The 57671-nt window shown below is 65.5% G+C and carries 46 protein-coding genes and 3 pseudogenes (1 of these 49 running past the window's edge); 25 read left to right on the top strand and 24 right to left on the bottom strand.

Translation table 11 applies throughout. The annotated features are described in order from the left end of the window. The 6 genes from LR269_RS18525 to LR269_RS18500 all read right to left on the bottom strand — a co-directional run. A protein-coding gene (locus tag LR269_RS18525; protein WP_231432445.1) for a helix-turn-helix domain-containing protein crosses the window boundary here: on the bottom strand, window positions 1–1740 show its 5' portion. The gene continues 294 nt to the left of window position 1, outside the view; 1740 of the gene's 2034 nt are visible here — the first part of the coding sequence; it begins with the start codon at window positions 1738–1740; its stop codon lies beyond the left edge, outside the window. A gap of 499 nt (window positions 1741–2239) precedes the next feature. Next, window positions 2240–2677: a helix-turn-helix domain-containing protein gene (locus LR269_RS18520; RefSeq protein WP_231432444.1), complete on the bottom strand. Its 438-nt coding sequence runs from the start codon at window positions 2675–2677 to the stop codon at window positions 2240–2242. 115 nt (window positions 2678–2792) lie between these two features. Then, window positions 2793–3530 (bottom strand): FHA domain-containing protein, encoded by a 738-nt coding sequence (locus LR269_RS18515; protein ID WP_231432443.1) that lies wholly within the window; start codon window positions 3528–3530, stop codon window positions 2793–2795. Next, window positions 3530–4597: a peptidoglycan DD-metalloendopeptidase family protein gene (locus LR269_RS18510; RefSeq protein WP_231432442.1), complete on the bottom strand. Its 1068-nt coding sequence runs from the start codon at window positions 4595–4597 to the stop codon at window positions 3530–3532. The genes LR269_RS18515 and LR269_RS18510 overlap by 1 nt, the downstream gene beginning before the upstream one ends. 5 nt (window positions 4598–4602) lie before the next feature. Next, window positions 4603–5124 (bottom strand): hypothetical protein, encoded by a 522-nt coding sequence (locus LR269_RS18505; RefSeq protein WP_231432441.1) that lies wholly within the window; start codon window positions 5122–5124, stop codon window positions 4603–4605. Further along, the gene (locus LR269_RS18500; protein ID WP_231432440.1) at window positions 5121–5366 is read right to left on the bottom strand and encodes a helix-turn-helix domain-containing protein; all 246 of its coding nucleotides are present in this window, start codon (window positions 5364–5366) and stop codon (window positions 5121–5123) included. Before LR269_RS18500 ends, LR269_RS18505 begins: the two co-directional genes overlap by 4 nt. Before the next feature lie 187 nt (window positions 5367–5553). Here LR269_RS18500 and LR269_RS18495 point away from each other — a divergent pair, with 187 nt between their 5' ends. From LR269_RS18495 to LR269_RS18455, 9 genes are all read left to right on the top strand, one after another. Then, window positions 5554–6174 (top strand): DUF6668 family protein, encoded by a 621-nt coding sequence (locus LR269_RS18495; RefSeq protein WP_231432439.1) that lies wholly within the window; start codon window positions 5554–5556, stop codon window positions 6172–6174. A gap of 14 nt (window positions 6175–6188) precedes the next feature. Then, on the top strand, window positions 6189–6482 hold the full coding sequence (locus tag LR269_RS18490; protein ID WP_231432438.1) for a hypothetical protein: 294 nt from the start codon (window positions 6189–6191) through the stop codon (window positions 6480–6482). 20 nt (window positions 6483–6502) lie between these two features. Further along, window positions 6503–7231: a hypothetical protein gene (locus LR269_RS18485; RefSeq protein ID WP_231432437.1), complete on the top strand. Its 729-nt coding sequence runs from the start codon at window positions 6503–6505 to the stop codon at window positions 7229–7231. A 2-nt stretch (window positions 7232–7233) separates the two neighbouring features. Then, window positions 7234–8832: a hypothetical protein gene (locus LR269_RS18480; RefSeq protein ID WP_231432436.1), complete on the top strand. Its 1599-nt coding sequence runs from the start codon at window positions 7234–7236 to the stop codon at window positions 8830–8832. Between the two features lie 16 nt (window positions 8833–8848). Then, window positions 8849–10363, top strand: coding sequence for an SCO6880 family protein (locus LR269_RS18475; RefSeq protein ID WP_374201172.1), 1515 nt, complete (start codon window positions 8849–8851; stop codon window positions 10361–10363). Continuing rightward, window positions 10360–11970, top strand: a complete 1611-nt coding sequence (locus LR269_RS18470) for an ATP/GTP-binding protein (protein ID WP_374201171.1) — start codon at window positions 10360–10362, stop codon at window positions 11968–11970. Before LR269_RS18475 ends, LR269_RS18470 begins: the two co-directional genes overlap by 4 nt. Further along, entirely contained in the window at window positions 11970–13760 is a 1791-nt protein-coding gene (locus LR269_RS18465; RefSeq protein ID WP_231432435.1) for a type IV secretory system conjugative DNA transfer family protein, read from the top strand. Before LR269_RS18470 ends, LR269_RS18465 begins: the two co-directional genes overlap by 1 nt. Continuing rightward, entirely contained in the window at window positions 13757–14218 is a 462-nt protein-coding gene (locus LR269_RS18460) for a DUF4913 domain-containing protein (protein WP_231432434.1), read from the top strand. The genes LR269_RS18465 and LR269_RS18460 overlap by 4 nt, the downstream gene beginning before the upstream one ends. Before the next feature lie 96 nt (window positions 14219–14314). After that, window positions 14315–14863 (top strand): hypothetical protein, encoded by a 549-nt coding sequence (locus LR269_RS18455; protein ID WP_231432433.1) that lies wholly within the window; start codon window positions 14315–14317, stop codon window positions 14861–14863. Here the strand turns inward: LR269_RS18455 and LR269_RS18450 are convergent, their stop codons facing one another. Then, on the bottom strand, window positions 14864–15184 hold the full coding sequence (locus tag LR269_RS18450) for a hypothetical protein (RefSeq protein WP_231432432.1): 321 nt from the start codon (window positions 15182–15184) through the stop codon (window positions 14864–14866). A 206-nt stretch (window positions 15185–15390) separates the two neighbouring features. On the opposite strand from LR269_RS18450, the gene LR269_RS18445 reads away from it, so the two are divergent. From LR269_RS18445 to LR269_RS18435, 3 genes are all read left to right on the top strand, one after another. After that, entirely contained in the window at window positions 15391–15996 is a 606-nt protein-coding gene (locus LR269_RS18445) for a hypothetical protein (protein ID WP_231432431.1), read from the top strand. A 100-nt stretch (window positions 15997–16096) separates the two neighbouring features. Next, on the top strand, window positions 16097–17755 hold the full coding sequence (locus tag LR269_RS18440; RefSeq protein WP_231432430.1) for an N-6 DNA methylase: 1659 nt from the start codon (window positions 16097–16099) through the stop codon (window positions 17753–17755). After that, complete coding sequence (locus LR269_RS18435; RefSeq protein ID WP_231432429.1) at window positions 17742–18476, top strand: hypothetical protein; 735 nt, start codon at window positions 17742–17744, stop codon at window positions 18474–18476. Before LR269_RS18440 ends, LR269_RS18435 begins: the two co-directional genes overlap by 14 nt. Window positions 18477–18766: 290 nt before the next feature. Here LR269_RS18435 and LR269_RS18430 read toward each other — a convergent pair whose 3' ends face one another. Next, window positions 18767–19291 carry a hypothetical protein gene (locus tag LR269_RS18430; RefSeq protein WP_231432428.1) on the bottom strand — a complete coding sequence of 175 codons (525 nt, stop codon included), beginning with the start codon at window positions 19289–19291 and terminating at the stop codon, window positions 18767–18769. Window positions 19292–19888: 597 nt separating this feature from the next. Here LR269_RS18430 and LR269_RS18425 point away from each other — a divergent pair. Together LR269_RS18425 and LR269_RS18420 are read left to right on the top strand one after the other, a co-directional pair. Continuing rightward, complete coding sequence (locus LR269_RS18425) at window positions 19889–20320, top strand: DUF1761 domain-containing protein (protein WP_231432427.1); 432 nt, start codon at window positions 19889–19891, stop codon at window positions 20318–20320. Between the two features lie 96 nt (window positions 20321–20416). Further along, window positions 20417–21248 (top strand): annotated as a pseudogene (locus LR269_RS18420) (IS5 family transposase). Here LR269_RS18420 and LR269_RS18415 read toward each other — a convergent pair. The 4 genes and pseudogenes from LR269_RS18415 to LR269_RS18400 all read right to left on the bottom strand — a co-directional run. Further along, window positions 21246–21436 (bottom strand): annotated as a pseudogene (locus LR269_RS18415) (hypothetical protein); the annotation flags it as partial. The pseudogenes LR269_RS18420 and LR269_RS18415 sit on opposite strands and share 3 nt — an antisense overlap. A gap of 1239 nt (window positions 21437–22675) precedes the next feature. Beyond that, window positions 22676–24007, bottom strand: a complete 1332-nt coding sequence (locus LR269_RS18410; RefSeq protein ID WP_231432426.1) for a ParA family protein — start codon at window positions 24005–24007, stop codon at window positions 22676–22678. Between the two features lie 914 nt (window positions 24008–24921). Continuing rightward, window positions 24922–25461, bottom strand: a complete 540-nt coding sequence (locus LR269_RS18405; protein ID WP_231432425.1) for a hypothetical protein — start codon at window positions 25459–25461, stop codon at window positions 24922–24924. Between the two features lie 287 nt (window positions 25462–25748). Further along, window positions 25749–26072, bottom strand: coding sequence for a hypothetical protein (locus LR269_RS18400; protein WP_231432424.1), 324 nt, complete (start codon window positions 26070–26072; stop codon window positions 25749–25751). Window positions 26073–26698: 626 nt separating this feature from the next. Here LR269_RS18400 and LR269_RS18395 point away from each other — a divergent pair. The 6 genes and pseudogenes from LR269_RS18395 to istB all read left to right on the top strand — a co-directional run bounded on the left by LR269_RS18395 (window position 26699) and on the right by istB (window position 36745). Beyond that, a complete protein-coding gene (locus tag LR269_RS18395) occupies window positions 26699–29284 on the top strand; it encodes a LuxR family transcriptional regulator (protein ID WP_231432423.1) in 2586 nt (861 codons plus the stop codon). Window positions 29285–29743: 459 nt separating this feature from the next. Then, on the top strand, window positions 29744–31357 hold the full coding sequence (locus tag LR269_RS18390) for a DivIVA domain-containing protein (RefSeq protein WP_231432422.1): 1614 nt from the start codon (window positions 29744–29746) through the stop codon (window positions 31355–31357). Window positions 31358–31747: 390 nt separating this feature from the next. After that, on the top strand, window positions 31748–33640 hold the full coding sequence (locus LR269_RS18385; RefSeq protein ID WP_231432421.1) for a glycosyltransferase: 1893 nt from the start codon (window positions 31748–31750) through the stop codon (window positions 33638–33640). Window positions 33641–33724: 84 nt separating this feature from the next. Next, the gene (locus LR269_RS18380; RefSeq protein WP_374201174.1) at window positions 33725–34138 is read left to right on the top strand and encodes a transposase; all 414 of its coding nucleotides are present in this window, start codon (window positions 33725–33727) and stop codon (window positions 34136–34138) included. A 131-nt stretch (window positions 34139–34269) separates the two neighbouring features. Continuing rightward, window positions 34270–35936: pseudogene (gene istA / locus LR269_RS18375) on the top strand (IS21 family transposase). After that, window positions 35933–36745 carry an IS21-like element helper ATPase IstB gene (istB, locus tag LR269_RS18370; RefSeq protein ID WP_231432420.1) on the top strand — a complete coding sequence of 271 codons (813 nt, stop codon included), beginning with the start codon at window positions 35933–35935 and terminating at the stop codon, window positions 36743–36745. The pseudogene istA and the gene istB overlap by 4 nt, the downstream one beginning before the upstream one ends. 469 nt (window positions 36746–37214) lie before the next feature. Here the strand turns inward: istB and LR269_RS18365 are convergent, their stop codons facing one another. Together LR269_RS18365 and LR269_RS18360 are read right to left on the bottom strand one after the other, a co-directional pair. After that, window positions 37215–38231, bottom strand: a complete 1017-nt coding sequence (locus LR269_RS18365) for a hypothetical protein (protein WP_231432419.1) — start codon at window positions 38229–38231, stop codon at window positions 37215–37217. 223 nt (window positions 38232–38454) lie between these two features. Further along, the gene (locus tag LR269_RS18360; RefSeq protein WP_231432418.1) at window positions 38455–38679 is read right to left on the bottom strand and encodes a hypothetical protein; all 225 of its coding nucleotides are present in this window, start codon (window positions 38677–38679) and stop codon (window positions 38455–38457) included. Between the two features lie 339 nt (window positions 38680–39018). Between LR269_RS18360 and LR269_RS18355 the strand changes: the two genes are divergently transcribed. From LR269_RS18355 to LR269_RS18345, 3 genes are all read left to right on the top strand, one after another. Further along, complete coding sequence (locus tag LR269_RS18355) at window positions 39019–39180, top strand: hypothetical protein (protein ID WP_231432417.1); 162 nt, start codon at window positions 39019–39021, stop codon at window positions 39178–39180. 20 nt (window positions 39181–39200) lie between these two features. Next, window positions 39201–39818 (top strand): DUF6578 domain-containing protein, encoded by a 618-nt coding sequence (locus tag LR269_RS18350; RefSeq protein ID WP_231432416.1) that lies wholly within the window; start codon window positions 39201–39203, stop codon window positions 39816–39818. Between the two features lie 255 nt (window positions 39819–40073). Next, the gene (locus tag LR269_RS18345) at window positions 40074–40511 is read left to right on the top strand and encodes a hypothetical protein (RefSeq protein ID WP_231432415.1); all 438 of its coding nucleotides are present in this window, start codon (window positions 40074–40076) and stop codon (window positions 40509–40511) included. A gap of 43 nt (window positions 40512–40554) precedes the next feature. On the opposite strand, the gene LR269_RS18340 is transcribed toward LR269_RS18345, so the two are convergent. From LR269_RS18340 to LR269_RS18310, 7 genes are all read right to left on the bottom strand, one after another. Beyond that, the gene (locus LR269_RS18340) at window positions 40555–40890 is read right to left on the bottom strand and encodes a hypothetical protein (protein ID WP_231432414.1); all 336 of its coding nucleotides are present in this window, start codon (window positions 40888–40890) and stop codon (window positions 40555–40557) included. 85 nt (window positions 40891–40975) lie between these two features. Next, on the bottom strand, window positions 40976–41296 hold the full coding sequence (locus LR269_RS18335) for a hypothetical protein (RefSeq protein WP_231432413.1): 321 nt from the start codon (window positions 41294–41296) through the stop codon (window positions 40976–40978). A gap of 17 nt (window positions 41297–41313) precedes the next feature. Continuing rightward, window positions 41314–41784 carry a hypothetical protein gene (locus LR269_RS18330; protein WP_231432412.1) on the bottom strand — a complete coding sequence of 157 codons (471 nt, stop codon included), beginning with the start codon at window positions 41782–41784 and terminating at the stop codon, window positions 41314–41316. Window positions 41785–42220: 436 nt separating this feature from the next. After that, window positions 42221–43138, bottom strand: a complete 918-nt coding sequence (locus LR269_RS18325) for a hypothetical protein (protein ID WP_231432473.1) — start codon at window positions 43136–43138, stop codon at window positions 42221–42223. A 67-nt stretch (window positions 43139–43205) separates the two neighbouring features. Then, window positions 43206–43856 (bottom strand): SOS response-associated peptidase, encoded by a 651-nt coding sequence (locus LR269_RS18320; protein ID WP_231432411.1) that lies wholly within the window; start codon window positions 43854–43856, stop codon window positions 43206–43208. Window positions 43857–44465: 609 nt separating this feature from the next. Continuing rightward, window positions 44466–44957: a hypothetical protein gene (locus LR269_RS18315; protein WP_231432410.1), complete on the bottom strand. Its 492-nt coding sequence runs from the start codon at window positions 44955–44957 to the stop codon at window positions 44466–44468. 265 nt (window positions 44958–45222) lie between these two features. Then, window positions 45223–49494, bottom strand: coding sequence for an Ig-like domain-containing protein (locus tag LR269_RS18310; protein WP_231432409.1), 4272 nt, complete (start codon window positions 49492–49494; stop codon window positions 45223–45225). Window positions 49495–50589: 1095 nt separating this feature from the next. On the opposite strand from LR269_RS18310, the gene LR269_RS18305 reads away from it, so the two are divergent. Both LR269_RS18305 and LR269_RS18300 read left to right on the top strand, forming a co-directional pair. Continuing rightward, on the top strand, window positions 50590–52266 hold the full coding sequence (locus LR269_RS18305) for a putative Ig domain-containing protein (protein ID WP_231432408.1): 1677 nt from the start codon (window positions 50590–50592) through the stop codon (window positions 52264–52266). 90 nt (window positions 52267–52356) lie between these two features. After that, entirely contained in the window at window positions 52357–54852 is a 2496-nt protein-coding gene (locus LR269_RS18300; protein WP_231432407.1) for a LuxR C-terminal-related transcriptional regulator, read from the top strand. A gap of 597 nt (window positions 54853–55449) precedes the next feature. Here LR269_RS18300 and LR269_RS18295 read toward each other — a convergent pair. From LR269_RS18295 to LR269_RS18285, 3 genes are all read right to left on the bottom strand, one after another. Further along, window positions 55450–55944, bottom strand: a complete 495-nt coding sequence (locus LR269_RS18295) for a signal peptidase I (protein WP_231432406.1) — start codon at window positions 55942–55944, stop codon at window positions 55450–55452. Between the two features lie 83 nt (window positions 55945–56027). Continuing rightward, window positions 56028–57137, bottom strand: coding sequence for a hypothetical protein (locus LR269_RS18290; RefSeq protein WP_231432405.1), 1110 nt, complete (start codon window positions 57135–57137; stop codon window positions 56028–56030). A 49-nt stretch (window positions 57138–57186) separates the two neighbouring features. After that, window positions 57187–57671 (bottom strand): hypothetical protein (locus tag LR269_RS18285; RefSeq protein WP_231432404.1); only part of this gene is annotated, 485 nt, incomplete at its 5' end.

Below are 57671 nucleotides of genomic sequence, written 5' to 3'. Positions count from 1 at the left end.
CTCGTCGCACCATGCCGTCCAGCGGGCGCGCTCGAGGTCGTAGCGCCATGCACGCTCGAGCAGGAAGCCGTCGACGCCGAGCTCGACGGCGGCCGCGGTCCGGGCGTCCGGCTCCGGGCGGGCCCAACCGGCAGGGGTTCGGGTCGCGAGGCCGGCTCGGTGGAGTCGGCGGAGGGCGCGCTGCAGCTGGGGTCGGGTGAGGCCGGCCGTCTGCTGCACCTGCTCAGGCTCAGCTGTTCCTTCCTCGGGCAGGTGAGCGTAGGCGCGTCCTGCAGTTCGTCCCAAGCTTCCGGGTGCGGCGAACACGTCATGTGCGAGCGCCTGCAAGTGGGAGCTCAGAGTGTTAATCCACCAGGTACGCAGGGCGGCCGCCGGGGCCGCGGTGGGCGCGGGGCGCATGGCTGCTTGTGCCCACTCCGGTTCTCCTGCCTCTGTGGAGAACCGTTCGGAGAGTCGGAACCGTGCGCCGTGGATGCCGTGGGCGTCCTCAACGCGCACGAGCCACGCGCTCTCGGCATCGTCCTCAACGTCGGGGGCGGTGAGGGCTGCGAGGGCGAGGCGGCACGCCTCGCGGCCGTAGCCGGTGTCGGCCGACAGCCGGCGGGTGTCGACCTCGACGTCGGCGCGTGCCGCCTGCACGAGGTACAGGCACACCGCGTCGAGCACGGCGCGGTGGCTCGGCCGGCCCTGGGCGCCGCGCTGGGCGCGTGAGGCGCCGTCGAGGCCCCATCGGCCGGGGTTCGTGTCCGCGAGGCTCTGGCAGGCGCCCACGGCGCGGCTGACGGCGATCGCGCGGGCGACGAACTCGGGATCCTCGACGTCGAACTCGGGCGGGTTCTGCGCGGCGAAGAAGACCGCGCGCGACCACTCGGCCGCGAGGGTCTTCTCGGAGTCGTGAATCGTGCGCGGGTGGCGGGCGCCGGCCGCGCCCGGGCGGCTGCGTGCGTGCTCGAGAGCGGGAGAGTGCTCGGCGATCGCCTGCACGTCGGTGTAGCGCCAGCGGGCGCGGGCGCAGCCGACGAGCACCGCGGCGAGGGTGCGGCTGGTGTCGTCGTCCGGGGCCGCGTTGATCAGCTCACGGATCCGCGCCGACACGTCGCGCTTGGCGCCGACGAGGTGCGGGTGCCCGGCGCCGTCGTGGGCCATGCCCTTGACGAGGCTGACCGGGGCCGGGGCGATGCTCGCGCCGGCGTCGACGAGGAACGTCCGCAGCTCGAGCAGCTGGTCGACGTCGACCTGGTGCTCGAGCACGGCGACGTCGCCCTGCGGCTCGGAGCGGCCGCCGCGACGGTGCGGCGTGTACGGCGGGCGGACGCACCCGGTCGCGGGGTTCACGAGCGGGTTGACGTCGAGCGAGGGGAGCAGCTGCGCTGCGAGGTGAGCGATCGTGGCGACGAGCTCGGCGTCGGCGCCAGCGTCGTCGACGGCGATCCAGACGTGGCGGCCGCCGGTCGGGCCAGAGATGCAGACCAGGTGCGGCACGTTGAGCTCGTCGAGCCAGTAGGACAGTCGCGAGGCGTCGTAGGCGGCATTGCCGTTCTTCGCGTCGAGGTCGAAGCAGACGTAGCGGTATCGGCCGTCAGCGCCGGCGAGATTCATCGCCCACGGGGTCGTGGGGGCGTCCTCGTCGACGCAGTGCGTGAGCCAATAGTCGTTCGAGCCCTCAGCGTCGACGCGGACCGATCCGCGCGGGCTGAGGTGTCGGGTGAGCTCCCACGGGTCGTCGCTCGTCGACGACACGCCGTGGGTCAAATAGCGGTCAATCCCAGACCGCGCCCCGAACTGTGAAGGTACGATAGCTGCAACAACTCCTTAGTTGGGTATGGCGAAGCCTCCGGGCGGACCCGGCAACTCCTTAGGGGCAAATAGCTCGAACCTCGTGCTTGGCGGCTGAGAGGGTTTGAGCTCAAATCTTGGAGATGGCCCGTCGCTTATGCGGCGGGCCACTTCTGGTTAAGCGGCTGGGAGAGATAGCTCCAATCGCTGAGGCTTCGGCGGCGTGGGTGCGAATTCAGGCATACCGAGCTCCTTCGCGAGGATCGCGGCAATGTAGTCGCCATACGCCATCCCCGCTGCATCGGCCTGCTCACGGATGAGCTCGCCTAGGGGACGGGCAGGCTTGGTCAGAAATGCGTCGCGGTCGCCCTTCGAGGGCCGACCAATCCCGTTCCTTGCCATGCGCTCATTCAAGCGGCCGTTTTCGTTAACGAAACCCAATTGGCGCGGCGTGTCGAGGGGATTAATCCGAACTGGCCGCGGGTCGCTCTGCCCGTGGCTTGTTCCGCTTCGCGTCGAGCGCTGCGCGGAGCTCGTGGCGGTAGACGACCCAGAGTCCGTTGACCTGGTGGCCGGGGATCGTCGCGTCGTCGAGCCACGCGTAGATCGTCGGCTTCGACTTGCCGAGCAGCCGCATGAGCTCGCGGTAGCCGAGCTCGTCGGGGTAGTCGGCGAGTACATCGACGTCGACCGGCGTCCCATTGCCCCAGTTGCTGACGGCTTCGAGCATGCTGCGCAGCTCGTCGCGGAAGATGACCCATGAGCGGTCGCTGAGGCGGTAGCCGGGCACGGTGCCGTCGCTGAGGCGACGGAGTGCAGTCTTCTCACCGACTCTGAGGATGCGGGCGACGTCGGCCGTCGTGAGGGCTTCTGGGAATCGCGCCCAGTAGTCGTCGTCCATCAGTCGCCTTGGCTCTGGCGAGCCGGAAGCGCGCGCCCAGTTGAGGCGGCGAGTCGGGGGTGGCTCGCGGGGGTACTCCTCGCATTATCCCGTAGCTGCCGCGTGAAACCGGGTATCACGCGGCAACCGCCACGGTTCCCACGACCGTACTGCCGAACTCGATGCGGTCGCCGGGCGTGGCCCGGTGGGGGATCCCCGGCCGGAGCGGGAACGTGCGGCCGTCAGCGGTGACGACGCGCGTGCCGTTGGCGGACCCGAGGTCGGTGACGTTGACCCCGGCCGCGACGGGCTCGACGCGGGCGTGCCGCTTGGAGACGGTCATCGAGAGATCGCGCAGCTGCAGCGCGACGGCAACCTCGTGAGCCTGCGTCGTCGGCTTCCGGCCGACGATGTAGGGCTGGTCGACGACGACCTGCTCGCCGGTGCTGAACGAGACCGTGCAGCGCACGGGTGCCGGTGCGGCCGCCGGGGCTGGCGGGGTCGGCACGTCGGCCCGGGCGACTGGCGGGGGAGTGATGCGGGTCGGCTGCTCGAGCACGGGTGCCGGCGTCGACGCCTGCTTCGGGCGAAGGATCGGCTGTCGAACCGTGGCGGTCTGCGCCTCGAGGTCGATGACGTCGCCGTTCGAAGCAACGGCGTTCTGCCAGCTGCCGAGCGGGTCGGTCGCGTTCATACGAACGGGCCGGCCGAGCTGCGCGGCGACGGCGGTTGCGCGCTCGATGATCGCTCGCCTGGTGGCGGCGGGGTCGCCGGCCGGGAAGTCGACGTGGGAGCCGGCGACGTTCAGGTGCGCTGATCCGTCCTCGTTGAGGGTCACTTCGACGATGGGGTAGGTGGGGATGTTCTCAGTCATCAGTACCTCCGAGCGCAGCTGTCGGTCGGGCAGAGTTCAAGGCCGAAGAGCTTGTAGAACTCTTCGGGGTTCACGAAGTCGGGGCGGGGCGCGCCGAGCGCCTGGCTGAGCTTGAGCGAGGCGATCGCCGGGTTCGTGTTGCCCGCGACGTTGATACGAAGGTCGAGGTGGCAGCCGCTCGACTGGCCCTCGTTGCCAACGGCGCCGATCTGCTGGCCCGGCGTCACCTTGTCGCCGGGCTTCACGAGCGTGTCGGCGAGGCGCATGTGCAGGTAGGAGACGGTGTACCCGTCCGGGTGCTTGATCGACAGCTGCGAGTTCATCGCGAGGGTGACCGTGCCCGTCTGGATCGCGTAGACGGGATCCCCGCACGGGTTCGGGTAGTGCTGCAGATCGACGGCCGGGTGCCACGTGCTCGCTCCGACGCCGGTGTCGGCACGCGGGCCGTAGTCGTCGGTCATGTTGTAGCCGGGGGAGAGCGGGAATCGGAGGTCGCCGCCGGCGCACTGCCCGGTCGCGCCCGAGAGGGCGGAGACGACCTTCTCGGCAGCGTCCTGGTACGCCTCGTAGTGGAACGGGTCAGCGTTGCGCTGCACCTTGTGAATCGCAAGGGTCGGGGCGAGCTGCTGCCATCCCTCGACGCCCTTGAGCGCGTTGAAGAACAGCGTGGCCGACTTGGTGGGGTCCATCCGGTCGGCGAGCGAGCCCCACGAGTCGCGCTGCTGGAACAGGCCGCGCGAGTCAGGGCCGGCCTCGTCGCCGTGGTCGATGATGCGCAGGCTGGATTCGCCCATCGCGGTCATGACGCCGAGCACCTGGGCCTGGCGGTCGAGCCCGACGTCGAGCGCTGCGTTCATGATGAACGCGGCGTTCTTGAGCTGCTCCCCGCTGTAGCCGGCGACCGGCTCGGCGGGCACGGCGTTCGGGTTCGCTCGGCCGCCCTGGCCGGCGCCGCACGCGGCCGCGCCGGGCGCGACGACGAGCAGGATGATCATGAGCAGGCTCGCGACGACGGCGATCGGCAGGCCGATCGCGGCCGCGACTCCGAGCTTCGAGGTCGACGCCATTGCGGCTACCCCTGCTTGGGTCGGATGCGCTCAGCGAGCCAGGGCTGCGAGGCATCCGATCGGGTCAGGGTCACGATGTAGGGGCCGGCGTCGGTCGGCACTTCGACGAGCACGATGACGTCGGTCGCGCCCTCGAGCACGGTCGCGTCTCCGGTCACGGCTGTGACGGGGATGTTCGACGGCAGGGTGCCCTCGTAAGCGGTCGCGCCCTCCTGGCTGAGATGGGGAAGCAGGCCGTTCCACCACTCAGCCTCGGGAAGGTCGGGGCGCGCGAACGCGGTCACGACCGCGGCCGCTGCAGCGGCGGCGTCGGTCTTGCTCTGCTCGGCCGCGGCGGGCTCGTCGACGAGCTCCTGGTCGTCGCTCACGTCCGGCTGATCGGGGGCGAACGTCTTCGTCGGCCCGGGCGTTGCCGTAATGCTCGGCTGCGCTGCTTCGTCTCCTTGGGTAGGAGTGCAGCCGACGAGCAGGAGAGCCCCGCTCGCGAGGGCGGCAGCTGCGGTGATGGTGAGCGTGCGCGTGGTCATCTGTTCCCCCCGATGTTCCGGTGGCGGATCAGATACTCCCGAAGGTCGACCTTGCCGACGATCCAACCGCGCCCGATCTTAGATGCGGGGAGGCGCTGTGCCTCATTCGGGTGGCTTATCAGGTCACGGATCACGCGCGGCGTCTGCCGGGTCGCCAGGGCGACCTCGCGCACCGACATCGTTTCGCCGTATGGGGCGAGCGCGCTGTCCGGCCAGCTCAGCCCTGAATCGTTCGTGGTCACGAAGTCGATTCTACCCAATTTTCGGTTAAATACGTGCATATCGGTATAGATAGCGTGCTTTGGGGTAAGATAAGAGACACGACCCCCGGTTGGGTTACTCACACCAGAGTGGAGCGATTCTCCGTTCTGGGGGAGTGCCCCTAACAATGGCTGGGGGATTTGCGCACTGGAAGGGAGGGCCCAGGGCATGAGCAATACGAACCCGTGGGTCACGACGAACGCGCCGCAGGCGCCGACGGAGGGCGCCGCGGTGCTTCCGCCGGCGGCCGTCGCAGCTGAGGCGATGCGACCGAGTGCGCCGCAGCCCGGCGTGCCGGCACCGGACACCGCCGACCGGCTGCCCCGCGTGCAGCAGTACGCGACGGCCACCGTGTGGTGGGTCGGTGTGCACGGCGGTGCCGGCGAATCGACGCTCGCCGCGCTCGGCGGTCATACCGCCGCAGCCGGCCACGCATGGCCGATGCCGGCGCAGCGCGGCATCGCGAATCGAGTGGTCCTCGTGGCTCGCACGAACCACGCGGGTCTCACGGCCGCGCAGCGCGCCGCCACTGAGTGGGCCTCGGGCGAACTCGGCGACGTCGTGCAGCTGCTCGGCCTCGTCCTCATCGCCGACGCACCGGGCCGGCTTCCCAAGCCTCTGCGGCACCTCGCGGAGGTCATCAGCGGGGGAGTGCCCCGCACCTGGCGCCTGCAGTGGCACGAGCCGTGGCGGCTCGGTGCTCCCGTCACCCTCGACAGCGCCCCCTCGGATGCGCGCAGCATCCTCACCGATCTTCAGCTCCCCATCTCTGCTGGCCTCCAGCGATAACCGAAAGGAACAACATGTCCGCAATCACTGAGCTCGCGATCGCCGCGGCGAACGTGCTCACCGATCTGCCGAACCCCGAGCCGCAGCCGATCCCCGGATTCGAGGGCGTCACGACGATCCTCGGCTGGGCCAAGTGGATCGGCCTCATCGCGGGCATCCTCGCCCTGATCGGCCTCGGTGTGCTGTTCATGTTCAACAGCCGCCGCGGTGAGGGCGGCGAACACGTCAAGCTGTTCGTCGGGATCCTCGCCGGCGTTCTCATCATCGGCGCGGCTGCCTTCATCGTCGGCGCCCTCTCGGGCGCCTGAGCCTCGAGCGGAGAAACCACATGAGCGACCAGTCGACCGAACAGAGCCCGTTCGCCAAGAAGGGCTTCATCTTCGCGGCGATCGGCGTCGGCGTGATCGCCCTCGCCCTGATCATCGCGGTAGTACCGATGCTGCTGGGCGGCGGGGGAAAGACCCCGCCGCCCACGGCGGCACCGACCACCACGGCCCCCACGGTCGCAGACGCTGACAAGAGCATCTGCGGCCTTTCTGGCTTTGAGACGGAGAGCGACCTGACCGCGGCGCCGGCCAACGACTGGGAGCTGGTGGGGACGATGGCTGCCCCGATTGATTCAGAGGGCTCCGGCCCCGGGGTAATCGAGGCTGACGGGTTCCGTTCCTGCTACTCGCACACCGGTGAGGGCAGTCTCTTCGCTGCAGTGAACGCCGTGGCCATCGGCACCGATGGCCAACTGCGGCCCCGGATGCCTGAGCTCGTCGCTGAGGGGCCTGGAAAGCAGGCACTCGAAGACGCGATCAACGCTGCCGGCGGCGACGCCGACACGAGCGTTCGTGGTCAGGTTGCTGGATTCAAGCTCTCCTACGGACCCGAGCAGGTGACGGTCGATCTGGCGATCCAACTGAACGACGGGAGGCTCGTCAGCCTCCCTCTCAAGATGGTCTGGGAAGACGGGGATTGGAAGCTCGCACTGGACGCTGAGGGCAACCTCGCTCTTGGCGCGAGCGCCCTGCAGAGCCTTGGCGGGTACATCCCGTGGTCAGGAGCGTAGACATGACTGAATGCAATCCGGGGGACTGGCTGTGCGGCATCGGCTCGCTGCCGGGCCAAGTCATCTCGGCTGCTGCGAACGACTCGCTGCGCGAGGTCGTGAACCAGGTGATGGAGGGCTGGGGTAAGGCTCTCGCGAGTATCGGCACCCTGTGGGTGTCGGTCCCGACGCCGATCCTCACGAGCGGATCCGGCGCGGCTGAGGTGAAGACTCCGCCGGAGGCTGCCGCGTTCAACGAGATCCTGGGCTACGTGATGTGGATCGGCCTGACGATCTGTATTCTGTCGCTGATCGCAGTTGGCGCGATGATCGGCCTTCGCCGTCGCCGCGGCGAGGGCGAAGGGCACCTCGGCCGACTCGGCATCATTCTGCTGGCGGTCGTGCTCATCTCGGGCGGCTCGGCCGCGGTCGCGGCACTGCTGCCGACCGTCGCTCCCGCCGGCTCGTCGTCGACGGTGACGTTCCTGCAGCAATCGCTCTGGTACTACGTGGGCGGGCTCGCGGTGCTCTCGACGATCATTGCGGGCATCCGCATGGCGTGGGAGCAGCGGGCGCAGCCGGGCAAGGATCTGCTGAAGTCGCTGCTGACGCTCATCGTCGTGTCGGGCGCGGGCCTGACCGTGATCGGTCTGAGCGTGGCCGCGGCGGACGCGTTCAGCGTGTGGGTGCTCGAGGGCGCGACGAACTGCGACGTCGACGCCGGCCCCGCGGACGGCGAGTCGACGTGCTTCGGCACGACCGTCGGCTCGATCGTCATGCTCTCGGCGACGTCGCCCATCGGCATGATCGGCGTGCTCATCCTGGGCTCGCTTGCTCTGCTGATGGCCTACATTCAGGTCGCGCTCATGATCGTGCGCGGCGGCATGCTCGTGATCCTCGCGGGGATCCTGCCGCTGACGGCGAGCTTCACGAACACTGAGATGGGCAACCAGTGGTTCAAGAAGACGGTGGGATGGACGATCGCGTTCATTCTGTACAAGCCGGCCGCGGCGCTCATCTACGCGGCCGCGTTCCAGATGACCGGTGCTGACGTCTTCCGTGGCGACGGCGGTGGCATCTGGACGATCCTGACGGGCCTCGCGATGATGCTCATCGTCATCCTCGCCCTGCCCGCGCTGCTGCGCTTCGTCGCGCCGATGACGGCTGCGATCGGTGGCGGTGGCACCGCGGCAATGGCGCTCGGCGCTGCTGGCATCGCCGGGGGTGCCGAGATGGCTACGGGCGCGATCCGCCGCGCCTCGTCGAACAGCGGTTCGTCGGGTAGCTCGAGCTCCGCGCCGGCTGGCGCCGGCTCGAGTTCGAGCGGCGGGAAGCAGACTTCACCGATGCCGACGCCCACGGGCGGCGGGTCGACGGGTGCTGCAGTTGGCGGCGGTTCCACCGGCGCGGCAGCTGGCGGTGCCGGTGGCGGTGCTGCAGCTGGTGGCGGTGCTGCGGCCGCGGGCGGCGCGGGGGCTGGTGCAGCTGCAGCGGCCGGGCCGATCGGCGCCGGCGTCGCGGTCGGCGCACAGGTCATCCAGAAGGCCAAGGAAACAGGACAAGCAGCGGCGGGCGCGATTCGCTCCGCCGCAGAGGACTCGGCCGGGCCGAGCGGCGCGTGAGTAGAGGGGAACGAACGTGAGCACTGCGATTCAGAGCGAGGAAGCACCCCGCACCTACGGGAACTACCGGCGGCCGCAGACGGCCGGCCTGATGGGCCTCGGCTCGATCGGCACCGGCATTCTGCTGTTCGGCGCGGTCTGGACGGTGGTCATGATGATGACCCCGGCCGGCCTCGTTGCCGCCCTGGTCTCGGCGGTCTTCTTCGCCGGGCTGCTCCTGACGGTGAGCGTCAAGGACAAGCACGGCAAGAGCGTGCTGGCCCGGACGGGCGAGCGCGCGGGCTGGATGATGACGAAGGCCAACGGCACGAACGTCTACCGTTCGGGCCCGCTCGGCCGCGTCGACTGGGGCACCTTCCAACTGCCCGGCCTCGCCGCCCCGTCGAAGCTCTCCGAGCACCGCGACAGCTACAACCGCCCGTTCGCGATGATCTACGTCCCCTCGACCGGGCACTACACAGTCGTCATCGGCGCCGAGCCGGACGGCTCGGCCCTCGTCGACCGTGAGCAGATCGACGCCTGGGTCGCCGACTGGGGCCTCTGGCTCGCGAACCTCGGCGACGAGCCCGGCATAGAGGCCGCGGCCGTCACCGTCGAGACGGCGCCGGACACCGGCACCCGTCTTCGCCAGTCGGTCGCGCTGCGCATCGACGAGGACGCCCCGGCGCTCGCGCAGTCGGTCCTGAGCGAGGTCGTCGACCGCTATCCGGCGGGCTCGGCGACGGTGAAGGCGTTCGTGTCGATCACGTTCAACGCGACGTCGCGTGTGGGCGGCAAGAAGCGCTCGGCCGAGGAGATGGCCCGCGAGCTCGCGGCACGCCTTCCCGGCCTGACGCAGGGCCTCGCGTCGACCGGCGCCGGCGCTGCCCGCCCGCTGAACGCGCAGGAACTCTGCGAGACCGTGGCGATCGCCTATGACCCGGCGATCGCGCCCTACGTCGACCAGGCGAACGCGGCCGGTGAACCGCCGGAGCTCAGCTGGCCGAACGTAGGCCCGAGCGCTGCTGAGGCGCGCTGGGACTCGTACCGGCACGACTCGGGCACGTCGGTGACGTGGCAGATGAGCACGGCGCCGCGCGGCGTCGTGCAGTCGAGCATCCTGACCCGGCTGCTCGCCCCGCACCGCGACGTCGCCCGCAAGCGAATCACGATGCTCTACCGTCCGATCGACGCCGCTCGAGCGGCCGGCATCGTCGAGTCCGACGTGAGCGCGTCGACGTTCAACATCGGCTCGACGAACAAGCCGTCCGCCCGCGCCGTGCTCGGCGCCCGCGCGGCGATCGCCACCGCGAACGAAGAAGCGTCCGGCGCCGGCCTCGTGAACTTCGGCATGCTCGTGACGGCGACCGTGCTGAACAGCGACGGCCTCGCGGATGCCCGCGCCGCGATCGACAACCTGTCGGCGACGGCCCGCATCCGTCTGCGCCCGGTGTACGGGTCGCAGGACTCGGCGTTCGCCGCGGCCCTCCCGCTCGGTCTGGTGCTGCCCCAGCACCTCCGAGTGCCGACGTCGATCAAGGAGCAGCTGTGAGCGCGTCGACGGAGCTCCGGCCCCGCAACCAGTCCAAGAGCAGCGCCCGACTCACGCGGAAGGCACGCAAGCTCGAAGAGCGCGCCGCCCGGCAGGCGGCCGCCGTGAAGCGGCCCGGCCCGCGCGGCTGGTTCGGCCGCGGCCGCGGCGAGTCCAGCGTCATCCAGCCCGTCGACGAGTGGCGCGGCACCACCGTTCAGGTGTGCGGCCTGTTCCCCTTCGCGGTCGGGTCGGGAACGCCGATGGTCGGCGTCCCGCTCGGCCGACACCTGTTCACGAACGCGACGGTCTGCGCGGATCCCATCAGCTGGTTCCAGATCGCGAAGCTCATCAGCAACCCGTCCGTGTTCGTGCTCGGCCTGCCCGGCCTCGGGAAGTCGACGCTCGTGCGCCGCATGGCGCTCGGCCTGTCCGGCTTCGGCGTCCAGCCGCTCGTGCTGGGCGACCTCAAGCCCGACTACGTGGATCTGATCGACGCCCTCGGCGGGCAGGTCATCAGCCTCGGCCGCGGCCGCGGGCACATCAACATCCTCGACCCCGGCGAGGCGCGCGAGGCTGCCGAGCAGCTGCGCGAGGCCGGGCACGAGAAGATCGCGATGCAGGTTCTCGCTGATGCGCACGGCCGCCGGCACACGATGGTCGCGGCGCTGCTGACGATCCTCCGCAAGCAGCCGCCGACCGACCGTGAAGAGTCGATCATCGACCGCGCGCTGAAGTGGCTCGATGAGCACTACGACGGCGTGCCGGTCCTCGGGGACCTCCTGCGGGTCATCCAGACCGGCCCGGCGGAGGTTCGCGCCGTCGCGCTCGATCGTGGCGACGACGCCCGCTACAAGCAGATCACCGAGGACCTCGAGGCATCGCTGATCAGCCTTACCTCGGGTGGCCGGCTGGGGGAGACGTTCGCGCACCCGACCGACGTTCCCATGCGCCGTGACGCCCCGGTGGTCTACGACGTGTCGAGCATCGACGATGCCGACCAGGATCTGCAGGCGGCGATCCTGCTGGCCTGCTGGTCGTCCGGGTTCGGCACGGTGAACGTCGCGAACGCGCTGGCCGACGCCGGCCTCGAACCGCGGCGGCACTACTTCGTCGTGCTCGACGAGCTGTGGCGGGCGCTGCGCGCCGGTCGCGGCCTCGTCGACCGCGTGGACGCCCTGACCCGTCTGAACCGTCAGCGTGGCGTCGGCATGGCGATGATCTCGCACACGATGAGCGACCTCCTGGCGCTCCCGACCGAAGAGGATCGCATGAAGGCGAAGGGCTTCGTCGAGCGCGCCGGCATGGTCGTCGCCGGCGGCCTGCCCGGCGCCGAGATGCCGATGCTCACGAGCGCGGTCCCGCTCTCTCAGGCCGAGCAGGAACTCCTCGGCTCGTGGCAGGATCCGCCCGCCTGGGATGCGGTCAGCGGCCGCGAGGCCGAACCGCCCGGTCGCGGCAAGTTCATCGTGAAGGTGGGCGGCCGCCCCGGGATCCCGCTTCGCGTGGAGCTCACCGACGCTGAGCGCCACATCAACGACACGAACAAGCTGTGGCACGACCAGTCCCGCACCGGGCACCGCGGCGAGCTCGCGCCGGTCACCCCGCTCCGAGCGGAGGCCGTCTGATGGGCGGGCAGGCGAACCGGCGCACCGAGCCGGGCCGTACGAACACGAGCACGATCGCGTTGCTTGTGCTGCTGCTCGTGCTGTTCGCAGTCGTCGGCGTCCTCTGGGCGGCGATCGCGCTCGGCTCGCAGCTGAGCGGCGTGAACCCGGATCTTCCGGCCGACCCGTTCGAGGTGCTGAACGGGCTCCGCAAGGGCACCGTCGTGTGGCCTGCGGCCGCGATCTGGCTCGCGATCGTCTTCGCCGTCGTCGTGCTCGCGATCGGCGGTATGTTCGCCTGGGCGGCGGTCCGCTCGAGCAAGAAGCGCACGCGCGTCGACGGCGCCGCCCGCTACCTCGCCGGCAGCCGAGACCTCACTCGAGTCACCCGCAAGGGCGCGGAGGCATCCGCCAAGCGGCTGGGCGTTGCATCGCCGGGCGTCCCCATCGGCGTCACGGTGCAGTCGGGCCAGATGATCTACTCCCTGTGGGAGTGGATGATGATCGGCATCGCCGGCCCCCGCGTCGGCAAGTCGACCGCGCTCGTCATCCCCGCGATCATGGCCGCGCCCGGCGCCGTCGTCACGACGTCGAACAAGCGCGACGTGCTCGACGCGACGCGCGACCCTCGCGCCACGGTGGGGGAGGTGTGGGTCTTCGACCCGCAGGGCGTCGCGCTCGAGGAACCCACCTGGTGGTGGAACCCGCTGAGCTACGTCGTCGACGACACCCGCGCGGCCAAGCTCGCACAGCACTTCGCGTCCGGCACCCGCTCGGCCGGGAGCACGACGGATAACTACTTCGACTCGGAGGGCCAGAACCTCTTTGCCGACATGCTGCTCGCCGCGGCGCTCGGCGAGAAGTCGATTCTGCAGGTCTACACCTGGCTCACGGATCCGCTCGACCTCGAGCCGTCGACGACGCTCCGTCAGCACGGCTACGAGCTGCTGTCGCAGCGGCTCCGCGGCTACGCGACGCTCACGGAGAAGCAGCGCGACGGCGTGTACGGCACCGCCCGCCAGATGGCGGCGTGCCTGACGAACTCGGGCATCTCGAAGTGGGTCAGCCCGATCGGCGGAAGCGTGGTCGGCGACCGGCGGCCGCAGTTCGACCCGGATGCGTTCGTGCGTGCCGGCACCGGCACGCTGTACTCGCTCTCGAAGGAAGGGCAGGGCTCGGCCGGCCCGCTCGTTACCGCGCTCACCGCGGCGACGATCGAGGCCGCAGAAGAGCTCGCGACCCGGCAGCGCGGCGGCCGCCTCTCGGTGCCGCTGCTCGGGATCCTCGACGAGGCCGCGAACGTGTGCCGCTGGCGCAACCTGCCCGACCTTTACTCGCACTTCGGCTCGCGAGGCATCCCGATCATGTCGCTGTTCCAGTCCTGGTCGCAGGGCGTCGAGGTGTTCGGCCGCGAAGGCATGCGGAAGCTGTGGAGCGCATCGAACACGAAGGTCTACCTCGGCGGTGTCAGCGAAGCCGAGTTCCTGCGCGAACTCTCCGAGCTCATCGGCGACTACGACATGGAAACCGCGTCGGTGTCGTACAACAAGGGCGTCCGCTCGACGAGCCACCAGCTGCGCCGTGACCGGATCCTCGACGCGTCGCAGCTCGCCGCCCTTCCTGAGTGGCGGGCCATCGTCTTCACGTCGGGCTCCCCGGCAACGATGGTCGAGACTCTTCCCGCCTTCAGGGGCGAGTACAAGGACGCGATCGCCGCATCGATCGCAGCGCACGACCCCGAGCTGGCGGCGTCGGCGCCGATCGCGTCGCGGCCGCCTGTCGCGGACGAGACTGTGGAGGTTGAAGCATGAGCGTCGCAGAGTGGGACGAAGACGAGACGACCGAGCTCGAGCAGCACGTCGTCGACGTCGACGAGAAGCCGGTCACGCATGACCCCGCTGTCGACGAGGATGTGCCGCAGACCTACTACGGCTCGGTCGACGAGTTCGTGCGCGAGAAGCTGGTCACCTCCTACCGTCGCCTCGTCGGCCCGCAGGCCGCGAACCGGTGGGCGGCCGACTGGTGGAGCTACCCCGAGGCTGTGAGCCGGCTCGACGCGCTCTGGCGGGCGTGGGAGCACCTGCGCCTCGACGGTGTGACCGGGGCATCCGTCTGGTGGCGCGACCACGCCGACCACCACATGCGGATGCTGCTCGACCCGCAAGGGCCGTTCATGGCCTCGAAGGATCAGAACGAACCCGGCGAACCGCTGCCCTACACGGCACCGCCGGCAGGGCTGTTCCCCGACCTTCGGAAGGTCGCTGGCTGACGGATTCAGCGCGGAAGGGCCCGAGCATCGCTCGGGCCCTTCTTCATGCCCGGCGGAAACGACCTACGGCCTGTCCTCCGCGTGTACAGTCACGGGATGACGACGGCCAGCTTCCAAGCGCTCGTGCGAGCGGTGATCGACGATTCGGTGGCGAACACGTGGGCCGACGCCGTGCTCGAGTGGGAAGTCGACGGCCTCGAGGAGGACCCTCGAGGGCTGGGCATGTGCGTGTGCGGGCAGCCCAATCTCGTCCAGCTGTTCACGATCAGGAACACGCGCAACGGCAACGTCCTGTTCCCGATCGGGAGCAAGTGCGTTCACCAGTTCGAGGTCAAGGAGCTCGACCAGCAGGTGAACGTGCTGAGCGATCTGCTCCGGCTCCGCACCGCGATCAACGACGGAAAGTTCGTCACGTTGACCAGCGAGTACTTCACCCGTGCCCTGCTCGAATTCCTGTACGACGAAGGCGCATTCCCGCCGGATCAGTGGAACGGCGGCGACGGCGAGGTCGACGTCGACTTCCTGCTCAAGATGTTCAACAAGCGCGACAAGGACGCGATCACCCCGCCGCAGCGACGGAAGATCCGCGCGCTGCTCATGACGAAGGTGTTCCCGTTCGTCCAGGCGTACCAGCGGGTGAGGTAGTCAGCCGATCGACCTGACGAAGCGCTCGAGCTCCCGGGCATGTCGGGCATCGTTCGGATCGACGCCGCGGTCGAGAACCGCTGCGATCCGAGCCCGCGAGAGCTGGAAGCTGATGAACGGACCGCGGGGCAAGTCATCATCGAGGGCCAGGGGCTCGTCGTCGAGCTCCACCCGGTACAGCCAGCCTCTTCCGTTGCCAGCTTCTCGTCGACCCCAGTAGGCGGCGATCGCCGCGGCAAGACGGCGATCTGTGGTGACGTACACCAGATCATCCGCTGCCGTGTTGCGCGAAAAGCCTGATTGCGCGATTTCGTGCCGCATGCCTCGCGCGCCGGTTGCCGCGGGAGCAGCAAATACTCACCAACCCGCAGATCTGGAGCGCCGCCGTGCCACAGGCGCACCTTCCCGGCACGCAGGTCGGCGCACAGCATGGACAGTTCCTCGGGAGTCACACCGCCACTGTACGAGTCGGCGCCCAGATGCCCGTCGTGTGGCTACCGCTCACGGTGGGCTCCTAGGCTCAGCCCATGACGGTTCACCCAGACGAGCACTACACGTCGTACGTCTTGCGCCTCGAGGCCGAACTACCGGCCGGCGCTGAGGCCCGTGCGCTCGAGTGGTGGTCCGCGGCGTTCGACGAGGTGACCAATGACCTCTCGGAGGACCAGGAAGTCGGCAAGGCCACCGTCGCGCGGGTCCGTTTCGTGCGCGTGCACGGGCTCATCTGGGGGCCGGCGATCATCGAAACACTCGACGAGGAATCGCAAGAACACTACGAGGTGGGAGAGGCCCTGTTCGCTGGCCTCGACGAAGACGAATTCGAGGATCTACGCGAGCTGCGCTCGTCGCTCGCGATCGTGGAGAGTATCGAGGCGACCGAGCCTGAGCACGGCGCCGCGGCGATGCGCGCGCTCGGTCGAACCCTCGACGACAGCATGTTCGTCCTGGCACCGGGCATGCTGCCCTGGGTCGAGGCGGGCGGCGAGCCGATCGACGATGAGCTCCGGATCCGCCGCCTCACCAAGGCCTATCTGCGAGGCGGCTTCGCCCCGCACCGCGCGAGCTCCGAACTTATGATCTTGGCTCACGCCGAGCACCTGGCGCGGCTCGAGCACGAGCAGCACTCCAGCTGAGGCCGCCCCGGGACGGAACAGCACAATCGCTCTCCATTCATCTCGGGCAGCACCGAACCACCTGCACGGCAACGTCACCTGTGCAAGGCAAGATGAACCTGTGACTCTCAGCGCGCGTGACCCTCTCGATAGCGCCGTCCTTCGAAAAGCTCGCGGCGCGTTCTTCACACCTCCAGAGATTGCTTCGTTTATCGCCGATTGGGCCGTGCGGTCCGCGGACGACAGTGTGCTCGAGCCGTCTGCCGGCGACGCCGAGTTTCTAGTGCACGCCGTCTCGCGCTTACAGGAGCTCGGGGTTGCATCGCCGCGCGTGCATGGTGTCGAGCTTCATCAGTGGAGCGCCGACGTCGGAGCCACGCGAGTTGCCGATGCGGGCGGCGTCGTAGACATGACGGTTGGCGACTTCTTCGACAGCCCAGCGTCAGCCCAGTTCTCAGCCGTAATCGGGAATCCGCCGTACATCCGCTTCCAAGACTTCTCCGGAGAAGCCCGCGCGAAAGCCCGCTCTGCTTCCCTCAGAGGCGGGGTCGCGCTTTCAGGACTGGCTTCCTCGTGGGCAGCTTTCACGGTCCACGGCGCGCTTAGCCTCCAACCTGGCGGCCGACTCGGTTTCGTCCTTCCAGCCGAACTGCTCCACGCCAACTACGCCGCTCCCGTGCGCCGATTCCTATTCGAGAACTTCGCACGAGTCGACCTCGTGTTGTTCGAGGAACGCGTGTTCGCGGAGGCGGAAACGGAGGCACTACTGCTCCTCGCCGATGGTTACGGCGGCTCGACCGATCACGCGCGTATCCGGCAGATCACCGACGCGGCGTCGCTCGGACTCGATCTGCCGATGGCTGCGACCTGGACACCGTCTGATCCCGCGGCAAAATGGTCCGGCTCCACGGTCAGCCCGGAGGCGGCTGGCATCTACTCGAAATTGATCCTGAGTGGGACCTTCACCGCCCTCAAGGACTGGGGCGAGACCACGCTCGGCATGGTGACCGGCAACAACAAGTACTTCGCTCTCAGCCCGGAACGCGTGGCGGAGTTGGGCCTGCGCCCGCGCGACGTACTTCGCCTCTCACCCCCTGGATCGAGTCATCTGCGCGGGTTGGAGTTCTCGACCCGCGCTCACACCGAACTGGGCCGCGCAGGCAAGCGCACGATGCTTTTCCGCCCGTCAGGTGATCCGTCCGATGCGGCTCTGTCGTACATCGCCCAGGGCGAGGCTGATGCAGTGCACATGGCCTATAAGTGCCGCGTCCGGAAGGACTGGTGGCGTGTTCCCCTCGTCTCCAAAGCAGACTTGCTGCTGACCTACATGAACGCGGATACTCCGCGCCTCACCACCAATAGCGCTGGTGCGCTGCACTTGAACTCTGTCCACGGCATCTACCTGTCAGCAGAGCACCGCGAGGTGGGACGCGAGCTGCTGCCCGTGGCTGCGCTCAACTCCGTCACGATGCTCGCCGCCGAATTCACTGGCCGCGCATACGGCGGCGGCATGCTGAAGATCGAGCCCGGTGAGGCCGACCTTTGGGCGCTCCCATCGCCGGCAGCTGTTGCGGATGCTCGCGATGAACTTCTCGCGATCCGGCCTCAGGTCGCCGGGAAGCTCCGCAATGGGAACGTATTGGAAGCGGCGAAGCTCGTCGATGACGTTCTACTTGTCCGAGTACTGGGTATGCGACGCCCCGATGTTGCGGAGCTTCGCAACGCCCGCGCGGCGCTCGCTGGGCGACGCGAGTCAAGGAGCCGACGTGCTAACCGTTGATGATCGGCTCATCGCCGCCATCCGCTCGTGTGGATCAAAGCCCCGCGACGATGCACCGCAGGCCACCAAGAAGAACTACAACGAGAAGCTGTCCGCAGCGGTTGCATTGGCTGTCGCCTCGGAGCTCCGGTCGCGCGGCATGGACGGTGCGCGTCCTGCCGGCCCCGGTGAAGTGGACGGCAGCAGCGGCGCCGAGCGACGGCTCGCGGGCGGCATCGGAGCCAAGAAGGTCGACGTCACCTGGGCCACAGAAGAGTCGGGACTCATCCTCGCCGTCAGCGTCAAGACGATTCTGTTCAAGGACAGCCGGACCCAGAACTTTCAGAAGAACCTGACGAACCGTCGAGCAGACCTCCTTAACGAGGCGGTCACGCTCCATCGTCGGTTCCCCTATGCGGTGCTGGCCGCGCTACTCATCTTCGATGTCGGCGCGGAAAGCGACGGCACGCTACGGCGGAAGTCGACCTTCCTCAACGCGGGCCCGCGGCTGCGATTGTTCACTGGTCGTCAGGATCCTGCGGGACGTGACGAGCAATACGAGAAGTTCTACGTGCTACTCGCGGATCTGAACGACACGCTGCCCTCGATTCGGGCCTTCGAGGCAAACGATCTGACTACCGAAGTGCCGCTCACGACAGCATTCGACACACTGGTCGCGCTGATCGGCGAACGCAATTTCGATCTCTACGAAGGCCTCGACGGCCGCGTCACCAAAGCCTAGGGCGGTCCGCCGGAATACAGCCGATAATCGCGATTATGTCGGAATAACTAAAAGGACCCGCCCATATTTGTTCCTCCGTGTTGCAGCGATCCCCAGAATCCGCCACGCTCGCGATCCGCTGACGCAACACTGCGGCTAACGGGCCTGCGCCGTCGCACTGAGCAGTGGGGCCCTTCCGGCACCAAGCTCAAGAACGCTGAGCTTCGAACCGGATGAACGTTCAACAAACGGTCACACCTGGGCGCTGGTCGACGCCGGCACCCGGGGCTTCGGCCGGGTCCCGTCGTCCGTTACTTCATCGGCATTCTTGTTGTCTTTAGTTCAAGCCGCTGAAGGATGTCAATGATGTGGTAGGCATTCTGTTTTGGATCGCTGAGCCGTTTCGTGATCACGACCCGGAAGCCTGCGCGTCGGCATGCGGCCAGGCGCTGGTCCCGTTCTGCAAGCAGCCGAGTACGTTCCTCCAGTCTTGCTCGGGGGATGGGCCCCGTGACGAGTCGTCCACGATCTGAGCTCACACGCTTCTTCGGCGGTGCATTCTTGACGAGTTCACAAAGCCAGCCGCGTCCGTCCGGGAGAATGCCGTTACACACGACACGCTGTTGCCTAGCGTTCTTTCGTCTACGGCGGGCCAGAATATGGGTTCCGCCGAGGTCGACCGCAACCTGCACGAGATCAACGCTCACTTCCTGCGTCTTCCCGGTCAGCAGCAGATCGCCACGCATATTGTCCGCCGTGCGAAAACTCCACCGAAGTCGCCGGTCAACAGTACGGCCAAGGGCTTCCTCCAAGACTTTCGCGGCGGGGTCGCTCATCACATGCTCCAGGCTCTCTCATTCCTGACTCCGGCCAAGAGTCGCCCACCAGCTTGTCCAAGTGCGGCACACGAACGTCATCCTCAACACAAACTTGCGTGAACCCACTTCCGAACCACAGTGACATCTCTGCGGCGGTCAGTATCTGTGTCTCGGGCTCTTGGTAGCAACGGAACGCACCAGGTTCCTCATCACCCTCGACACTGAACATGCCGGTCGCGAGTACTGATCCGTCGCCGGTTGAGCATGCCAGGGCCGAGCACCGGGCACGATTGATTCGTCTGGCTTGGGCAAACACGTCAGACGGCTCAGGTCGTGCACCGGTTGGGGAATTGGTGCATGACCACTCACTCGGGTGGCGCGGCGGTGACCGCGCCACCCACCCCTGCCCACACCGACGCGATACCGGGAGCGCACCATGTCGTACCCGCGGGCACCCGGTCGCACACCTGGTGGCCAGTCCGAGTGCAGGTGCCGGCCCACGGTTCGTGAGGGCATCGGCAGCACTTGCAAGAAGGATTGCGTCGCCGACGGAGTCCCTGAAGTGAAAGAGAAGGATTGCGTCGCCGACGGAGTCCCTGAAGTGAAAGAAGAGACATGGTTCCTGAGATCAACTACTGGGCTGTTCTGCTCGCGACGGTCTCGAGCATGGTCGTCGGCTCGGTCTGGTACGCCCGCGGGGTCTTCGGCACGAGGTGGGCGAAGCTCGCGAAGGTCGACATGGACCGCCCGGGAGCGAGCGCCGTCGGCCCGATCGTCCTCACCGTGCTCGTGAGCTTCCTCACGGCGTGGGTGCTCGCGGGCAGCGTCGCGATCGCCTGGCACTTCTACGGCGGCGGGTTCCTGCTCTCGGCGATCGTCACCGCGATCGCCCTCTGGGCCGGGTTCACGGCCGCCCGCTTCACCAGGCACGACGCCTTCGAAGGACGCCCGGCAGCGCTCACGATCGTGAACACCACCCACGAGCTCGTCACCGCGCTGGGCATGGCGGTGATCATCGGGGTCTGGCCCCCCGAAGGCACGATCTGATCAGGTCCGGTTTTCCCGTCAGAACAACGAACCTGGCCGGGTACAGCTAGGACGTGTCTGACAAATAGGTCGCGGTTGATCTGGGATCGTTTGAAGGTGTCGCGGTTTCAGTTGCTCTCGGATGCTCAGTGGTCATTGATCGAGGAGTTGCTTCCCCGCCCGACGGGGAGGAAGGGTCGACCGTTCTCGGACGCCCGCTCGATGGTCGAGGGCATCGTTTACCGGTGGCGTGATCTGCCGCCGGTGTTCGGGCCCTGGCAGACCGTCTGGACCTGGCATCGCCGCCTCGCCGGCGATGGCACGTGGGACTTGGTCCTCGGGCGGCTGCTGTCGGTCGCGGATGCCGCCGGTGCGGTGGATTGGTCGATCTCGGTCGACTCGACCATCGCCCGCGCGCACCAGCACGCGGCGAACGTCACTCGCCTCACAGGGGGCATCGTCGAATTACACGAATCCGGCCGTCGAGTCGCCTGATCACGCGATCGGCCAACGGACTCCCGCTCGTCGTGCTGTGCACTCCCGGGCAGGCTGGCGACTCGCCCATGCTCGTCCCGCTCCTCGAGCAGCTCCGCATCGCACGAGTCGGGCCAGGCCGGCCCCGCACGACACCGGACGCGTTGCGCGGCGACAAGGCATACTCCTCCTGCGGCACCCGAGCACTCCTCCGGTCGCGGGGCATCACGGCCGTGATACCGGAGCCAGCCGACCAGCAAGGCCACCGGAAACGACGCGGCTCACGAGGCGGCCGGCCCCCGCAGTTCGATCCCGTCGACTACCGAGGCCGCAACGTCATCGAGCGCCGTTTCTGCCACCTCAAGCAATGGCGTGGACTCGCGACCCGATACGACAACTCGCCATCGTCTACCGCGCCGCTGCCGTCCTCAACGCCGTCATCGCCTGGGCACGACATTTGTCAGACGCGCCCTAGACGCCGCAGCGTTTGCGCCTTCGCGTTCACACCGTACCGGGCCAGTGACCGCACCCGCCCGACAGGCAGCCCAGACAGGTTCACAGGCCCGGCACCGATGGCCTGCACATCAGAGAACCTCACAGCGCTTTGACCAACTCCGTCCCGGACAGCCGCGTCGGACCTGCACGCAGCAACTCCAAGTTGTGTGCTCGCCTGGGCCGACAGCCAGCGCGTCGCGCAACATCGACGGCCGTTGATCGGCCGCTGCGCTCGTTGCGCATCAGGTGGAACCACGTCCAGGTACCCAATTGACCACACGGCACCACCTAAACGTCCCGCTACCACCATAAACGCGGTCTCTGTCGACAGAGACTGGGTTCGCGGACGGAAACATCGGGGATGTCGTTACGTCCGCAGCCGACAGGGCAGGAAACCCCTGCAGCACCTGTTGAGTGGTGGTGGCATCCACGGGGGACGACACCACCACTCCCGTCTCCCACCGACTCTGGAACCTCATGTATAACCAGAAGCTCTTCAACCCGCTCGCACAGGCCGGTCACGTCGAACATTTCACTGACCCGACGACCAGCGCCCGTATCGAGGTGCGCTGCTACTGTCGCATCAGTCGCGACCATGATTACGCCGAATGGGTTACCAGCCACTCCCCCGGTTCTACGCCGGCTTATGCCGCGTAATGCGCCGGATGAGCTTCCCCTGGGCGCGACATCTACTCGAGGCGATTCTCCTCGCCGCCCTCGCCATTACCGTGTACGCGCTCACCTGGCACGGTGCGGTCGCACGCAGCACGTCAGTATTCGAGGCGCGACCCGAGATTGAGAACTGGGCTGACCCGACCGCGGGAGCCGACATCTTGGCGTCACTTGTCACTGCGATCGCCGTGGCAGTGGCATTGATCGGACTAATCCCGTACGAGGTTCGGCTCACCCGACGCGCACTCGCTTCGTCTTCATAGCGATGATGCTCGGGACGCTCAACGCACTTGACCCGATCGTTGTACTCGGTGCGCTCGCGGTTTCATTCGTGCTCCTCTTCGTACTCGGAGTGGCCCTGGACCGACGTAAGCATCGCCAACGCCGTCCCCATCGCGTGAAACTACCGATCGCGCACCGTGTCGGCTCGCGTGGTCCCGGGAAATGAACCGCCCTGCTACCCCTGGTCAGCCAAAGCAAGACTCACAATTCAGTTCCATTGCAGCCAAGACCCGTCTTCTAATCAGGGTGCCAGGACCTGACCGCGCCACGTAAGCAACGGCAGGGCGAAACCGATCTTCGACCGGCTCGTCGACGAACACGGTGTCACCACTCTCTTACCACCGGCGTAGGTCTTCGTTCTCGCCAGCGAGGCGAGTCTCGCGTCTGCTGGGACCCGCTCCCTGCGACAACCTGCTGCGCAACCGCCCGGCAGTCCGATTAGGGTCGCTGCTGTCACAGTTGATCGGCGACCAGGGCGGCGGCACGAAGCCATGCCGCATGTGTGCCCTCACTCAAGGCACCGAAGTCGATCGTTCCGCCTTCCACGAGCGCCGGCTCATACGGGACATGAGTGACGGCCGCCGTGAGTTGACTGAAATGAGCTTCGAGTCGTTGCTCGAGTTCCTGGTCGCGCCGTGATGCCGGAGAGGTGAGGACGGTGACCGCTTGCTCGACCTTTTCGCTGAAGCCCTTCTCAGCGAGTCCGTCGAGCAACCACGCTGCGCTCGCTGCTGTGTCTTCACGTACCGTCGAAACGATCACGAGCTGATCGGCTGCGTCGACTGCCGCTATCCAGTTCGAGGCACGCATGTTGTTGCCCGTGTCGATGATGATGAGCCGGTAGTACCGGGCGAGCATCCTGTGCAGGCGCCGAAACGCGACTCCATCGATCGTGGAGGTCGCCGCCGCATCCTCGTCCGACGCGAGAATGTCGAACTTCGCATCAATCTGGGCACGAACGAAGTCGTCCAAGCCGGCGAGGCTCGCATTGGCAGGAACTTCGAACCGCTCGATTTCGCTGAGGAGGTCCACCGCCGTGCGGTGGTGGGGCACATGTTGTGCACGCCACCCCAGCGTGCCACGGGTCTCGTTGTTGTCCCACGCGAGCGTCGATCCGCCCCGGAGGCGGCCGAATGTGGCAGCCAACAGTAGCGCGCTCGTGGTCTTGTGCGCCCCTCCCTTCGGGTTAAGAATCACGACAGTACGGGCGCCATCGAGTCGCTTGCGCACGCGCCCGATTTGGCTGTTGCGGAGCAGTTCGGCCGAACCAGGGGTCGGCGATATCACTCCACGCGTCAATCTGCGGACGGCTCCCTGCCACCCCTGCTGCGCCCGGACAACCCGTTCTCGCGGGCGCGTCGCGAGCAGGTCGTCCACGGTCGGGCGGTGCCGGGCCGCCTCAGTCGCCAACTTCAGCACTTCGTCGGGGGCGGGGGCTGTATCGTTCACGCGCATCGCCGCGCGGTGGAAGCCTGATAGCTCAGAGTTTGCCGGCCCTGCCTGCTCAAAGGGGCGTGATACCGCGCGGGGCCCCTCAACGACGGTGCCATCCGGGCCAACGGTAAGGACGAGATCCGACGCATCATCGATCAACGCCGCAGTGACGGTCATCGCATTCTTACTCGCGTGCTCGAGCAACACCGCGACGATCTGCTCTCGGAGAGCGACCGGGTCGGTGGCCTCGAGTTGGATCACTGAACCTTCCATGTGGACATTCGCGCGGGTTGGAGTGGTCACGAAAACGGTCACTTCGGCACTAGCAGCGGCGGGGGAAAGGGCAGCCATGCTCCTCCTTCGTCAGGGCTAAATGGCGGGGGCACTTCAAGCGGCGGTCCTTGGCCGTGACCCCCACGTTGCGGCAGGCGCTTGGTGATGACTTCGGATCGCCCAGAGGATGCGAACTGCACCCGCCCAGGAGATGGCCCGCGGCGAGGTCTCCGCGCTAACCAGTAGACCGGCCACGAAAGCGGGCGACAAGACCAGAGAGGGGGTAGCGGGTGAAATCACCTGTCGCGGGTGAATACGCCCCGAGAGCGGGCGGCGGCTCAGCTACGTTGCGCGACATACGAACCCCCGGAGCCGCTGCCCCGCCTACCTGCGCCAGCCAGAGGCCCCTGCGCCGCTTTCCCCGGGAGTGCCTGGCGCTGAAAGATACTCCGAAAGGGATGAAGACAGCCCGCTGACCGCCCAGTAGCGTCAGCACGACACCCTGGACGTCACGTAGAGCATCCGAGGGTGCGCGGCCCGGCTGAAGAGGTCCCCCTTGCCAGCCGGATGCCTCAGGGAGCGCATCTCGGCCACCAAAGGTTGTAGAGAACCCGGCCGGGATGCGCTCTCATAGTCCGGGACAACTCCAGATCCTCCCCAGGGCACGTCGGGTTCCCGGGGAGAACGCTCCGCGACTGTCGGGGGTAACGAACGACGGAGCGTGTCGCACCCGCCCGGTTCCCAACATCCGGGTCAGCAAGCCGGGCGGGTGCCATCCCAGCCGTGCGGACATCCCAACACAGGTCAGCTTCCGTGAGCGCTCGGATGTTTGTAATGCAGCACCATCGTGAAACAACACACGCATGTCTCGCGAAACGCTCCGCCGATCAGGGTGGAATTTGTCCCGGTGGGTGGGGCCGACCACCCAGGCGGGTCCCGGACGCAGGCGACTTCCGAATCGTCAGGTGTTGTCGCGACGGTCAGCGTTGATGTTAGGGCGCCAGTTGGACGACGATGCCTGCCCCGGCCGCTAGGGCCGGTACTGCCAACGTGAGCAACAGAACTCCCGCCAGTCCGATCGCGGCCGCCACGAGGACGCCGCTTATGACCCACGCGAGCATTCCGTTCGCGACGCGACCCGTGAGGGTCGCGTCCGATCGCCAAAGCGACCACGGGCGCTTCCCGCCGGGGTCGTCGACGTTCAAATCAACAAGAAATTCGTCATTCTCTCCGACGCCTTGAAACTGATTATTGATCTCCAACACGACCCGATCCCAGCAGGGCCGGACACCCTCTCCGCATCCTTCGGCTAACAACCCGTGGCCGGTCCAGCAGGTTAAGTACATCTTGCGGTGCAGCAAGCGACGCTGAGAGTGGGCGAAACGGTCCCACAGGACCTCTTCAGAGCTGCCCACGCCCCTGACCGTGGGCCGGGCGTTGAACGCGGCGAACGCTTCAACCACCCCGATATCTTCAACCACCCCGATATAGAGAACGGTGGTTCCGCTGCGCCGAAAGGCCAGCGGAACCACCGTGACGCACCAACCCGAATGGTGCTTCGCCCCCCGATGGGCCCTTCATCAACGGTAGGGGTTTCAATCCGAACGATGGGACTACAACCCACATGCCCGTGGTCGCGCCCCGAACTATCCGTACCATTGAGCGGCAAGTGCAGTGGGCGCGCAGCAACGCGAAGGGCTCCGCTCACGCGCGCAGTTGAGTCCGAGCCGGTCGGGCTGGCCCGGACCAACGATCCGACGTCGACGCGCAGAGCTCACGAGCGACCGTGCAGGCCTCTTGGCCTGCACGGCATCTCGAGTCACTGGGCACGGTGCTCGGCATAGCGCCACTCGTGTTTGCCAGCATCTTCGACCAGGCGAACCACTGGCACATCGCCACCACAGCGATGACAAGCCACCAGGCCCGTTTCAAGAACGCCCGCCACCATGCGGCGCTTGCGAATATCGGCGGTGGGACGGGGCACAAGGCTCGCCGGGCACATCAACAACTCGATTGGTCGATCCTTCGGTAGGGGCGGCCGCTTGGGCACGCGCGTCTGCGGTGTCCAGCCTGCCTCGGGCCGCTTGCCATCACGTGAAGAACGACCACATAGCAGCACAGACGGAGCGAATTGCAGTGTCATGCTTGAGCGATCGGGACCCCCGGAACGGCCCCATACGAGCGGTGGCTAGCATCCAGAGTTCGGGCCGATTTGAGTGTCGCTCGAGCGGATATCCCCGCCGCTCGGAACGGCGACACGCCTTGCACTGCAGAGCAGCAGGGGCGCCCCTAGTTTGGTGCGCCGACACACTGCACAGGTGTGATCAGCCCTGATCACTCGTAGCCGACTCGCTCGCGCCTGCACTTGCACAGCTACGCTGAGGGCGCGACATGAGCTCGGCGAGGTCGCAGGTGGAGAGACCGCGGGTGCTTCCTGACGGTCTCTCCACCCAGGTTCCCTCGCCCCTTCTGCGAGCGCACGCAAGTGCGTCGCACGTGCCAGGTCCTGACAAAGGCCGCGCAGTAGGCGCGTTCATACTCAGCAACCAGGCCCTCGCACCTAGGTAGCCGCAGACGAGATCCTGGCCCTGAGTGTCGAGCTCACACTGAGCGTGTGAACAGAAGTGCTCTTGCCCCCCCCCCCCCCCCCCGAGCAGCTAAAGCCCGCACGTCAACTGTGCCTGTGCGATCGATCGATCCGGATGGATTCGAGTCAGTGCTTCCAGATGATGGCTTTCGCACGCTAACTTCATGCAGTAGGAGCCCGCGTTGAGGAAGAAGAAGGTCATGGCTGTTGGCCGCGAACAAGACCTCTCAATGGCCTTGCGTTTGGTAAAAGCCGGTCTCTGCGTCGACATCGTCGGCAGCCGGGGCAGTGGGCGGACAAGGTTCCTCGCCGATCTCGAGCAGGCGCTCAGCGATGAAGGATGGTCGGTCGTCACGATCCGAGGTGTTGCTTCGCTCCGCCAGCACCCGCTCGCCGCGCTTCACCTTGCGGGCTTGGGCCCTTCGGATTCAAGAGTCGCGAATCCCCTTCGCGCGACGGCGGAGATGCTCGCGAGATCAACCAAGGCCCCCAAATCTGCCCTGTTCCTTGACGACTGGGATGATCTCGACGAGTCGTCCTGGGGAGTGGCTGAGTCGATCAGACGTGAGACTGGTCTGCCGATTGTGCTCTCCAGATTGCAGGGGCTTCCCGCTCGCCATACACCGAGCGGCTTAAGCGCGTCCACACTCGCGCCTGCCTTCGTCGTCGAGATGAGGCCGCTCCGCTTCGACGAACTCGAAAACGCTGTGTCTGCGTACCTTGGAGGACCAGTCGAGACGAGCACGATGAGTCGGATCTTCGCCAAGTCCGGCGGTGTCATCGGCCTCGCCCTCAACCTCGTGGAGGCGGCAAGTCGTGAAGGGAGGATAGCCCTCGTCGATGAGGAGTGGTCTGCGACACGCGATCTCTGGAGCCCCGGACTGCGCGGAATCGTCGAGGGGTACCTCGAGAATCTAGGCCCCGAAGCTCGCGACGCACTGGAGATCATCGCACTGGTCGGCGTCGCAGACGTTGCAACCGTACGCAAGCTCATCGACTGGCCGACGCTCGAGCTGTTGGAAGAACGAGCGATGGTTCATCTGGTTCCGTCAGCGACCCGTCAACTTGTGACGGTCACGCCCCCGCTGCTCGTCGAGTTCTTCCGCCATGAGCCGCTGGTCGCGCGACGAATTCGTTTGACGGAGTTGATCACCGCCCGGTTGGGTTCGACCGATTCGCTAACCGCATTGTTCGAAGAGCTCGAATCGGGCAACCCCACCCTTGCCGAAGCAGATGCGCTCTTCGTGCGTCTGCTTCAAGAACGCGCGCGTACGCGACGCATTGTCAGCCATGCGGAGTGGGAACGTAATCCTTCACCATCGACCGTCGTCGACTACGTGAACACACTCATCCTCTCCCCCAGTTCCCAGGCCGCTGTCGAACACGCGTTCGCGACCACCGATCCCACCATCGGGGATCCACTCAGCCAGGCTCGCTATGCAAGCCTTCGCGCCCGATGGCGCGCATATGCTGACGGAGACCTTGAGGCCGCGCTTGCTGAATTGCGAGTTCACAGCGCCCGACTCGCGGACTACGGCCGACTACTCGATGCCACAGAAGTCATGCTCCTGTCAAACTTCCGAAAGATTCCGGAGGACTTCGCGGAGCGCCTCGAAGTAACGGACGAACTTTCCGAACCAGTCAAGATCGCGCTCTTGGAAGCACAGCTATTCGTGCTGGCCTGTCTTGGCCGGTTCGCGGACGCACAACGCGTATTCCGCCGGCTCGAGCGGCTCGACAAGGGCGGCTCGGCACAGGCCCGCGCCCTGTACGGATTGGCCCTGCTCACCGAGGGCAGAGGGGACGCTGCACTCGCCTGGTGCCTCCGAGGCCTTGACGAGGCACACGGAATACTCGACGTCGACGGCACCCGCGCGTTCGGTGCAGTCGTTGTGCTCTGCTACCTCCTCGCTGGCGACTATCAACCCGCCGAGCGTCTCATCAACACCCTGTTGGCCGCTGGCGAACACTCACCCTTTTCGGCTTGGCTCCACTTGGGTCTCCTCAACTCGGCCGCCGTCGTCGCCATTCGCGCGGGAAGCGTCGCGCTCGGCGCTCGATACGCAGAGGAGGTCGCCGCCCTAGATCGTCCCGACAGCCCGCTTCCGACGCAGAACAAGGCATGGGCGCAAGCTCAGCTCCTTGCGTTTAACGGTGACCGGGAGAAGGCGGCTGATCTGCTGTGGGCCTCTTCGGAGGATCTCTGGGAGAGAGGCGGGCGGCTTTCGGCCGCAATGGGCATGCTGTCCGCTGTGGAGGTATCACCGAACCAGGATCGTTTCGCCGTCGCCGTCGAACGCGCCGAGGAACTCGGCGGCGGTCTCCTTCTCTCCCATGTTCAGTACCTCCGGGCACTCGCCGCTGCAGACCCGTCCGCGATGGCTGATGCAGTCCCCTTGCTCAGCGCGGCAGGACGGGCCGGCCTTGCCGTTGCCGCCTATCGGCATATCGCCCAATGGTCTCGCGCTGCTGGCGACCTCCAGCGTGCGGAAGGCGCCGAGGCAGAAGTGAACACGTACCTTTCGGTCTTCGATGGCCGGCAAATCGACACAGCCCGCTTCGGAAGTTCATCGATCAGCCTCACCGATCGTGAACGCGAGGTCGCCCAACTCGTAAGTGACGGACTTTCAAATCCAGAAATCGCAACCCGACTTGTGTTGAGCGTACGAACCGTTGAAAGCCACATGCACCGGATCATGCGGAAGCTGGAACTTTCCAACCGGCAAGAGCTCAAACGGTATGTCGACACCCACCCAAACGTCAGCTAGCATCTCGGACTCGCCGAGTGAGAGCCTTCCCCTCACGAGATGAGATCCGTGCACACCGGACGTCACTGCGCGGCGAACTCGCAACGCGACTGATAGGACTACGTAATCTGGCCGAGGGTTACACAGCACGATGCCGCTGCCATTATCGGCGGCCCGTGCCGTCGGCACACTAGAACCAGCGTGGTGGGACCCCCAGGTGCGTGGTGGGACCCCCAGGTGCTCTGCACCACCTCCACGCTCTGGCGCCGCGGAGAGGACACCGACCCGCGGCGCCAGACCTGGCGAACAAGTCGATCCTGAACCTCAGCTGGGCCTTCGCGTGTCGCCCCGGAACGCAGTGACGCCGAACCGGTCTACTCAACCTGCTCAACACAGCACGGCACAAGTCGCCTGACGGGCGCATCGGACAACTTGCAGCGGCAGGCTTTCAAGTGCCAAGAGCGAGAGGGGCCGACCGAGGTGGAATCTGAATTCGCCCAAGCATTTCGTGGGTACGACCGTGATGAGGTCAATGCAGCCCTTCGTACCCTTCGGGCGCAGTATGCGTCTGCGCAAGAACATCTTGGAATACAGTCTGTACAGCTCGCAGATCAGACCCGTCGCATCGCTGACCTCGAGGCGGAGCTGAACGAGATTGCAAGCCCGACTTATACCGGTCTGGGCGTCAAGCTCGAGAACGCTTTACGCACGGCGGAGGAGCACTCAACCCGGCTCATCCGGCAAACTGACGTCGATGCCGCAGCAACACGCGCGAAGGCCCGAACTGAAGCCGATCAGTTCATAGTAGAAGCGAAAGCCGAGGCCGAGCAGACGGTTGCCGCCGCCGCAGCGCTCGCTGCTCGGTCCAGAGCAGAGGCAGAACGGCGAGCATCTCAACTTATTGAAGATGCTCAGCAGCGGGCGGACCGCCTGCGCGCCGCAACTGAGCTCGAAGCGGCCGACCAACGCGAACGCCTCGCCTCCGACCTTGCCGAGAAGCTCAGTGACGCCGAGCAAACTGCTGCATCCATCGTTGCCACCGCGAATCGACAAGCGGCCGAGCTCAACGCGCAGGTGGAAGCAGAAACCCGGGAGGCGCGGGCCGAGGCCGCGCAGCTTGATGAGGAAGTCGCACAGATTCGATCCGAAGTCACGATGGAGCTGGAGGCTGCGCGTGCAGAAGCGCGTCAACATCTCGACCAAGAGCGGCTAGACACGCGAGCCTCACTCGAGCGAGCACGCACCGAAGCAGCCACCGAGCTCGCCACTGCGAAAGCAGAGTTCGAGGATGCAGTGGCGCAGGAGCGGGCGGAACTCGATGCATTACGTGACCGCACGAGGACCGAGCTCGTGCTCGCACGCGCAGCGCTGGAGGCGGAAGCCGCCGCGACGAGACAACAACTCGAAGTCGAACTTGAGCGCGAGCGAGTTGCCGCCCACGCCAAAGTCGCCGTGGACGTCGAGCGAGAGCGTGCCAGCCTGGCCGTCGAACTGGCGCAACGTCGTGCCGATTTCGAGTTGGAACTCGACCAAGCTCGTGCTGACTTTGAATCGAGTGCGGAGCAGGCCCGTATCGAGCTCGAAAAGGAGCAGAACTCGCAGCGAGCTGCGCTCGCCCACGCGGCGCAACGATCCGAGCAGAGCATCGCACATGCCCGGGCCGAGCTTGCCGTCGAACTCGCTGCTGCCCGAGACGAGGCGGAGAGGGAGCTACGAGAGCACCGCGAGACCACGGTCGCGACGACTCGCGGTCAGGCTGACGCTGCACGCCGGGATCTCGAGGCCGCCAGAACGGAAGCCTCGCGGATCCGTGAGAGCTGCGACGAACTGCAGAACGACGCGAAAGCTGCGTCGGACCGAATCCTTGGCGAAGCCGAGCAGGAGGCGGATTCGTTGCTCGCAGACGCGCGCAAACGCGCGCAAACAATCATCTCCGATGCGACACAGCAGAACAGCGACCTGATCTCGGATGCGGAAGCTCGCCTCGCGCAGATGAACATCGAACGGGAACTCGTCGCCGACTACCTCACGAATCTCCGTCAGCTGGTCGAGAATGCGCCCGAAGCGCCGCGATCCGCGGTCGAAGCATCATGATCCCTCGGCCGAGCGCAGCACCTCACATGGTCGCGGTGGTCCGACGGTTCACTGGGTCATCGTCTCAATTGGAGCGTCATCGACTGCAGCGCACCCCTGCCTGCTCGTACGAGATGCCATGACTGAACACTCGACCGAACCCGTCCGAGCCGTCGGGATACCTCAGTTCCACAACGAGGGGTTGTCGGCGCGTCAGAACGTGGACCGGCTCAAGCCGGGTCGACCGCGGCCCAACACATTCGACCGAACGCAACGCTGAAGCGAGGCGCCAACGTCGGCTCAGCGCTGGCCCTGCCCTGCGAAGTCGCCGTGGACGGCATCCGACCGTCCCGACACGTCTTCAATCCCGACCACCGAATGTTCGCCCCGCCGCACACGTTGGGAACTCAGATGCACTATGCCGAGAACGGCTTGCCGTTGCGCCGGACCCGGCACCGCGCGCGGCGATACGCCGAACGCATTGAGGCGCTCCGCCGGGTTCACGATGAACTCGTTCGACGGGCGGATCCTGCCGAAGTCGTCCTGCCCGAGCTGCTCATCGGTACGACACAATCCGAGCGCGGAGCAGCTCACGCCATCGAACAATACGCAGCCTCGGGACACCTATCTCCCGAAGATCGCGCGAGGCTCCTAGCAGTTCTCGGTGGGCTTGAAGAGTTCACGCAGCACCCCAGGCCGACCCCGATCGAAGTACCCACCGACGCGAAACGGTTCGCCATGGAGCGCTGGGTGCCAATCCACCACACCCGCTACGGTGTGACGGTCGCAGTCGACCGGCTGCCTTCAGAATCGGATGCTCGCCGCATCGACGAGGCCCTCGGCGGGAACCTGAGTGGGATCATGATCGCCACGCCGGCGACACTACGTCGGCATCTCGAGGACGCGTACGGTAACCAACTCGCTCACAACGCAACCGAGGATTTCCATCTGCAACATCCCGAGCGATCCTCGAAGCGCGGGCTTGTCTGGTGGCAACTCGTCGTTCCTGCCCTTCTGGTGCTCGGGCTCGTCGGAGCTTGCATATGGGACTACGCCAGCGCTCTGTACATCGTCTGGTTCGTCGTCTTCCTGTCGATCGGCGTGAACGTCGCGTTCAAGGTGTTCACCGCCGCCATGACAATCTGGCAGAAGCGAAGCACTCGCGCCGCCCCACGGCTTCGCGGTGAATCCGTCGACTCCTCCCCTACGTACACCGTGCTGGTCCCGCTATTCGAAGAGGCGAACGTAGCCGAACGGATCGTTCGCAACCTCGCTGGACTGGACTACCCGCAACAACGGCTACAGGTCCTCCTCATCCTTGAAGAAGTCGACGAGCTGACTCAAACGGCGCTGTCGCGGGCTAACCTGCCTGCGAATTTCGAAATCATCGTTGTCCCGGACGGGCCGATCCGTACGAAACCTCGGGCCTGCAACTACGCGCTCTCCTTCGCAACTGGCGAACACGTCGTCGTGTACGACGCTGAAGACGAGCCCGACGTCGACCAGCTACGCAAAGCCGTCGCCGCGTTTCGAGCGGATCCCGATGGCCGGCTGGCGTGCGTCCAAGCCCGCTTGCACTACTACAACGCGCGAGCCAACAACCTCACCCGACTGTTCGCACTCGAGTACGCATTCTGGTTCGACACGATGCTGCCGGGCCTGCAGCAGGCCCGGCTGCCAATTCCACTGGGAGGCACCTCCAACCACTTTCGCACTGAAGCTCTCCGTGCACTTGGTGGCTGGGATGCATACAACGTCACCGAGGATGCCGACCTTGGGATGCGCATTGGTGCAGCAGGGATGCGCACAGACGTACTGAACTCAACGACCTGGGAAGAAGCCTGCGGTCGAGTCTGGCCCTGGATTCGTCAACGCACACGATGGATCAAGGGATACATCCTCACCGCTGGCGTGTACACCAGACATCCGATCCGGCTCTTCCAGGACGCAGGCCTCCGAGGTGTAGTGAGTGTGTTTGCGCTGATCCTCAGCACCCCCGTCGCGTTCCTGATGTATCCCATCCTGCTCGCTCTCCCCATCGTTCAGCTCACCGGCCTTGTCCCTTACCCGCCCGTCGAATCCACCCTCCTGCTCGCAAGCTACCTCATGAGCGCGATGACACTTCTGCTTGTCATCGGCCTCACCGCATACGCCGGCTACAAGAGGTACCGAGGTGGACTTCTGCTCCTCGCACTCCTCAGTCCCGCCTACTGGTGCCTCCACGCAATCGCGGCGTGGAGGGCGCTCTGGCAATCTGTCCGGGCGCCACATAAGTGGGAGAAGACGCCACACGGGCTCACCTGAACGAGGACCTGCTGCACGGATGGGTGACAGCGCTTTGCCGAAGGGACTAGCGTCGGGGCAGACGAAGCCGCAGCTCCCGAATCGATCAACACCGCGTGGCCGCTCACGATGGTGCAGACCTGCATCATCCAGCTGATCCGGAACCCATTCCGTTCACATCCCGGCACTGCTGGGAGGAGATGGGCAACGGCCTCAGGCTGGTCCACACTGCGCCGACCGAAGCAGCCGCGGCCGAACGGTTCCGTGAGTTCGACGCGAAGTGGGGCGAGCAATACCCGGCGATCAGCAGGCTGTGGCACAACGCGTGGTCGGAGTTCGTTCCGGTTCCTGGATTGGGACATCGAGATCCGCAGGGCGATCTGCTCGACGAACGCGATCGAGTCACTCAATGCCCCGCAACCACCGCGCCCGCTAGGGGCCCGCGGGCACTTCCCGAACGCCGGCGCGGCGCTGAAGTACCTCTACCTCGTGACTCGCTCGCTTGACCTGTGTCTCTGACAGGTTGAAGTGGCCCAGGGCGGTCGGCTTGGTCTGGCCCAGTTCTCGACTTGCCGGGGTTGTCTTGTCGGTTTGATTTGGCCCACCCTCAGCGTGGTTCTCGTTCGTGTTCTGGACGGGAGGGCCGCCGATTGGGGTCGAGAGTGGATCTGTACGCCGAGATCAGGCGCGCAGCGCGTGTTGAAGAGCTGTCCGTACTTGCATTGTCGAAGCGCTTCCGGGTACACCGTCGGACGGTTCGCCAGGCCTTGGCGTCACCCGTGCCGCCACTCCGGAAGACGCCGGTTCGTGTCGCATCGAAGCTTGAACCTTTCAAGTCGGCGATGGATGAGATGTTGCGCCAGAACCTGACGGCGCCGAAGAAGCAGAAGCAATCGGTCACGCGGATTCATCAGCGTCTGTTGGACGAGCACGGCGCGAATGTGTCGTACGGGTCGGTGCGCGACTACGTCGCGAAGCGGAAGCCGGCGATTGAGGCTGAGGCGGGCCGACTGCCGGAGGTGTTCGTCCCGCAGGAGCATGCTCCTGGTGCTGAGGCGGAAGTCGACTTCGGTGAGGTCTGGGTCGTATTGGCCGGGGTGAAGACGAAGTGTCATCTCTTCGCGTTGCGGTTGTCGCACTCGGGCAAGGCGATCCATCGTGTGTATTCGACGCAGTCGCAGGAAGCGTTCCTCGAGGGCCACATCGATGCGTTCGAGGAGATCGGTGGGATCCCGACGCGGCACATCAGGTACGACAACTTGACCGCGGCGGTGAAGTCGGTCGTGAACGGGAAGGATCGGAAGCGGGTCGAGAATGACCGGTGGGTGCTGTTCCGGTCGCACTACGGGTTCGACGCGTTCTATTGCCAGCCCGGGATCAAGGGTGCGCATGAGAAGGGCGGCATCGAGGGTGATATCGGCAGGTTCCGCCGGACCTGGCTGTCGCCACCGCCCGAGGTTGACTCGCTTGCGGAGCTCAACGGGCTCGTCCGCGGCTGGGATGCCCGTGACGAGCAGCGACGGATCGGGAGCCGGCGTACGAAGGTCGAGGACGACTATGCGACCGAGCGGCCGCTGCTGGCACCGTTGCCGGCCGAGCGGTTCGACCCAGGGTTGGTGGTGCATCCACGAGTGGATCGGTCGTCGCTGGTCACGGTGAGGATGGCGAGTACTCCGTCCCGGCCCGGTTCATCGGCCGGCAGGTGCGGGTATCGCTTCGCGCGTCCGAGGTCGTCATCTTCGACGGCCGCACCGAGATCGCTCGTCACGAACGTGTCGTTGCGCGTGGTGGTGAGTCGATCATGCTGGACCACTACCTCGAAGTCCTGCGCCACAAGCCCGGCGCGTTCCCCGGATCGACCGCGCTGGCCAAGGCGCGGGAACAGGGTGTGTTCACTGCGGCGCACGAGGCGTTCTGGCAGGAGTCCCGGAAGGTGAACGGTGACGCGGTCGGCACCCGCGAGCTGATCGAGGTCCTCCTGTTGCACCGCACCATGCGCGCGGCAGACGTGATCGGCGGGATCCGTGCGGCGCTGACCGTGGGCGCTGTATCAGCCGACGTCGTCGCGGTCGAGGCGCGCCTGCATGCGGGTGGGGCCACGTTGAGCCGACATCACGTTGAACAACGCGACGTGCGCGAGCAGCGAGTTGTCAGCCTGACCCAACGCCGCCTGACCGATCCCAAGGCCGTCATCGCGGGGCTCCCGCCGGATCGGCGACCTTTGCCGTCAGTCGCGCACTACGACGAGCTCTTGAAGCGCCGGCAGCCCGCCGCGCCTATCGACCCAATCGAGAAAGAAGGAACGACGAACACATGAGTCCCAGCGCCACGAGCATCACGACCACGCTTCGCCGCCAGCGCGGCATGACCGAGGAAGCCGCCCAAGCTGCAGTCGACCAAGCCTGCCGCCGGCTACGGCTGCCCACGATCCGGGCCGTCATGGACGAAGCAATCCGCGTCGCCCATCACGAGCAGCTCTCCTACCAAGGGTTCCTCGCCGAACTGCTCCTGGCGGAGTGCGACGACCGTGACCGCCGGTCCACGATCCGTCGAGTCAACGGTGCCGGGTTCCCGCGGCAGAAGTGGCTCGGGGATTTCGATTTCGATGCGAACCCGAACATCAACCCCGCCACCATCCACACACTCGCGACCGGCGACTGGGTCCGTCGTGGCGACCCGCTCTGCTTGATCGGCGATAGCGGCACCGGGAAGAGCCACCTCCTCATCGGGCTCGGCACCGCGGCCGCGGAGAAGGGCTACCGGGTCAAGTACACGCTGGCGACCAAGCTCGTGAACGAGCTCGTCGAAGCCGCCGACGAGAAACAGCTCGCCCGCACGATCGCCAGATATGGCCGAGTCGACCTGCTGTGTATCGATGAGCTCGGTTACATGGAGCTCGACCGCCGCGGCGCCGAGCTCCTGTTCCAAGTCCTCACAGAACGAGAAGAGAAGAACTCCGTCGCGATCGCGTCGAACCAGTCATTCAGCGGATGGACCGAGACCTTCACCGACCCCAGACTGTGTGCAGCGATCATCGATCGCCTCACGTTCAACGGCACCATCATCGAAACCGGCACCGACTCCTACCGCCTCAACCACGCCCGGACGCAGAGGGGCGTCGGCTGAACTGACGATGCGCGACATGGGCGGGGGCTCCAGATTGGAACCCCCCGCCCATTGGTTGATCGCGGAGGAGACCGGATACCCAAAGTCAGCTGACGCGCGACTGTCGTTACTTGGAGCGATGAGCTGTGTCGAGCAGATTCAGCACGAAGGACCGATTCCATCTGGTGGGGTCAGCTGACCACCTCACGACGAAGACTTCGCCGGCGAGATCATCGTCCTCACGCGCTGCGGACTCGGCCGATCCAGCAGAGTCGAACTTCAGGATCAACGCTTGGTCTGCTTCCAGGGCTTGCACGCACCCCGCAACGGCTTCGCATGCTGTGTCCGTGACATCGTGTTGATTCGTCAGGATGTCGGCGGCTTCAGTATCGAACACCGTCTGAAGGTCGACACTCGCCGCTGGAGCACACCCTGCCAAACCGGCCACGCACAGCATGGCCACGATCGAGAGAGCTGCCCTCTTCATCGGTCAGTACCGGCTCGCAGTCGTCCAATTGCAGTGATGGATCGCGGACCCGAAGCCCCAGTTCCCACCCGTCCGGGCAGGTCGGTAGGTCTCAAAATCCCAGGTCGCGCCCGCCCAGTTATAGTAGCCGCCCGCGGCATGACAGTCGTACTGCTGGTGAACCGAGGTATTCACAAACGAACGCGCCGGAGTTCGGGCAAGGAACTCCTTCCATCCGTAACTGGTGAAGATCCAGTAGTTCGTCGGGTAGTGGATCTTGGCACCATAGGCAGACTTCGTGATCGAGAACGCCTTCTTCGTGAAGCTGTAGCTCATACCGCCGAAGAGGTTCTTCCCCGCGTAGGGGTCAGCCACGATCGGATACTCGAATCCGCTCATGTGATGCTCGACGACCTGCACGAGCTCATTGCCCGACACTTCAAAGTGCGTGGGCACGTCACGACCAGCCGCGTCACGGGCCCACGGGGGCGCGACGCTACCCACGAGCTCGCCCTGGGCATCGAGCTGGAGCACCATTCCGGAATCGGTGATCTGAAGCGTTGTCGGCACATCGGAGGTGAGTTCGTAGGGAATCCGCTCGGATGCTTCTGGACCGTCCAACGTGCTCGCGACCTGTACCGAAGCGTCTTCCTTGATCACGGCCACCGACGAGATCCCGGACGAATTCTCTACGAGGAGTTCACCGCTGTCCGTAAGCTCGGGGGCAACGTCGTACTCCGATTCGATCGTGAGCGTGATCGGCTCACCAACAAGTCCACCCATTGTGATGGAACTCGCGTCAGCCTCGACCTCTGCCGTGGCCACGACCTCGGCCGGGTCGCCAGGCATCGTCACTTCGGCCGAGGCCGTTGAGCCATCAACCGAAACCTCAGGATGAGCATCGGCAAAGACTTCCGGCGCCACTTCTTCAACCACCTCGAGCGACGAATTCAGCGGCTCCTCAGCACTCGCCACCGTCGACCCGGTTGCTACCAGCAGCGCAGCGATCCCGCCCGCCATGCACACGCTCTTGAACCTCATCCGTGCTCCTTCCCGTTCAACATCGAACGGCGCCGACAGTGCCCCCATGAGCGGAGAAGAAGCCAGCGACCGTGCAATCAGCATGACCACGCCGACCGAGCGTCCATTACGCAACCAGGATGATTCAGTACCCAGTTCGATCAGATTCGGTAAGCCCGAATATCCAACTTGGGCCAAATCGACCCGTCAGAGCTGGGCCAACTTGAGTTGACAAAGTCACGCGTCAATCCACGATCGCGGCGACGTATTCGCGCATCAGGAGAAGCTCAGCAGGATCCTCGGCACCATCAACGACCCCGTACCGGAGTCGCTGAAACTCGGCATCGAAGGCAACTCCCCGATCGAGCAGTACGCCCGAGCAAGGCTCATCGAAAATGAAGGCCGCCGTCCACGCGACATCGAAACATTCAGGTCCAACCTCAACCACGCCCAGCAATGGGCCACCCATCGCAACAACGCTGCCGGCATCACCGAGGCCACCCTCCTCCAGATCCGCGCCTCAGCCCTCGGACTCACCAACACCTGAGACACGCCCCGGAACCCTGATCAGCGCCATTCCGCGCTCATACCCAAATCGCGCACGCCGGGCACGTAAGGGGCTTGCCGCACGTCGAGCACCCGGGTCGGCGCGTCCATGCTGGTCTCGACGAGCCCTTTCAGGTCAGGGCGGTGGGCTCGTCTGAAGGTGTGTCAGGCCACGGAATCGCCCGACTGTCAGCACCATCTCCCTGAAAAGTGGTGGCCCCTCAACGAGACGAGCCACCACCCCAACATCTGTGAGGAAGCAATGACCCAGAACCAGCCCAACGCGCTCTCCAAAACCGGCCACGTCGAGTACCACGACAACCCAACCACAGGGAAGCGAGTCCTGGTCAGCTGCTACTGCAGCATCGGCAAGGACCACGACTACCCCGAATGGGTCGCCGCCACCCACACCTCGGCCGCATAACGATCACCCCCAGGACACCCATGCAGGAAGCAGACCCCACCCAGACGAACTCCGAACCCCTCGGACAAACCCGGGCCGATAAACACCTGATCGTTTGGGTCGACGGGTGGGCGTGGGAATGTTGTGGTTCCGACATCGAAGTCGGGGTCGACGTCACCATGCCGGTCCGCGCCCGTAGCGAGGAGCCGGACTACACGTTCGATGCGTTCGAAGATGAGATCACCCACATCGAAGTCAGCCACTCCATCGATGAGAAGCCCACGATCACGATGACCGGGACCGTTCGGCGTATCCGGGAAGTCACCGCGACCTACACTTCCGAAGCCGGCGACGGCGGATACACACAGGTCCCGGGCACCGAATCCGCCACCGAACTCGACCACCTCGAACGGCCCCGCCTCGATCAGGAAGACGCCCCAGAAGATGCGGGCAGTGTTGAGATGGATGAAGCGGCTGCCGGGCTCCCCGAGGAGGCACTCGAGGCTGGATACACGGCCGTGCTGCCATATGGGATCGAGGGGACCGCGACGTTCGGGTGGTTCTGCGTTCCCGAACACGACCAGAGCTACCCACCCATCCAACAACGCACCGGATTCCTCATCACCCTCGACACTGAACCCGCCGGTGGCGAGTACTGATCCACCACCGGTTGGGCATGCCATAGCCGGGCGGCGGGCCACGATTGATTCGTCTGGCTTGGGCAAACATTGTCAGTCGAGCTCAGGTCACGCACCGTGGGAACCGGGGCATGACCTGATGTGGGTGGCGCGGCGGTGACCGCGTCACCCACACCCTGCCCACACCGCCGTAATACAGGGGAGCGCACGATGTCGAACCCTCGGACGCCCCGCACGACCCGACCCGCCTGGTGGCCGCTCCGGGTGCAGCAGCCCGTGACACGTGCGCTGATTATCGTCCTCTACGTCGCACTCGTGTCGGCCGCGGTTACCACCTGGCAAGGCACCGTGACGGGTGCGCTACTGTGGCTCGGCCTTGAGATCGGGTTCTGGGCACTGTTCGTGCGAGCGTTCCGCAGCACGCGTGAAGCCCGCGACCCGGCCAGGCCTTGGTGGCGTTGTACCTACCTCTCCGTCACGAGCTGGTGGCTTGCCGTCTTCATGCTGCTCGGCGCCGTCTCCACCATCGTCAACTGGGACAACGGCACTTACATCGCACCAGACCCAGTCGGCTACTACACCGAAGCCGCGGCGACGGTCGCGTTCTGCACCTGCATGGGCGCACTATTCATGATCTCCGGACACCGCCTCCACCAAGCCGAGAAGGCCGCCGGCATGAACGACCCGGTCCACTGGAAAGACGAACCCGACTAAGCACACTCCACCGAGGCAAGATCCTCCAGAAAGGGCCAACAGATCAGGGAAGATTTGCGTCGGCCTTCTTGCGGGGTTGGTAGTGCTCTTCGAGCTTGGGCCCCCACCACCCGGTCCTGAAGAGGACTCCCATCCGGGCCCAGTATCCGAGCTTTCCGAGCGTGGGATGGTTTCGCCAGACCACCGGCTGAACCAGAGCTTCAGTCACCCACAACACCGGCAACGCCACGAGAGGCGAAATCGCCCCGTACTGCACCCAGTCGACGCTCAACATCCAAACGATGATCCCGAGAAGCAGTGGTGCTCCCACGAGGAGGCGTCGCCACCACCGCCACCGGTCGGTGAGCCCGTTCACCGCCCCCGCGAACGCAGATGCCATCACCAGCAACACGATTGTCACTATCCGACACTCCCTTCTCCGCGCGGACCGCTCCCCCATCTCGCAGGAGCGATACTCGTGTTTGTCATTGGAGGAGAGTGAGGTCCCGCGGCCCGACGAGCACCTTCAACTCTTGGCCATCGATCTGGCCGGTGACCTCGCCATGATCCTCAACCACGATGGTCACCTCGCCCGGTGCGACGTCCTCGACCGTGGTCGCCGATCCCGTCGGGAGCATCTCGTCAAAGAGGATCGAACCTGTGCTGTCGTGGACCGTCACGAGGAGCTGGTCGCTCCCGTTGTCGTAGCTACCCGTACCGATCTGGATCCGCACCGAGCCCGGTTGCGGAACTGGCTCAGGCTCGGGCGCAGCGCAGCCTGTCAGCAACAACACGGTCGCACCCACCAACACACACTGCCGCTTCACCGCGCACCGTCCTGCTCCGCGGATACCCCGCCCCGCGAACCACGCATTCCCCTCACTACTGCGGCGACAGCGATCGCCACGAGACCAGCCAACGCGGCAGCACTCACGAGCATCAGAACATGACCCCACGGGGCATAGTCACCACCGCTGATCATGTAAGTATCCGCGAGCGACATCCCCGGGGAAAACGACGCAATGAAATACGCCGGCGCCCCGAACACCAGCAACAGCAGATAAACAGACACCATCAGCCACACGCCCGGGAACACACCCCGCACCGCGAACCCGAGCACCAACCCGGCCAAACACCCCCCGGCACCGAGGATCAGGATTGTCACAACCGGGGTGAGCGACTGACCAGCAGCCTCGGCCTCCGCGTAGATCTCCGCCAGCGCTCGCCCCGGCACCGCGGCGAGCGGATTCCACACCAGAATCTGTAACGCTGCGACCCCGGCATACCCAACCACCGAAAAGAACCCAACGACGGCGACCCACCGGGTACTCCCCCATCGCCCACCCCAAGGGTGTGAACCCACAAAAGCCATACCGTATTGTGCCGTCAACCCGGCTCAGGTCAACGCCCGCATCGCACACATTCAGTACCCGTATTGACGCACTTCCGCGGCGCTGAAACCAGCTCAACGCGCGTCAAAAGGCGCGTCCAGAGCAGATGGGGCTGCGCCCGAGGAACGCTGTTGGGGACACGTCGGGAATCCTCGGGCGCAACCCGCGGGCGCTGCCAGTCTCCTTACCCGAGAGACATGCGCGCGCCCTCGCGAAGCAGCACGCCCGAGAAGACCGCGCGCCGGTATCCCCCAATTCCGAACATTTGGCCGAGACTGTCCCCCCGTGGACTCGGCCCGCGCGTGCCGGGACCCGTTCGCTTCACCAGAGCGCGCTCTCTCAACTAGCGCCGTAAACGTACACGCGATCGCGGACGATGAGCGGGGCATCGACCCGCCCGGCCCTGTGTTCCGAGATCCAGATCGGTCGATGCTCCTGGTTGGTGGGATACCACTGCCTTCGCCAGTGCCCCTGCACCGTCCACTGGACCTCGCGGGGGTTCGCGGAGGCGCTCTTCTCGCCAGGGCCATGTTCGGCTCGGGCAGAGACATAGACGACATTGACGTCGGGGCGTGTGCGTCCACTCGAAGGCCGTCTACGTTCAGCCGCGTCGATTTCGCGTTCGCGAATCCGCTCGCGCTCTCCCAGTTCGTAGTCGCGGCGGCACACCGCGCGAATGTCGTCACTGAGCGCCGACCGTCGTGCTCGAGGTCCGCGAAGGGATCCGTTTACGGCGCCCGTCTGCTCCTCTTCGTGGTTCGTGATTCTGAGCTTGGCGCCGCGCCCGTGGTCAGCGACGATGAGCCCGAGACGCATGGAGGTGACTGTTTGGTCACTGGTGTGTGACCACGCAAGGAGGCGGCCGCTCCATGGGGCCTCCTCGGTGAGGAACAGTGCAACGCCGCTTGGTCGAGGTAGGTCGAGCTCGGCGCTCGGCGAGGCCTGCTCCGGGTGCCGCCTGAACATCGCGAAGTACCGGTGCTTGGTTGCGGCACTGATCGCATCTCCCGCTCGTGGCTCCGTGCGCTGCAGCCCATCGAGCAGCAGCGCCAGGAACTCCGGCATCGCATGCGGAAGTTGACCCACAAGCCCCGCGGCGGCTTCAGCCGTCACGCGAGGAAGTTGCATTGCAGGCCGACGATCCACCTTTGGATGCCCCGCGGCCTGCAAAGCGGCAGAGAGCCGTCGCGCAACCGGGGGCTGGATCGAGCTGCTCGGGCCTTTGACGTACTCGCCCATCTCCTTCAGCAAGCTCATGGCTACTTTGGAATTGACCTGGTGCTCGCTCGCGATCTCGTGGACCCGCGGTTTCCCAGCCATTTCGCTACTCGGCCGGCTCGATGAGTGCGGGCCCGTCCTGCCCGACCTTGAACGGTCGCACGCTGTAGACGTCGAGCTGTTCCGCGATCGGGAGCGCGGCTTTCACGGCGTCGTCGACCATCGCTTGGTCGCCGACGAGCGACGGGTCAAGCCACCAATCCCAGAGTTCACGTGGGAGCGGTACCGGAGAGCGGTCGTGGATGCCGACGAGCTCATCGACGGCATCGGACGTGAGGATGGTCGCGGTCAGCATCCACCTCATGTCGTCGTCCTCGGGCTTCGAGCGGTCCAACCACCACGAGTAGAGGCCGGCGACGCCGAGCGTCTGCCCGTCCGGATGATGGATGAAATGCGGCACCTTGGCACCCTTCTCCCCCGTCCACTCAAACCACCCATCCATCGGCACGATCGCACGCTTCGACTGCAGCCTCCCATTCCTGCTTGTCGCAGGGGTCATGCTGCTTCGCGAGACACGCGCGGCCGGTGTCTTGCGTAGTGAACTTTGGTCGTGTTCGAGGTCCGCGGTCACGTCCATCGCGCCGTTGGCCGTTGGCCGCAGGCCCCTCGTATCAACCCGTTCGCGGCGGGTGAGGCGAATCTCCTGGGGCAGGATGCCGATGACCGCCATGACGGCGGCGACCGCGGCGACGATCATGGCGAGGATGTCTGCGCCGGCGGTGGGGTGGGCCCAGTTCTCGTTCTTTGGCCGAGCGTCGAATACCCACTTGTTCCTGGCGACAGCACCATGCCAAGTGAGCGTGTGAGCAGCGACGGCGATGCAGGCGGGGAGGACTCCCTTGAGCAGACACCGAGCGGTGGCCGAGTTCGATCGGAAGACGTGTTGGCGAGGAGTGCCTTGGGCTGTGGGAGCGGTGAGATGGTGGGCATCTACGACGTGGTGGCCTGACGGTGCTGAATCGATGTGGATTCACCTGCCACAACATCCTCCCGTTCCGAATTGGGCAAGGAGGTGGCGTCCGCCTTGTCCGACCGTGGACCGCCACCCTTGATCTGAGCCCAGCGCACATTTCCGAAGCAGTGCGCCGGGGCTCATATCGTCGGCGCACAGCCACGGCCCCCGGGCTGCGCGCCTTGTCGAGGATCGCGAACCCATTCCGTTTTCATCGACATACCAATCGTGCAAAGCTCGTTCCACGAGTACGCATCATTGAGCTGCGGTGCAGTGGCCACAGCAGCAGATTGAGTACTGGGGCAACTTGACGGGGGAATCGCTCGCAACGACGCGCGATCGTGTTCACAAGGCCTAGTTGCAGCTTGAGCGGAGTTGTAGTTTGTACATCGGCTCGGATTCGCCGTTCACGGGGTAGAACGTCAGCCATGCTGCACGGCCGGCGTGGCCCTTCTGATCGGCCGACTCGAACGCCGTGATGGCGTATTGGGAGGCTCCTGATGTTGTCGGGCCAATGATCTGGGCCCACCCGGTGGCGGCGAGGTGAGCCGTGACGTCGCGGAGTGTTTCGTCGGGGTCGACAAGGTCCTGATCGGCGGGGTCGAGCGGGGCAGGGATGTTCGTTGTCCCAACGACCGCGGTCCCGGGTACTTCTGCGCATTCGAAGTCCGCCCAGCGGACTTGTAACTCCTCGGACGTGTTCGCACCACCGATGAGAGGTGCTAGCTCCTCGAGCGTCTCAGTGAGGCAGGCGCGATCCTCTTCGACGTTGTCGGCCGATGAGCACTGGTCGGCGAGGGATGACGCGCAGCCGGTGAACGCAGCTGTTCCGAGGATCATTGCCATCCCGAGAAGCATCCGACGCGGTCGTCGTTTGCCAGCACGAGCTCGGAGGGTTTGGGTCATGAGGGCTCTCTTGTTCGATGGGTCCACACAGGGAGACACCGCAGCGTGATCGAGCGCGATCCTCGTGCGTGCCGTGTCATGGAGGCGCGCCCCCGCACCGCCGGATCGCGGGTTCGGCGATATCGGCGTTGAGGGGGCGCGGCAGAGGATGTACTGCGAGGATGGGTGGCCCGGCGGCCTGTTCTGGCCTGCCGGGCCACCTCATCTACTTCGCGGTCTTGCGCCGCCGGAGGATGAGGAACACCATCCCGGCGCCGGCGAGGACGCCTCCTGCAAGCAGCATGCTCAGGGCATCGATACCAGTCGATGCCATGCCCGACTCGACGGGCTGGGTCGGCTTCTCCACCGGAGGATCGGTCGGGGTCGGCGGGATCGGAACATCGATCGGGAGGACATGGATCACCCACACCGCGGTCGCTTCACGACCCGCACTATCGCGCACCGTGTAGGTGACCTCGTCGTCGCCGACGAAGCCGGCATTCGGGGTGTACCTGATCGTGCCGTCCTCGAGGAGCTCGGCGGTCCCGTTCGCACCGTTCTCGACCGACACGGTCGTGGCCGGGAGTCGGTACTCGGCTGCACCGGTGGCTTCATCGATGCTCCACGCATCGATCGACACCGGCACTTCCATGTTGGTGCTCGACTCCAGGCGCGGCGGCTGCGGCGGCCCCCATACCGTGACTTGCACTTCTGCTGTGCCCGTCACGCCAAGGGCGTCCGTGATCGTGTACTCGAACGATGCCACACCCGCGAAACCTTCAGCCGGCGTGTAGAGCACTGTGCCATCAGGCTGGATGGCCGCAGTTCCACTCGTCGGAACGCTGACGGCAGTCACGTTGATCGCCGAGCCTGAATCGTTTGTCAGGACCGGGACCGAAACCGGGTCTTCGGTGTGTGTCTGTGCTTCGTCATCGACGGCGACGAGTGCTTTGAACACGGTCACCGTCACGGTGGCGGTTTCGGTGACACCGAGGGCGTTCGTCCAAGTGTAGGTGAACGAGTCCTCGAACGAGTCTTCATCCGCAAACGCTTCGGGCCAGTCCGCGGGCGGCGTGTACCGGAGCTGCGACTGCTCACTGTCACCCGCGGGTGCGGTCAGTTCGACCGTGCCGTGGGCCGGCACAACGTCACCGAGCGCAACACCGTCACGGGGCAACGAGCCCTCCGAGATCGACGGGAGTTTGAAGGTGTCGTTCGCGGTCACATCGATGATGACCGAATCACCGAGATGCGTTGCGGCGGCATCGTCCTCGAGGACCGGGTCAGGGATGTCTTCCCCGTAGAGCTGGTCGAAGTCGTCGACCACATCGCCGGCCTCGAGGTCCCAGGTTCCAGGCTCAATCTGCACCCAGCCGTCGTGCGAACCGTCAGCGAGCCGGACGAGGTATGTGCCGGGCGGCACGAGCGCACTGTACGAACCATCAGCTGCGGCGTCGGTCGTCGCGACCACCACGCCCGAGATCGCGTCAACGATCTCGACCACGCCACCCGCCGCGGGCCACGGGCCATCCTCGGCGGAAATCCCACCCGTGAGATCAAGATCCCGGATGATGGTCCCTCCGAGGGAGGCGGCCGTCGACGTGAGCTGCGCCGGGGAGACTGCGTGGAAGCTCTTCGCCGTTGCAGGATCCCCGTTCACGGCACCCGTGCGCCCGTAGAGGTCGTTGATGATAGACCCACCGATCGACAGAGTGGGGGCGCGCAGCGAGATCGTCGCCGTTCCGGCGAAGCCCGGTTCCAGATTGCCCGACATCACGAAACGCAGAGCGGTCACCCCGGAGTCCGGGAGCTCGCCCGTGGCCCAGTTGATACCACTGTGCCCGTCTTCGTTCCCGTCCTGGCTCACCGCGTCGGCAACGCCTTCGGCAGCGTCTGTCGTGTACTCCACAGCAACATCGCCCATCACCGCAGGGTTGCTCATCGCCGCGGTGACACTCTCGATCACGAGCCCCGCGGAACCCAGCCCCAGAGTTCCACGGCCATCACCGTCGAACGGGAGGACGTCGACGAAGATGCCCGGACCGGAGGTGTCCGACGTCCCATTGCCCCACGTGAGCAGGTAACTGAAGACCTCACCCGGTGCCAGAAGACCAGGCTCCGACGTGACCGACGTCTTCGTCCCCGTCAGAGCCGCGACCCCCGTCACAACCACCGAAGACGTCACCGTGCGGTCCGTCGAGTAATTCGAAGAGCCCCCCATACCGGGACCAGCGACCGCAACGCTCGTATCGGTGGTCGCCGCGATGACCGTCTGGGCGGTGACCGTCGTCCCGGAAGGCGTCAGCGGCGCAGACGACAGCCCGATGGAGAATTCGCCAAGGTTGACCTGATGTCCCGCGTAGTTAGCGTAGCTCCCCGTGAGGTTTGACGGCCCGCCGGGCGCTGCACGAGTCCCGAGCGCGAGCGTGATGCTCGCAGGTGCCCCGTCATCGGCGGTGCAGGAGATCCCGTCAGCGCCAGCGTCAGCAGGCGTGAGCTCATAGGACTCGATCACTCCGCTCGCCACGAGTGCGTCAAGCGTCGAGGGAACCGGAGTCACGCACGCGTTGTCCAGCGTGATCGCGAGGGTGATGTCGTCAGCAGACGTCGTGATGCCCTCCCCGACAGGCGCGATGATGAAGGGGCGGACGATCAGGCTCGTGCTAGTACCAGGATCGATGGACGCATCCGCCATGGCCGTCGTTGCACGCACCAGCGACGGCACAGCTTGGATGTACCCACCATCCGCGCGCTGGACCGAGGAACCAGCGCTCGGATAGGCCGACTTCACGAGCGGCGTTTCCGCGGTGCCGTACTGGAAGAACCACGGCACCGGCGCATCGACCGGCAACGCGAGCGAGGCGTCCGTGACGGTCCGCTTGAACGGGACGCTCAGCCCGAGCGACACCCCCGGATCGAGCGTGATGCTCGACAGCACCCGGACACTCGTCACCGACGCCATCCCCCCGGGCAGGGTCGACGGGTCGGTGACCCAACCGGTCGCACCATCGCCTGCCGTGCCGCAATCAACACCACGTCGATCAGCATCGCCGGCATACTCGGCCGCCGAGTACTCCAGGACGTAATCCGCCGGCGCCAGCGCAGCGCCGCCCCCGGAGTAGACCGCGGTAACGGGGGCGCCCGCCTTCTTCGGCACGGCCGTGCCGTTGAGCGTCAGCAACGCATTGTCGAACGTCACGCACGCACGCGGCGATGTCGCCGACTCGGACGCGCTCGTTCGATTCCCCATGCCCAAGTGAGCGACGAATTCTGCGCCCGGGACGAGCTTCTCCTGCCCCGTCGGATACGAGTGAGGATCTCCAAGGAGATAGCGGGGGGGCCAGTTCAGGGTGTCGGTCGCGCCGGCGTTGTTGCCGACGAGGCGAAGACCGCCGGTGCGGTCGATGTTCCACACCGAGCATGCGAGCTGTGAGCCCACGGCTGAGGTCGTCGGGCAGGTGTATGCGGGGTCTTGGCCCGACGCGTAGCCGTCGCCGAAGTTACTCGAACCATCGAGCCCCGTCGGGTCGAATGCCTTGACCTGCGTCGTGACCCGGGTGGCCTGCCCAGCGGGCAGAGTCGGATCGTTCGGAATGAAGATGAAGAACTGCGGCACCGACGGGATAATTCGGTACGTGGCCGGCTGCGAAGCCGCAGTCGTTGCATGCAAGAAGTCCGTGGTCGCGCCCGTGATGGTGACGTGCACGTCCTGGCCGGGCCCAGCCTGCTCCACCTGGAGACTCCCTGAACCACCCAGCATGGCCGACGACATGACCACCGCTTCCGGGGGAACGGAGATCGTGAAGGTGAGCGGTGAAGTCAACGCCTGCAAGCCACGAACGTTCCCATCCGTGACCGTCGCGCCAGGCTGCGCGACCAACCGGAACGACGCGCCGTCCTGACCGTTGTGCGTCACCGCCTGATTGAAGTTATCGCTCCACACACGAAGCTCGGTCTTCGTCTCACCGACAACTGTGACCCCCGGTGCGGTACCCGATGCGGCACCCGCCGTCACCGTCGGCTCGAGGACCGCCCCGTTGGCGACACTCCCCACCCACGCGGCAACCTCGAAGGATTCCACACCCGCAGCCGCATCCCGCGTACACGTCCACGTCCGCTTATCGGCAGAAAGCGTCCCCGACACATTGCAGACAGTCGAAGCCGTCGACGTCGAGTCCCACTCCATCCCCACCGGCAGCGTCGACGTATACGTGACCTCACCCGCAAGCGTGACATTGCCCGTCACCGTCCAACGAACCAGATCGTTTGTCGCAACACGAGAGTTATGCAGACCATCGTCGTACGCCGGCACCAACGGTTCCGACCCGTCCTGGGCAACCGAAACGGTCACCTCCGACACTGTTCCAGGTGCAGCGAACGCCGCGGTCGGGATCAGCAACGACGTAAACACGAGCGCGATCGCAAAGAATGCGAGCAACACTCGAGCGGCAGGTGGCCGCGACAAGCGCACGAAACGTGCAGCAGCATCAGATCTCATGAGAACTCCACGCTGGCCACAGAACTGCATCTGGACCAGAAGGTTGGGAACGGGGGGGCATTAGTTCGGTTTCCTCCAACTGGCGGCGGCGCTCCCCTCAGGCAAGGAAGACGGCGGCCAGCGCTCCTAGTTGGGACGATACGACCGTTACGCAATTCACGGATACCCCGCAAGCGCGTGCCAACAGACACATCACAGCCGAACGGACTCAAGCAAACCAGCCCACCCGATAGCCCAAGATCACAACGCCGACCATCAGTACTCAGCCCTCGACAATTAAGTAAGTCGCCTACCGATAGCAGCATGCAGATTCCCTCAGCTCCGTCCGGGCCCTCCCATGCAGCGGAGCGAAGGCTCTGATGTCGCCACCCCTCCCCGAGATGGCGCAACACGCCAGCACGGACGGACTGTCGTCCGACTTGGTGGCGGGTCTGATACGCAGGCATTGAGTACCTCCATGGATGCGGTCAGCGTGCGATGAAGGCAGCCGGCGGCGCTCGGGTCCTGTGGAGAGCGGTCGGCACCCATTGCCCTGGGTGCCGACCGACGGAGGCGAGAAAGCCCGTTCCACCTCCGATACCCGAAATCGCCAAGACTGGCGCCTGTACAGTCGATTCGAGATCAACGTTCGAAGCAAGCATCAGCTGTGTCGGAAACCGGAAACTCACCCTTTCCGAGTGAGGGGCAGCCTTGCAGTCGTGTCCGCGTACAGGGACGCCAGGGCCAACGACGAATTGGGATCATGTTCGTAATGGATGGCACGCCCTGGAATGGTGATTCGAAGTCTCGACCTATCCCTCGACGACAAAGGGGGCGGCGTGGCGTCGCGATCTCACCCAAAGAGAATGATCTGGGCCCACGGATCGGCGCCCGCGTTTCGCTCGGATGAATACCGCGGGTTCAATTGGGCGGGCGGCCCATAGGTTCCGCCTCTGCGGATTCGGCCAGCTACCCGGCGCTGCAACCGAACAGCCGTCGTTACCATCGCCCAGTTTTCGATTCGTCAGGCCTAGAGTCCCCCCGCCCCCCCCCCCCCCTTGAGACGCCACATGTTCAGCGCCTCGACATGGTCGCTCGGCCTCATTAAGGATTTTCATGAGCTCATCGAGCAGTAGGTTCAAGCGCAAGAGCGCCCGTATTGGCAGTGCTATTGCACTCTCGCTGGTATTCACAGGCGCAGTCGAGCAGCCCGCACAGGCCGCCACCAGCTACACGGTCGTCGCCGAGATCAGCACCGGTGGCGGGAGCAGCACCATGACCCTCGACGCTACTCATGGCCGTCTCTATGCCGCCGTCCCCCAGCAGAATCACGTCGCCGTCATCGACGTCAGCACGAACGACATCATCGGAAGGATCCCGACGCAATCCACGCCGCACGGCGTAACGGTGGACGAGGCCCGGAACATCGTGTGGGTGGCGAACCTTGGCGCAGAGACCGTCACAGCGTATGACGCTGCCACATTTGACGAACTTGCCTCGATACCGGTGTCGATGGCGCAGTACATCCGGTACGACGAGGGGGCCGATCATGTCTTCGTGTCCGGCCAATTCGAATCGGACGTCACGGTCATCGATGCAGGCACCTACGCGGTCCTCGCCCCAATCACGTTTGGGCCCACCTTGCCGACGTCATGGCAACTTGAAACGAACCCAGCTCGCGGCGAGCTCTATGTCGGGAACCACGACTTCCAATCGTCGATCTCCATCGTCGATACCGCGACATCCACCGTGCTGAAGAACGTGCCACTGCCCGAGGCACCCACCGGGATCTCGGCGGACCCGGAGTCCTCAAAGGTCTATGTTGCCCTTGAGAACAGCGTTGCGATCATCGACCCAGAGGCAGGCGCGATCGTCGACACGCTCGAAGGATTCGCACTCCCGTTCGACGTAGAAGTTGACTCGCAGCGGGACAGACTGTTCGTTTCTGGCCTATACGGGCAGCTGGAGGTGATCGACACTGTAACCGGTGAACTAGTGCAGTCCGTCAATTCCGTCGAGAACCCCTGGAAGTTAGCGATCAACCCCGCCGATGGTGACGTCTTCGCCGCGGCTGCTGACGCCTTGGCCCCCAAGGACCCCATCTACAGGGTCAGCCTGCTCACCCTCCCCGAGATCACCTCCGCGGCACCGGACGCCGGCGTGACGGGCTCCGCGTACTCGCACACGGTGACCGCGACCGGTACCGGCCCGCTCGAGTACTCGATCAGCGACGGTGCGCTGCCTGACGGACTCACCCTGGATACGAAGACCGGGACTATCAGCGGCACGCCGACGACGATCGGCGAGTATTCATTCACCGTCACCGTCACCGGCCCGGGCGGCACGGCATCGGCGACGTACGACGTCCCTGTTTACGCGCCGCCGGTCATCACCTCACCCGCCCCCGAGGCAGGTATCCTCGGCGAGGACTACGAGCACGCGATCACAGTGACTGGAACCGGCCCGTTCGAGTATGCAGTCACGGCGGGCACGCTTCCTGCCGGCCTCAGCCTCGATCCGGAAACTGGAATCATCAGCGGAACGCCGACGACGATCGGCTCAAGCCACTTCAGCGTGACCGTGACGGGGCGCGCCGGCACCGTCACCAAGGAGTATGACCTTGAGGTGGTTGGTGCCCCGACCGTTGAGACACCGAACGAAGCTCCGTCCGAGGCGGCCGGGCTTGCTCACACGGGTGTCGATCTGATGACTGGCTCGGCTGCAGCCCTTGCCGCAATCGCAGCTGGCCTGATCGCGTTCCTCGTCACCCGACGCCGGAAGGTTGCCGAGTAGCCCGCACTCGTACCGAAGGGGGGCAGTTCAGGCTTGAACTGCCCCCTCCTCTTTCTCTAAGTTGCCCGCACAGAGGAATAGCCTTCACACATGCCCGCACCAGTCCCGGGGTGGAAGCCCGTCAACCGGGAACACACCGCTCAACCCGCCGAACAACCAAACGCGATCTCCCGGCCACGCATCGTCGCGCAGATCAATGCAGCCCGTTCCCGCGCTCGTACCATCCTCGTCATCGCTCCCGCCGGATCCGGAAAGACCACCGCGTGCGCAGAATGGGCGCGCACCCAGCAACATCCTGTCATCTGGCTGACGGCGAGCCGGTTCGACCAGAGCCCTTTCGATCTCGTGCGGCTCATCGCGACCGCACACCGGACCCACGAGCATTCCTCCGACGCTGCGCCGACCCGCCCCCCGGGTTCGATCCGCGAGGTAGCGACCCTTCTCGAGGAGAACGCAGACTCCACCACCGTGGTGATCGACGACCTGCATCGCATCACATCATCCGATGCGTTGGCCGGCCTTGAAGAACTCATCAACTCGACCGTCAAGACCCGATTCGTGCTGATTTCCCGGGCCGCGGCGGCGATGGATCTCACGGGTGGGTCGGCGCTGATCGACCGAACGGTGCTCGACTTCGACTCCGATGAACTCGAGCAAGCCATCAGCAAGGCAGACGGTGCTTACTCCCCGGAGGAGATCCACGCACTCACCGGCGGATGGGCTGCCGGAAGCATCCTCCTCCTGAACCAGCCCGAACAAGATCCCGCCACCCAATATCAACTCGCTTCACTGTTCGACCGCACCCTCGACCAGCTCCCCGTGGATCTCCAGGACTTCGTCGCCGCAACCTCGATCACCTCGACATTCGACGTCGATCTTGCGGCGGCGCTGACCGGGCAGCAGAATGCGAACGACATTGCGGACGCATGCGTCCGCGCTGGTCTGCTCATCGACGTTTTCCATGACGGTCTCGAGACCAAGTACCGTTGGCACGACCTCTTCGCTGAGCACTGCCGGAGACGCGTCCTCCAACAAGACCCAGCCAGATACCGCGAACTCAACGCCATCGCAGCCCGATCCCTCGCGATGTCCCGCCCGCATGAAGCCATCGACCACGCCATCCGCGCTCAGGACCTCGAGTTCGCACTCGAGGTGATTCGGAACAGCTGGTTGTCCCTCGTCCTCGAAGGACAGGCCTCCACCCTGGACTCCATTTGCCAACGGCTCCCGGCAGAGCTCGCGGCCGACCCATTCGTCATCGCCCTTCGTGCCTGCTGCGCCGCGATCGTCGGTGACGAGCTCAAAGCCGTCATCCTTCGAGAACGGGCTGAGCATCTCGATACCGAACACGCCAGGGAAGTCGGTCTCGTCAGTGAGGTTGCGGTCCTGTTGACGGCGCACTCCGCCGGCATGCTGAGAAGCGCCTGCGATGCCCTCCAGTACCGGCTGCGGACCGAACCGATACCGGCCAACACTGCGGTGGGGCTGTTGTTCCTCATCGGCTGGACCGAACTCCGTCTGCGCCGCGAGAGCGGTGGCGCCGCACGATTCCTCAGATCAGCGTTCCGCGAGGCGAGTGCGCAAGGACTGACCAGGATCGCACGACATGCAGCAGCTAACCTCAGTTTCGCGCTCGCCTACGACGGACAGTTCACTGAAGCCCAGCACACTCTCGGGCAACTGGACGCCATCCCATCCGATGAGTGGGAAACCTACGACGGGGGCCTCGAGGACTTCTGCCGTGGATTCATCGCCTACTGGCAGAGCGATCTCCAAACCGCGCGCACCAAGTTCCTCGCTGCGCGCGCCCATGGCGACGGTTCACTCCCGTACGGCGCGCTCGCGAGTGTGTTCGAGGCCTTCACCGCCGCCGAATCTCGTGACGCAAACGACATCGCCGATGCCGCAACGCGCGTCACGCGGATCGATACGAAGGAGACACACGGCCTGCCGTGGTCAGCCTATACACGGCTCGCACAAGCTCTGCTCGCGTATGCTGCCGGACGCCGAGACATTGCCAAATCAGTCGCGCAGACCATCCCGCTAGACGTCAGCACCCCAACCGTGCTCGTAAAGCTCGCAAATCTCTACCGCCACCTCGGCCTCACAGCCGAGTTCGAGCACGCACTCCAAGTCCTCAGCAGCCGACTCGACCATCCCCGTTACGTGGCCGTGTCTGCTGGTCTGGCCCGCTCCCTGGCCGCGTTCCAGTCAAACCGAGACCGCGCCGCGCACATCGAACTCGAGCACGCACTCGACCTCGCCGAACCCGAGAAGATCGCCCTACCGTTCTCGATTCATGACCCCGCAGTCAGGTCCGCACTCGAACTCCACGCAAAATGGGGATCCCGGCACGAGACCTGGATCGGGCAACTCCTCACCGGCCACGACACCAACTCAGAAGCTGCGGCCCACCTCACCCCCAAAGAACGCGAGATCTTGAACCTCCTCAGAACAAGCATGACCGCCACCGAGATCGCTGAAGCGCTCTACGTTTCTCTCAACACCATCAAGACCCACCAACGATCGATCTACCGAAAGCTCGGCGTCACGACCCGAAGACAAGCAATCAAGATTCGCATCTGACCCCCCGCCGAGCCAGTCCCGACACGACGACGCGCACAGGGCGAACGACGATTGTGGCGGTGGCTCCGAACGCATAAGTCGCTCCGTCCCAGACGCCGTACAGGTCACCGACTGCTCCACTAAGGCTCAGCGACGTGAAGCCTTCAAATAGCCCAGTGATTCACTGGATCTGCTTCATTCGGGGCAGCCCGAGCGCCTCAACATTCAACTGATCCAATTCCCTGACCGTCCAACGTGCGAGCGACGACGTCGATGCGCCGCCCATTTGGGAACTGCGAGACACCTCACCGAGAGACCCCATGATGACCGCACCGCCGCTCAAACGGCGCTGACCTCGTCGCCGCTCGTGCCGATCTCCGCGTGGACGGTCACCTTCCCGAGTCTCGTCCCCTCGAGATAGTCCAAGACCTGCTGCACCGCTCGGTCAAGGCGAGTGACGTGGGTGCCCCTTCGCCGGCGATTTCGAGCTCCCAACCGTACATCCACGGCCGAGCCTGCCCGTCGACGTCCATGTACCCTTCCAACCCATGCCAACACGTTCACCCCGGTGTCCAAGTTCGCGTGGAGCGCCCCGTTGCCCTCGTGACCAACGCCCCCTCACCGTGGCTTCGGTCGGTCGGTGTTCTTCCCGCTAGAGGTACCGAATGGCGGGGCCGACGATGATGCCCGGGTGGGAAGTGCGAGGACGACAAGCAGTGCGGCGACGGCTGCAAGCAACCAAGGCGACTGGATGCGAGCAACCACCTTGCCGACCTCTGGGACTGCCCACACGACCCGCTGGGTTGTCGATCCCAGCGGATAGGGCGTGGCGTCTTCGACACTGTTCGCATCCCCGCGGAGCGTGGCGAATGTGGCGCCGCTGAATTCGATCCTTACGATGCGATGCGTCACGAGATGTCCGTCGCCGGGACGTTGCACGGTGATAATGTCCCCGGTCTGGAGCTCGTCCGTCGGAGCAGGGACGGTGAGCGCGATCGCCCCCGCAGGTATCGCAGGCGCCATCGATCCCGAGGCGAAGACGACGATTCGAGCTCCGGCGAACCAAACGACGACAGCAACGAGCAGGCTCAGTACCCCGAGGATTGCGAACACGTTTAAGATGACCCCTGGTACGCGCCTCATCGGAGTCGGAGCGGGAGTCGCTGCCGGCACGCCGGAGCGGGTGCTGGTGGTCGTCATGGCCACCGCTCAATGAGGACCGGTGTGCTAAAGGTGTTTCTGCCGACGGTATCGTTCGTGCCGAGTTGGCCTAAGCCGTTCGACCCAGCGGCCGAGAACGTGCCATTCCCGGCGGCGAGAAGGGCATGCGCGCCACCAGCGGCGACGCTGAGAGGTTGTGCGCCCGCGGGTAGCGTGACCAAAGTGGGAGTGGAACGATCGACGGTGTCGCCGAGCCCGAGTTGTCCGGCGGAATTCGACCCCCAGGAGAACAACTCACCAGTGCTGCGCCACACGAAGTACGAACTGGGACCGGCAGCTTGGATGGTCACTTCAGCACCGATGATGTTCGCGGGCGGTGAGACCAGGGCGAAGGCGGATGTCGTCGTGGAGTAGAGCGCACCGTTCTCCGTCCACGCAAAGACAAACTTGTTCCCGGCTGAAAGCCCGGCCGTCGGGGACTCGGCGGGAAGACCCGACGCCGTCACTCCCCCGGTGCCCGAATAGTCCTGACCCCACATCACCACAGTCGCGCCGTCGCTCAATGACGCGGTCCCGAAGAAACGACCGGCGTCGGCGGTCGTGACCGCCAAGGTGTTGACGCCCTGCGCGGTCACGCGCCCCGGAACTTGCGCGTCTCCACCACGCCCAAGTCGCCCTCCGCCAGGCTCACCCCACGAATAGAGGCTCCCATCAGAAGTCCAAGCAAGATAGAAATACCCGCCCGAGGAGACGCCGACAATGTCCTCTCCGACGAGGGCCTCCACGCGCGTCGGTGTGCTCGTGTTGCCCCCAACGTCAGGGTTTCCCCAGGTGTAGGCCTCCCCCGTCGTAGTGACGGCGATCGAGGTGTTGATACCGGCGCTGGCACGCGCAACCTGCGCACCCTCAGGCATGATGACCTGAGTTGGGACTGTGCGGGGCGCATCGTCGCCGAGGCCGAGCTGACCCCGGTCGTTCGCCCCCCATGAGTAGAGGCGCCCATCCGCCGTCCAGCCAAGCGAGTACGTCTCCCCCGCGTCAAGACCAACGAAATCAAGCTCGACTGCCGGGACGGTCGCGAACTCGGTGTCGACGTACCCGGCGTCGGTGAACGAGGCACTGGTTTGAGTGACGCCGCCCGTCATAGCCGCGAGACCGAGCGCGGCCAGAAGGAGCCCGAACCACGGCCACGCCTTAGGCATTCGACGCCGACCCAATCCGCCGGCGGCGCGAGCGGATGACCCCGCCTACCAAGAGGAGCGCGATTGCGATGAGCGTGGGCAGCGTGACATCGAGTCCAGTGATCGCCAGCTCATCGTCCGGTGCAGCGGTCGTGGCGCCGCACCCTGAAGCCTCAGTCGCGGTCACACTCAGGACCGCGATCCCAGAGAGCCCCTGGTACTCATTGCCTGCTGTGGCGGGCAGCGAAGCCGTCAACGTCACGGTTGCGGTTGCGCCGGGCGGCAGGGCATTCGGATTCTGCGGACAGGCGTCGGACGCAGAAAGTGCGAAATCCACGATGAGCGGGTCGGACCCGGTGAACAACTCGCCTTGGCGGAACGTGGCGCTTTGGAGCTCGATGGGCACGGGATTGTCATTGTGTAAGGTGAAGGTCGCGCTATCCGAGTCACCGGGCTTCAGGTCACGTATCACGAGGCTTGGCGGCACCCAGTCAAGTT

This window comes from Agromyces sp. S2-1-8 (assembly GCF_021129215.1).
Classification (GTDB): domain Bacteria; phylum Actinomycetota; class Actinomycetes; order Actinomycetales; family Microbacteriaceae; genus Agromyces; species Agromyces chromiiresistens.
Note: the sequence above shows the minus strand (reverse complement) of the source record. Positions and strands in the feature narration are given on the sequence as shown.

Excerpts from the sequence above, each read along its gene's own strand:
- istB (WP_231432420.1), top strand. The coding sequence starts at position 35,933 with ATGAGTCCCAGCGCCACGAGCATCACGACCACGCTTCGCCGCCAGCGC.
- LR269_RS18340 (WP_231432414.1), bottom strand. The coding sequence starts at position 40,890 with ATGGCATCTGCGTTCGCGGGGGCGGTGAACGGGCTCACCGACCGGTGG.
- LR269_RS18455 (WP_231432433.1), top strand. The coding sequence starts at position 14,315 with ATGACGACGGCCAGCTTCCAAGCGCTCGTGCGAGCGGTGATCGACGAT.
- LR269_RS18505 (WP_231432441.1), bottom strand. The coding sequence starts at position 5,124 with ATGACCACGCGCACGCTCACCATCACCGCAGCTGCCGCCCTCGCGAGC.
- LR269_RS18510 (WP_231432442.1), bottom strand. The coding sequence starts at position 4,597 with ATGGCGTCGACCTCGAAGCTCGGAGTCGCGGCCGCGATCGGCCTGCCG.
- LR269_RS18325 (WP_231432473.1), bottom strand. The coding sequence starts at position 43,138 with ATGAGCTTGCTGAAGGAGATGGGCGAGTACGTCAAAGGCCCGAGCAGC.
- LR269_RS18350 (WP_231432416.1), top strand. The coding sequence starts at position 39,201 with ATGCAGGAAGCAGACCCCACCCAGACGAACTCCGAACCCCTCGGACAA.
- LR269_RS18495 (WP_231432439.1), top strand. The coding sequence starts at position 5,554 with ATGAGCAATACGAACCCGTGGGTCACGACGAACGCGCCGCAGGCGCCG.
- LR269_RS18355 (WP_231432417.1), top strand. The coding sequence starts at position 39,019 with ATGACCCAGAACCAGCCCAACGCGCTCTCCAAAACCGGCCACGTCGAG.
- LR269_RS18515 (WP_231432443.1), bottom strand. The coding sequence starts at position 3,530 with ATGACTGAGAACATCCCCACCTACCCCATCGTCGAAGTGACCCTCAAC.
- LR269_RS18385 (WP_231432421.1), top strand. The coding sequence starts at position 31,748 with ATGCACTATGCCGAGAACGGCTTGCCGTTGCGCCGGACCCGGCACCGC.
- LR269_RS18300 (WP_231432407.1), top strand. The coding sequence starts at position 52,357 with ATGCCCGCACCAGTCCCGGGGTGGAAGCCCGTCAACCGGGAACACACC.
- LR269_RS18465 (WP_231432435.1), top strand. The coding sequence starts at position 11,970 with ATGGGCGGGCAGGCGAACCGGCGCACCGAGCCGGGCCGTACGAACACG.
- LR269_RS18310 (WP_231432409.1), bottom strand. The coding sequence starts at position 49,494 with ATGAGATCTGATGCTGCTGCACGTTTCGTGCGCTTGTCGCGGCCACCT.
- LR269_RS18400 (WP_231432424.1), bottom strand. The coding sequence starts at position 26,072 with ATGACACTGCAATTCGCTCCGTCTGTGCTGCTATGTGGTCGTTCTTCA.
- LR269_RS18320 (WP_231432411.1), bottom strand. The coding sequence starts at position 43,856 with ATGATCGTCGCCGCGGTCGCCGCCGTCATGGCGGTCATCGGCATCCTG.
- LR269_RS18305 (WP_231432408.1), top strand. The coding sequence starts at position 50,590 with ATGAGCTCATCGAGCAGTAGGTTCAAGCGCAAGAGCGCCCGTATTGGC.
- LR269_RS18450 (WP_231432432.1), bottom strand. The coding sequence starts at position 15,184 with ATGCGGCACGAAATCGCGCAATCAGGCTTTTCGCGCAACACGGCAGCG.
- LR269_RS18410 (WP_231432426.1), bottom strand. The coding sequence starts at position 24,007 with ATGGCTGCCCTTTCCCCCGCCGCTGCTAGTGCCGAAGTGACCGTTTTC.
- LR269_RS18445 (WP_231432431.1), top strand. The coding sequence starts at position 15,391 with ATGACGGTTCACCCAGACGAGCACTACACGTCGTACGTCTTGCGCCTC.
- LR269_RS18485 (WP_231432437.1), top strand. The coding sequence starts at position 6,503 with ATGAGCGACCAGTCGACCGAACAGAGCCCGTTCGCCAAGAAGGGCTTC.
- LR269_RS18490 (WP_231432438.1), top strand. The coding sequence starts at position 6,189 with ATGTCCGCAATCACTGAGCTCGCGATCGCCGCGGCGAACGTGCTCACC.
- LR269_RS18315 (WP_231432410.1), bottom strand. The coding sequence starts at position 44,957 with ATGGCAATGATCCTCGGAACAGCTGCGTTCACCGGCTGCGCGTCATCC.
- LR269_RS18480 (WP_231432436.1), top strand. The coding sequence starts at position 7,234 with ATGACTGAATGCAATCCGGGGGACTGGCTGTGCGGCATCGGCTCGCTG.
- LR269_RS18430 (WP_231432428.1), bottom strand. The coding sequence starts at position 19,291 with ATGAGCGACCCCGCCGCGAAAGTCTTGGAGGAAGCCCTTGGCCGTACT.
- LR269_RS18425 (WP_231432427.1), top strand. The coding sequence starts at position 19,889 with ATGGTTCCTGAGATCAACTACTGGGCTGTTCTGCTCGCGACGGTCTCG.
- LR269_RS18520 (WP_231432444.1), bottom strand. The coding sequence starts at position 2,677 with ATGGACGACGACTACTGGGCGCGATTCCCAGAAGCCCTCACGACGGCC.
- LR269_RS18460 (WP_231432434.1), top strand. The coding sequence starts at position 13,757 with ATGAGCGTCGCAGAGTGGGACGAAGACGAGACGACCGAGCTCGAGCAG.
- LR269_RS18365 (WP_231432419.1), bottom strand. The coding sequence starts at position 38,231 with ATGAGGTTCAAGAGCGTGTGCATGGCGGGCGGGATCGCTGCGCTGCTG.
- LR269_RS18360 (WP_231432418.1), bottom strand. The coding sequence starts at position 38,679 with ATGGGTGGCCCATTGCTGGGCGTGGTTGAGGTTGGACCTGAATGTTTC.
- LR269_RS18290 (WP_231432405.1), bottom strand. The coding sequence starts at position 57,137 with ATGACGGGCGGCGTCACTCAAACCAGTGCCTCGTTCACCGACGCCGGG.